General features: G+C 67.8%; 60 protein-coding genes and 3 tRNA genes (1 of these 63 only partly in view). 46 read left to right on the forward strand and 17 right to left on the reverse strand.

Annotated features, from left to right (window positions below; genetic code table 11):
• The first annotated feature begins 555 nt into the window (after window positions 1-555).
• The 13 genes from ACWGO0_RS09405 (at window position 556) to ACWGO0_RS09465 (ending at window position 13,944) form a co-directional block, all read left to right on the forward strand.
• Window positions 556-2,178, forward strand: a complete 1,623-nt coding sequence (locus tag ACWGO0_RS09405; protein WP_453530495.1) for a hypothetical protein — start codon at window positions 556-558, stop codon at window positions 2,176-2,178.
• 13 nt (window positions 2,179-2,191) lie between these two features.
• Entirely contained in the window at window positions 2,192-2,449 is a 258-nt protein-coding gene (locus tag ACWGO0_RS09410; protein ID WP_453530498.1) for a hypothetical protein, read from the forward strand.
• Window positions 2,450-2,525: 76 nt separating this feature from the next.
• A complete protein-coding gene (locus ACWGO0_RS09415) occupies window positions 2,526-3,455 on the forward strand; it encodes a peptidoglycan-binding protein (RefSeq protein WP_453530501.1) in 930 nt (309 codons plus the stop codon).
• A 92-nt stretch (window positions 3,456-3,547) separates the two neighbouring features.
• Entirely contained in the window at window positions 3,548-3,790 is a 243-nt protein-coding gene (locus ACWGO0_RS09420) for a hypothetical protein (protein ID WP_453530503.1), read from the forward strand.
• A gap of 20 nt (window positions 3,791-3,810) precedes the next feature.
• Window positions 3,811-4,368 (forward strand): deoxynucleotide monophosphate kinase family protein, encoded by a 558-nt coding sequence (locus tag ACWGO0_RS09425; protein WP_453530505.1) that lies wholly within the window; start codon window positions 3,811-3,813, stop codon window positions 4,366-4,368.
• A 146-nt stretch (window positions 4,369-4,514) separates the two neighbouring features.
• Window positions 4,515-5,348 (forward strand): hypothetical protein, encoded by an 834-nt coding sequence (locus ACWGO0_RS09430; RefSeq protein WP_453530508.1) that lies wholly within the window; start codon window positions 4,515-4,517, stop codon window positions 5,346-5,348.
• Window positions 5,349-5,431: 83 nt separating this feature from the next.
• A complete protein-coding gene (locus ACWGO0_RS09435; RefSeq protein ID WP_453530511.1) occupies window positions 5,432-6,127 on the forward strand; it encodes a recombination directionality factor in 696 nt (231 codons plus the stop codon).
• Window positions 6,128-6,200: 73 nt separating this feature from the next.
• The gene (locus ACWGO0_RS09440; RefSeq protein WP_453530513.1) at window positions 6,201-6,707 is read left to right on the forward strand and encodes a DNA cytosine methyltransferase; all 507 of its coding nucleotides are present in this window, start codon (window positions 6,201-6,203) and stop codon (window positions 6,705-6,707) included.
• Between the two features lie 527 nt (window positions 6,708-7,234).
• Window positions 7,235-7,516: a hypothetical protein gene (locus ACWGO0_RS09445; RefSeq protein ID WP_453530516.1), complete on the forward strand. Its 282-nt coding sequence runs from the start codon at window positions 7,235-7,237 to the stop codon at window positions 7,514-7,516.
• Between the two features lie 248 nt (window positions 7,517-7,764).
• The gene (locus ACWGO0_RS09450; RefSeq protein WP_453530519.1) at window positions 7,765-8,286 is read left to right on the forward strand and encodes a hypothetical protein; all 522 of its coding nucleotides are present in this window, start codon (window positions 7,765-7,767) and stop codon (window positions 8,284-8,286) included.
• A gap of 169 nt (window positions 8,287-8,455) precedes the next feature.
• On the forward strand, window positions 8,456-10,753 hold the full coding sequence (locus tag ACWGO0_RS09455) for a phage/plasmid primase, P4 family (protein ID WP_453530522.1): 2,298 nt from the start codon (window positions 8,456-8,458) through the stop codon (window positions 10,751-10,753).
• Window positions 10,754-10,821: 68 nt separating this feature from the next.
• Window positions 10,822-12,675: a DNA polymerase gene (locus ACWGO0_RS09460; protein WP_453530525.1), complete on the forward strand. Its 1,854-nt coding sequence runs from the start codon at window positions 10,822-10,824 to the stop codon at window positions 12,673-12,675.
• Window positions 12,676-13,134: 459 nt separating this feature from the next.
• Window positions 13,135-13,944 (forward strand): sigma-70 family RNA polymerase sigma factor, encoded by an 810-nt coding sequence (locus ACWGO0_RS09465; RefSeq protein ID WP_453530528.1) that lies wholly within the window; start codon window positions 13,135-13,137, stop codon window positions 13,942-13,944.
• A 1,072-nt stretch (window positions 13,945-15,016) separates the two neighbouring features.
• Here the strand turns inward: ACWGO0_RS09465 and ACWGO0_RS09470 are convergent.
• Window positions 15,017-16,363 carry a tetratricopeptide repeat protein gene (locus tag ACWGO0_RS09470; RefSeq protein WP_453530531.1) on the reverse strand — a complete coding sequence of 449 codons (1,347 nt, stop codon included), beginning with the start codon at window positions 16,361-16,363 and terminating at the stop codon, window positions 15,017-15,019.
• A 141-nt stretch (window positions 16,364-16,504) separates the two neighbouring features.
• On the opposite strand from ACWGO0_RS09470, the gene ACWGO0_RS09475 reads away from it, so the two are divergent.
• The 6 genes from ACWGO0_RS09475 (at window position 16,505) to ACWGO0_RS09500 (ending at window position 20,141) form a co-directional block, all read left to right on the forward strand.
• The gene (locus ACWGO0_RS09475; protein WP_453530534.1) at window positions 16,505-16,723 is read left to right on the forward strand and encodes a hypothetical protein; all 219 of its coding nucleotides are present in this window, start codon (window positions 16,505-16,507) and stop codon (window positions 16,721-16,723) included.
• Window positions 16,724-16,806: 83 nt separating this feature from the next.
• On the forward strand, window positions 16,807-17,028 hold the full coding sequence (locus tag ACWGO0_RS09480) for a hypothetical protein (RefSeq protein ID WP_453530537.1): 222 nt from the start codon (window positions 16,807-16,809) through the stop codon (window positions 17,026-17,028).
• Window positions 17,025-17,423 (forward strand): hypothetical protein, encoded by a 399-nt coding sequence (locus ACWGO0_RS09485; protein WP_453530540.1) that lies wholly within the window; start codon window positions 17,025-17,027, stop codon window positions 17,421-17,423. Before ACWGO0_RS09480 ends, ACWGO0_RS09485 begins: the two co-directional genes overlap by 4 nt.
• A gap of 305 nt (window positions 17,424-17,728) precedes the next feature.
• Window positions 17,729-17,854 carry a hypothetical protein gene (locus tag ACWGO0_RS09490; protein ID WP_453530543.1) on the forward strand — a complete coding sequence of 42 codons (126 nt, stop codon included), beginning with the start codon at window positions 17,729-17,731 and terminating at the stop codon, window positions 17,852-17,854.
• A gap of 77 nt (window positions 17,855-17,931) precedes the next feature.
• Window positions 17,932-19,401 carry an asparagine synthase gene (locus tag ACWGO0_RS09495; protein WP_453530546.1) on the forward strand — a complete coding sequence of 490 codons (1,470 nt, stop codon included), beginning with the start codon at window positions 17,932-17,934 and terminating at the stop codon, window positions 19,399-19,401.
• A gap of 26 nt (window positions 19,402-19,427) precedes the next feature.
• Window positions 19,428-20,141, forward strand: a complete 714-nt coding sequence (locus ACWGO0_RS09500) for a class I SAM-dependent methyltransferase (protein WP_453530549.1) — start codon at window positions 19,428-19,430, stop codon at window positions 20,139-20,141.
• Window positions 20,142-20,163: 22 nt separating this feature from the next.
• On the opposite strand, the gene ACWGO0_RS09505 is transcribed toward ACWGO0_RS09500, so the two are convergent.
• Entirely contained in the window at window positions 20,164-20,436 is a 273-nt protein-coding gene (locus tag ACWGO0_RS09505) for a GntR family transcriptional regulator (protein WP_453530552.1), read from the reverse strand.
• A 181-nt stretch (window positions 20,437-20,617) separates the two neighbouring features.
• Between ACWGO0_RS09505 and ACWGO0_RS09510 the strand changes: the two genes are divergently transcribed.
• On the forward strand, window positions 20,618-20,980 hold the full coding sequence (locus tag ACWGO0_RS09510) for a hypothetical protein (RefSeq protein WP_453530555.1): 363 nt from the start codon (window positions 20,618-20,620) through the stop codon (window positions 20,978-20,980).
• A complete protein-coding gene (locus ACWGO0_RS09515) occupies window positions 20,977-21,180 on the forward strand; it encodes a hypothetical protein (protein ID WP_453530558.1) in 204 nt (67 codons plus the stop codon). Before ACWGO0_RS09510 ends, ACWGO0_RS09515 begins: the two co-directional genes overlap by 4 nt.
• Window positions 21,181-21,262: 82 nt before the next feature.
• Here ACWGO0_RS09515 and ACWGO0_RS09520 read toward each other — a convergent pair whose 3' ends face one another.
• Window positions 21,263-21,709, reverse strand: coding sequence for a VOC family protein (locus tag ACWGO0_RS09520; protein WP_453530561.1), 447 nt, complete (start codon window positions 21,707-21,709; stop codon window positions 21,263-21,265).
• Window positions 21,710-21,731: 22 nt separating this feature from the next.
• Here ACWGO0_RS09520 and ACWGO0_RS09525 point away from each other — a divergent pair, with 22 nt between their 5' ends.
• On the forward strand, window positions 21,732-22,361 hold the full coding sequence (locus ACWGO0_RS09525; protein WP_453530564.1) for a CGNR zinc finger domain-containing protein: 630 nt from the start codon (window positions 21,732-21,734) through the stop codon (window positions 22,359-22,361).
• Window positions 22,362-22,365: 4 nt separating this feature from the next.
• Here the strand turns inward: ACWGO0_RS09525 and rarD are convergent, their stop codons facing one another.
• A complete protein-coding gene (rarD, locus tag ACWGO0_RS09530; RefSeq protein WP_453530567.1) occupies window positions 22,366-23,409 on the reverse strand; it encodes an EamA family transporter RarD in 1,044 nt (347 codons plus the stop codon).
• Between the two features lie 127 nt (window positions 23,410-23,536).
• Here rarD and ACWGO0_RS09535 point away from each other — a divergent pair, with 127 nt between their 5' ends.
• Complete coding sequence (locus ACWGO0_RS09535) at window positions 23,537-24,214, forward strand: formylglycine-generating enzyme family protein (RefSeq protein ID WP_453530723.1); 678 nt, start codon at window positions 23,537-23,539, stop codon at window positions 24,212-24,214.
• 24 nt (window positions 24,215-24,238) lie between these two features.
• On the opposite strand, the gene ACWGO0_RS09540 is transcribed toward ACWGO0_RS09535, so the two are convergent.
• Window positions 24,239-25,099 (reverse strand): NAD(P)H-binding protein, encoded by an 861-nt coding sequence (locus ACWGO0_RS09540; RefSeq protein WP_453530570.1) that lies wholly within the window; start codon window positions 25,097-25,099, stop codon window positions 24,239-24,241.
• A 108-nt stretch (window positions 25,100-25,207) separates the two neighbouring features.
• Between ACWGO0_RS09540 and ACWGO0_RS09545 the strand changes: the two genes are divergently transcribed.
• Window positions 25,208-25,588 (forward strand): winged helix-turn-helix transcriptional regulator, encoded by a 381-nt coding sequence (locus ACWGO0_RS09545; RefSeq protein ID WP_453530573.1) that lies wholly within the window; start codon window positions 25,208-25,210, stop codon window positions 25,586-25,588.
• Window positions 25,589-25,643: 55 nt separating this feature from the next.
• Here the strand turns inward: ACWGO0_RS09545 and ACWGO0_RS09550 are convergent, their stop codons facing one another.
• From ACWGO0_RS09550 to ACWGO0_RS09570, 5 genes are all read right to left on the reverse strand, one after another.
• The gene (locus tag ACWGO0_RS09550) at window positions 25,644-26,702 is read right to left on the reverse strand and encodes a 2-oxoacid:ferredoxin oxidoreductase subunit beta (protein ID WP_453530576.1); all 1,059 of its coding nucleotides are present in this window, start codon (window positions 26,700-26,702) and stop codon (window positions 25,644-25,646) included.
• Complete coding sequence (locus ACWGO0_RS09555) at window positions 26,695-28,650, reverse strand: 2-oxoacid:acceptor oxidoreductase subunit alpha (protein ID WP_453530579.1); 1,956 nt, start codon at window positions 28,648-28,650, stop codon at window positions 26,695-26,697. The genes ACWGO0_RS09550 and ACWGO0_RS09555 overlap by 8 nt, the downstream gene beginning before the upstream one ends.
• A gap of 262 nt (window positions 28,651-28,912) precedes the next feature.
• Window positions 28,913-29,572 (reverse strand): response regulator, encoded by a 660-nt coding sequence (locus tag ACWGO0_RS09560; RefSeq protein ID WP_453530726.1) that lies wholly within the window; start codon window positions 29,570-29,572, stop codon window positions 28,913-28,915.
• A 259-nt stretch (window positions 29,573-29,831) separates the two neighbouring features.
• Window positions 29,832-31,184 (reverse strand): sensor histidine kinase, encoded by a 1,353-nt coding sequence (locus tag ACWGO0_RS09565; RefSeq protein WP_453530582.1) that lies wholly within the window; start codon window positions 31,182-31,184, stop codon window positions 29,832-29,834.
• Window positions 31,185-31,323: 139 nt separating this feature from the next.
• Window positions 31,324-32,535: a sensor histidine kinase gene (locus tag ACWGO0_RS09570; RefSeq protein ID WP_453530585.1), complete on the reverse strand. Its 1,212-nt coding sequence runs from the start codon at window positions 32,533-32,535 to the stop codon at window positions 31,324-31,326.
• A 187-nt stretch (window positions 32,536-32,722) separates the two neighbouring features.
• Here ACWGO0_RS09570 and ACWGO0_RS09575 point away from each other — a divergent pair, with 187 nt between their 5' ends.
• The 13 genes from ACWGO0_RS09575 to ACWGO0_RS09635 all read left to right on the forward strand — a co-directional run bounded on the left by ACWGO0_RS09575 (window position 32,723) and on the right by ACWGO0_RS09635 (window position 44,376).
• Window positions 32,723-33,115 carry an NADH-quinone oxidoreductase subunit A gene (locus ACWGO0_RS09575; RefSeq protein ID WP_453530728.1) on the forward strand — a complete coding sequence of 131 codons (393 nt, stop codon included), beginning with the start codon at window positions 32,723-32,725 and terminating at the stop codon, window positions 33,113-33,115.
• The gene (locus ACWGO0_RS09580) at window positions 33,106-33,735 is read left to right on the forward strand and encodes an NADH-quinone oxidoreductase subunit B (protein ID WP_453530587.1); all 630 of its coding nucleotides are present in this window, start codon (window positions 33,106-33,108) and stop codon (window positions 33,733-33,735) included. Before ACWGO0_RS09575 ends, ACWGO0_RS09580 begins: the two co-directional genes overlap by 10 nt.
• The gene (locus ACWGO0_RS09585) at window positions 33,732-34,730 is read left to right on the forward strand and encodes an NADH-quinone oxidoreductase subunit C (protein WP_453530590.1); all 999 of its coding nucleotides are present in this window, start codon (window positions 33,732-33,734) and stop codon (window positions 34,728-34,730) included. Before ACWGO0_RS09580 ends, ACWGO0_RS09585 begins: the two co-directional genes overlap by 4 nt.
• Window positions 34,727-35,695, forward strand: coding sequence for a complex I subunit 1/NuoH family protein (locus ACWGO0_RS09590; protein WP_453530593.1), 969 nt, complete (start codon window positions 34,727-34,729; stop codon window positions 35,693-35,695). Before ACWGO0_RS09585 ends, ACWGO0_RS09590 begins: the two co-directional genes overlap by 4 nt.
• Window positions 35,695-36,270, forward strand: coding sequence for a NuoI/complex I 23 kDa subunit family protein (locus ACWGO0_RS09595; protein WP_453530596.1), 576 nt, complete (start codon window positions 35,695-35,697; stop codon window positions 36,268-36,270). Before ACWGO0_RS09590 ends, ACWGO0_RS09595 begins: the two co-directional genes overlap by 1 nt.
• Window positions 36,267-36,821: an NADH-quinone oxidoreductase subunit J family protein gene (locus ACWGO0_RS09600; RefSeq protein WP_453530599.1), complete on the forward strand. Its 555-nt coding sequence runs from the start codon at window positions 36,267-36,269 to the stop codon at window positions 36,819-36,821. Before ACWGO0_RS09595 ends, ACWGO0_RS09600 begins: the two co-directional genes overlap by 4 nt.
• Complete coding sequence (nuoK, locus tag ACWGO0_RS09605; RefSeq protein ID WP_453530602.1) at window positions 36,821-37,228, forward strand: NADH-quinone oxidoreductase subunit NuoK; 408 nt, start codon at window positions 36,821-36,823, stop codon at window positions 37,226-37,228. The genes ACWGO0_RS09600 and nuoK overlap by 1 nt, the downstream gene beginning before the upstream one ends.
• Window positions 37,225-39,225, forward strand: a complete 2,001-nt coding sequence (locus ACWGO0_RS09610) for an NADH-quinone oxidoreductase subunit 5 family protein (RefSeq protein WP_453530605.1) — start codon at window positions 37,225-37,227, stop codon at window positions 39,223-39,225. The genes nuoK and ACWGO0_RS09610 overlap by 4 nt, the downstream gene beginning before the upstream one ends.
• A 27-nt stretch (window positions 39,226-39,252) precedes the next feature.
• Entirely contained in the window at window positions 39,253-40,809 is a 1,557-nt protein-coding gene (locus tag ACWGO0_RS09615) for an NADH-quinone oxidoreductase subunit M (protein ID WP_453530731.1), read from the forward strand.
• The gene (locus tag ACWGO0_RS09620; protein ID WP_453530608.1) at window positions 40,806-42,365 is read left to right on the forward strand and encodes an NADH-quinone oxidoreductase subunit N; all 1,560 of its coding nucleotides are present in this window, start codon (window positions 40,806-40,808) and stop codon (window positions 42,363-42,365) included. Before ACWGO0_RS09615 ends, ACWGO0_RS09620 begins: the two co-directional genes overlap by 4 nt.
• Window positions 42,366-42,467: 102 nt before the next feature.
• A complete protein-coding gene (gene mscL, locus ACWGO0_RS09625) occupies window positions 42,468-42,932 on the forward strand; it encodes a large conductance mechanosensitive channel protein MscL (RefSeq protein WP_453530611.1) in 465 nt (154 codons plus the stop codon).
• Between the two features lie 191 nt (window positions 42,933-43,123).
• Window positions 43,124-43,987, forward strand: a complete 864-nt coding sequence (gene htpX / locus ACWGO0_RS09630; protein WP_453530613.1) for a zinc metalloprotease HtpX — start codon at window positions 43,124-43,126, stop codon at window positions 43,985-43,987.
• The gene (locus ACWGO0_RS09635; RefSeq protein ID WP_453530616.1) at window positions 43,984-44,376 is read left to right on the forward strand and encodes a YccF domain-containing protein; all 393 of its coding nucleotides are present in this window, start codon (window positions 43,984-43,986) and stop codon (window positions 44,374-44,376) included. The genes htpX and ACWGO0_RS09635 overlap by 4 nt, the downstream gene beginning before the upstream one ends.
• Here ACWGO0_RS09635 and ACWGO0_RS09640 read toward each other — a convergent pair.
• From ACWGO0_RS09640 to ACWGO0_RS09650, 3 genes are all read right to left on the reverse strand, one after another.
• Complete coding sequence (locus tag ACWGO0_RS09640) at window positions 44,373-45,038, reverse strand: alpha-ketoglutarate-dependent dioxygenase AlkB family protein (protein ID WP_453530619.1); 666 nt, start codon at window positions 45,036-45,038, stop codon at window positions 44,373-44,375. The two genes, ACWGO0_RS09635 and ACWGO0_RS09640, sit on opposite strands and share 4 nt — an antisense overlap.
• A gap of 38 nt (window positions 45,039-45,076) precedes the next feature.
• Window positions 45,077-45,610 (reverse strand): methylated-DNA--[protein]-cysteine S-methyltransferase, encoded by a 534-nt coding sequence (locus ACWGO0_RS09645; RefSeq protein WP_453530622.1) that lies wholly within the window; start codon window positions 45,608-45,610, stop codon window positions 45,077-45,079.
• A 166-nt stretch (window positions 45,611-45,776) separates the two neighbouring features.
• Complete coding sequence (locus ACWGO0_RS09650) at window positions 45,777-46,265, reverse strand: YajQ family cyclic di-GMP-binding protein (protein WP_453530625.1); 489 nt, start codon at window positions 46,263-46,265, stop codon at window positions 45,777-45,779.
• A 165-nt stretch (window positions 46,266-46,430) separates the two neighbouring features.
• Between ACWGO0_RS09650 and ACWGO0_RS09655 the strand changes: the two genes are divergently transcribed.
• A tRNA-Tyr gene (locus tag ACWGO0_RS09655) sits at window positions 46,431-46,512 on the forward strand.
• Between the two features lie 70 nt (window positions 46,513-46,582).
• On the opposite strand, the gene ACWGO0_RS09660 is transcribed toward ACWGO0_RS09655, so the two are convergent.
• Window positions 46,583-47,239 (reverse strand): SDR family oxidoreductase, encoded by a 657-nt coding sequence (locus ACWGO0_RS09660; protein ID WP_453530628.1) that lies wholly within the window; start codon window positions 47,237-47,239, stop codon window positions 46,583-46,585.
• A 34-nt stretch (window positions 47,240-47,273) separates the two neighbouring features.
• Entirely contained in the window at window positions 47,274-48,614 is a 1,341-nt protein-coding gene (locus ACWGO0_RS09665; protein WP_453530631.1) for an amidohydrolase family protein, read from the reverse strand.
• A 375-nt stretch (window positions 48,615-48,989) separates the two neighbouring features.
• On the opposite strand from ACWGO0_RS09665, the gene ACWGO0_RS09670 reads away from it, so the two are divergent.
• The 8 genes from ACWGO0_RS09670 to ACWGO0_RS09705 all read left to right on the forward strand — a co-directional run bounded on the left by ACWGO0_RS09670 (window position 48,990) and on the right by ACWGO0_RS09705 (window position 53,739).
• A tRNA-Thr gene (locus ACWGO0_RS09670) sits at window positions 48,990-49,062 on the forward strand.
• Window positions 49,063-49,107: 45 nt separating this feature from the next.
• Window positions 49,108-49,180: transfer RNA gene (locus tag ACWGO0_RS09675), tRNA-Met, on the forward strand.
• Window positions 49,181-49,269: 89 nt separating this feature from the next.
• Window positions 49,270-49,434, forward strand: coding sequence for a 50S ribosomal protein L33 (rpmG, locus tag ACWGO0_RS09680; protein WP_003956487.1), 165 nt, complete (start codon window positions 49,270-49,272; stop codon window positions 49,432-49,434).
• A 102-nt stretch (window positions 49,435-49,536) separates the two neighbouring features.
• Window positions 49,537-49,989: an FAS1-like dehydratase domain-containing protein gene (locus ACWGO0_RS09685; protein WP_453530634.1), complete on the forward strand. Its 453-nt coding sequence runs from the start codon at window positions 49,537-49,539 to the stop codon at window positions 49,987-49,989.
• A complete protein-coding gene (locus ACWGO0_RS09690; protein ID WP_453530637.1) occupies window positions 49,989-50,417 on the forward strand; it encodes a MaoC family dehydratase in 429 nt (142 codons plus the stop codon). Before ACWGO0_RS09685 ends, ACWGO0_RS09690 begins: the two co-directional genes overlap by 1 nt.
• Window positions 50,418-50,540: 123 nt before the next feature.
• Window positions 50,541-51,107, forward strand: a complete 567-nt coding sequence (locus ACWGO0_RS09695; RefSeq protein ID WP_453530734.1) for a TetR/AcrR family transcriptional regulator — start codon at window positions 50,541-50,543, stop codon at window positions 51,105-51,107.
• A gap of 75 nt (window positions 51,108-51,182) precedes the next feature.
• Window positions 51,183-52,613 carry an MFS transporter gene (locus ACWGO0_RS09700; protein WP_453530640.1) on the forward strand — a complete coding sequence of 477 codons (1,431 nt, stop codon included), beginning with the start codon at window positions 51,183-51,185 and terminating at the stop codon, window positions 52,611-52,613.
• Window positions 52,614-52,626: 13 nt separating this feature from the next.
• On the forward strand, window positions 52,627-53,739 hold the full coding sequence (locus ACWGO0_RS09705) for a UDP-N-acetylmuramate dehydrogenase (RefSeq protein WP_453530643.1): 1,113 nt from the start codon (window positions 52,627-52,629) through the stop codon (window positions 53,737-53,739).
• A gap of 21 nt (window positions 53,740-53,760) precedes the next feature.
• Here ACWGO0_RS09705 and ACWGO0_RS09710 read toward each other — a convergent pair whose 3' ends face one another.
• Window positions 53,761-54,774, reverse strand: coding sequence for an adenosine deaminase (locus ACWGO0_RS09710; RefSeq protein WP_453530646.1), 1,014 nt, complete (start codon window positions 54,772-54,774; stop codon window positions 53,761-53,763).
• Between the two features lie 137 nt (window positions 54,775-54,911).
• On the reverse strand, window positions 54,912-54,973 hold the 3' end of the coding sequence (locus ACWGO0_RS09715; protein ID WP_453530649.1) for a pyridoxal phosphate-dependent aminotransferase. 1,165 nt of this gene lie beyond the right edge of the window; the window shows 62 of its 1,227 coding nt (coding positions 1,166-1,227); its start codon lies off the right edge, out of view — the gene reads right to left on this strand; the stop codon is at window positions 54,912-54,914.

The following is a 54,973-nucleotide window of genomic DNA, read 5'->3' on the forward strand; positions in this document are numbered from 1 at the left end:
CAAGTGGTCCGGCTCGGCGGAAAGGATGTGACTGGGCAAGTCCAGAGCTGGTCACTGGACCGGGCATACGCAACCGATCTGCCGGACGCCATGCGGGCATTCAGCGGGTCCACCAGTGCCCAACTGGACGTAACGGTAACCGGGGCTGGGGACACGTCGGCTCCCGCGCTGTATGGGCCGTGGGCTCCGCGGAGTACCGGGGACATGGCCCGGCCCGGCCAATCTGCGGTGCACGGTTGGGGAATCAGCGGGACATCCCTGGATGCCTTCCGCGGTACTGTCCGCAATCGGTCTGCGCAGAGCGGGACGGATCTTGTTCAACTGTCCGCTTTGGACGGGGCGGAGCGGCTTCGGATGCCTGCTCGATTGCCCTACCCGGATATCCCGCTAGCCACAGTCAACCCGTGGAGAACTCCGTTTCAGTGGCACACTTCGGCAACGTGGGTTGTTGATCACCTATTGCGGGGAGCGGGTATCCATACTTGTCCCCCGCCACGTAGCACCGCGCTGTTTTACGCGGCAATGCATGGTGGTGCAGCTCCGGCCATAGGTTCGTTGGAAAGCATCTCGGGCGTGTGGTCCTTCTGGTCTCGCACTGCCGCCCCTCACGAAAGCGTTGTTGATACTTCCTATCTGACGTCGTGCACCGCGAACTACTATCCCGGAGCGAAGGCGGTTAATCGCTCGTCAGATGGGTTGTGGCTGGAAGGATGGGCGAACACCACCACGGGTTCGACCGGGGACAAGATATTCCGTTACCGACTCCAGTACGAGAACGGTTCCGGTAGCGACATGTTCATTTCGTTTGAAGTGAACTTCTATACCGGCGTATTGACGGTGAGTCATGGGCCGGACCCCAATCCGCTTTTGAATCAGCGGGTGACGTGGAACACCGACACCTATTTGTTCCAGGACACCTATCATTTCGGGTGGTGGCTCAAGTGGACCGGGGGTATGCCATCGGTCGTCCCTATCATTACGCGGGGAACGAGCATGTGGACGGGGACGATTCAGAGCCTGACAACCACGCTTTCACCGCCGGGTGAACTGCGTGCAATCCACCTGACGCTCACCAACGTTCGAGCCGAAGCCTTGCAGATATCGCAACTGCCGGCGAGGCCCGTGACCAGGGCTAACGCCACGTTGGAAGGCATGTGGACCAAGGGGGCGACACTCGGTGTCCCGTATGGGCCGCTAGCCACCTTCCCGCGGGTCAGTGGGGATGCGTGGAGCGTGATTACCGATATAGCTCGCGCCACCCTTTCAACGGCTGAATTCGACCGGGACGGGTTCTTCCGGTGGCGAGGTTACAGCCGATGGGCGACTGTCCCCACGGCTCCGAACGTCACCGTGTCGGCTACTCGGGAACTCGGCAAGCTCACCGTTTCCGAAGAGATCGACGCGTGCCGGAATGACGTCACCGTGGCTTGGCAGAACTGGGGCGGCTACGAATACGAACTGGATGGGGTGGCAGACAATCCAACAGACCCCATCGCGATTTCTGCGGGCGGTGCTATCACCCGTGATATGCCGATCAACGAAAATCAATTCGACCCGCGCTGTCCGGCGTTGAGTGCGGACCTGAATGGTTTCGGAAACCTCATTGTCCGCGCTACTGCCAGCACAACATCAGCCGTAGTACGGGGTGCCGTTGAATCGAGTGTGCGGCGCGAGGGCGGCACGGTGACTCTAACCGTTCGTAATCTCTCGTCCAGCGCTGTGTACTATCACGCCTCCAACCTGATTGCGACCAAGCCGGGGAGCAATACCGGAAGCCCCGTGGACTCCCTGGCCAAAGCACAGCATGCGGAAAGCCAAAAGGCTTACGGGGTCCAGTCGTACAAGCATGACGGTGGGGTGTGGCTGCAATACGCGCAGGACGCGTCCAACGTGGCGAAAGCCTTGTTGGATGCATCGGCCTATCCGGCTCCCTTGCTGCAAAATTTGGAGATCCTACCGGACCCCCGAATAGATCTAGGGGACGTGGTCCGAGTAGTAGACCAATCGGGGGCGAAGCTAGACACGCTCGCTTGGGTCGTCGGCAACAGAATATCGGGAAGCGGCGGGAAGGTTACCCAAGTCCTCACACTCAGAGGCACCAAAAGTAACGGAGTGCCCGCGGACTCGGGGTTGACTCCGGACCCACCAACGCGTCCAAATGCACCCCCGCCCACATAGCACCAGGGGGGACATGAACGAGCACCAGGACGACCCGTTGGGGGTCCGAATTGGCGCACGCGAAATCTACGACGAAGTGGTCGGGCTCCGCGAGGACGTGCGGTCACTCGGCCAGGAAGGGGAGAACGTGACCGAGACGCTAGAGGATCACGAGAACCGCATTCGCGGGCTTGAGAGCGAGCGCGGAAAGTTCGTTATCCCCGTGGCCGTGATTACTGCCGTGGCAACCGTAGTTGCTGCGGGGCTGACGGTCGTCAAGCTCGCGCAGTAGCCACCAGCACCACCAGACACCAGCCCCGCCGGCTGATACCGGGCGGGGCTTTTCCATGCCCAAAACAGGGGAATGAATGGCCAAGTACAGCGGGGCGCAGTGGCGTCCCATTGCGCTCAACTACACCAGCGGCGGACAGAGTTCGGTCCGCGGGCTGGTCGTGCACATCATGGCGGGCACCCTCGCCGGGACTGATAGTTGGTTCCGCAATCCGGCTGCCCGCTCGTCCTCGCACTTCGGCACTGGTAAGGGCGGCGCGCTCTATCAGTGGGTGGACACTGCCAACCGTGCTTGGGCACAGGCGAACGGCAACACCACGTGGCTTTCCATCGAGAACGAGGGAAAGGGTGGGGACGCTCTCACGTCCGCGCAGATGGACCGGATTGCCGAAGTGTTCGCCTGGGTCCACAAGACCTACGGCGTACCTCTACAGGTGGCGTCCGGCCCATCTGGGCGGGGTCTCGGGTATCACGCCATGGGCGGGGCTTCCTGGGGCAATCACCCGAGCTGCCCCGGTACCAAGATCGTGGCTCAGCTTCCCGAGATTGCCCGCCGCGCTAAGGCACTCTCCCGCTCGGGTGGCTCGTCCAGCTCGGGCACGTACACCGTGAAGCCCGGCGACACGCTCTCTGCCATCGGGGCCACTCTCGGTATCAAGTGGCAGACCCTCGCCACCCTTAACGGTCTCAAGTCGCCTTACCGGATCACGCCCGGCCAGAAGCTCAAGACAAAGGCGAGCACGCCGAAGCCGACCCCGGTGTATGCCCCGTTCCCTGGTGCCGCGTGGTTCAGGAAGAACCCGCGCTCCGCTCTCGTCACGGCCATGGGGAAGCGGCTGGTAGCCGAGGGGTGTGGCAAGTACGCGTCCGGCCCTGGTCCGCAGTGGACCGAGAGCGACCGCAAGAGCTACGCGGCTTGGCAGCGCAAGCGCGGCTATACCGGCTCGGCTGCCGATGGCTGGCCCGGCAAGACCACGTGGGACGCACTGCGGGTGCCCAAGTCCTAGCGACTCCCCGTAACCGGTGCCCCGCCCGGCGGGGACCAGCTCGGGAACGCAAATCCAATTCGTTCACACACAGCAACTTTCAGGGGGAACCCATGACGTTCATCAAGTCCCATCCGGCTCGGCTCTATGCCGTGGCCGTAGCAGTCCTCGCCCTTGTGGCGCACTACTTCCCCGAGCTGCCGAGCGCACTCGTCCTCGGTCTGGTCGCCGCGGTACTCGGTACCGGTGAGGCTGTCCAGCGAGCCGAGAACGCCAAGACCGCTACGGCCGGCGAGGGCAACCAGGGCGACACCATCGACGAGCACCAGGACCACGCCGAGGGTGCCGCGGAGTGAGCCACAGGCACGTTGCCCTCATGGGCCGAGCGGGCTCCGGTAAGGACACCATCGGGGCCCGGCTCGTCTCGCGGTTCGTGTTCGCCCGTGTGGCGTTCGCGGACCCGCTGCGGGACCTAGCTCTGTCCGTGGACCCCATCGTTGCGAGCGAGCCGACCGGGTACGGACCGCTTCCCATCCGCTTGTCTGACGTAGTGCGGCGCGAGGGATGGGACCGGGCGAAGGCTCGTCCGGAAGTACGGCGCACGTTGCAGCGGCTCGGGCAGTCGGTCCGGGACCAGGACGAGCGGTATTGGCTCCGGGCAGCCCTCGCCAAGGTGGACGTAGCCGACCGGTGGAACCTCCCGGTAGTCGTCACGGACTGCCGGTACGAGAACGAAGCCGAAGCGCTCACTGCTCGCGGGTTCCTGCTCGTTCGTGTGGAGCGTCCGGGCGAGCACGGACCAGCCGGCGAGGACGAGCGGCAGCACACCAGCGAGACCGAGCTAGACGACTATCCGGCGGATGCCGTGCTCACCAACGGGGGCACCCTCGCCGAGCTGCACGCGCTCGCGGACCGGCTCGCCGTTCCTCGCTGACACCAGCGCGCGGGGCATGACGGGATGACGACATGACCCCCCTTTTGGCTTCTCTCTAATTTTCTAGACGCATACCAAACAGAGGTCTAAAACGTCATCCCGTCATCCCTCGCTGATCACACATCAATAACCACGAGGGGACACCTATGCCCGAAACCGTCCGGACAATCAAGCGCGGGGGCTCGCGCTTCTATATCAGCCCTGAGACCGCCGAGAAGGTTCCGGGGGTCACGTCCGTTGTCGGGATGCTCCCTAAGCCCTTCCTGACTTTCTGGGCTGCACGTATGACCGCAGAAACAGCAGTCGAGAACCTGGACGCTGTGCGTGCAATCGCCGAGCGCGACCCTGCCGGGGCTGTTGACTTCCTGCGGAACAGCCACACCCGCTACACCAATCTGCGGGCAAAGGTGGGCAGCGATGCTCACGACCTTTTTGAACGCATGATCCGGCTGGAAGAGTTCGGCCGAGTGCATCCGGACTTGGAGCCGTACCGGCTCGGGTTCGCCGAGTTCCTTCTAGCGGTCCGTCCCGAGCTGATCAGGGCCGAGGACGTGTGTTGGTCGGATGAGCACCAGTACGCGGGTTCCTTTGACGCGATCATTCGCGTACGGCTCGGCGAGGACGGAAAGCCCGACCACGAAAACGGTACGTGGCACACGCTGCTGGTGGACTGGAAGACCAGCAAGAGCGCGTATCCGGACGTGGCTCTACAGCTGTCGGCCTATGCCCATGCGGACCGGATCATTGCGCCGGACGGTACTTCCGAGCCCATGCCCGCAGTGGACGGGGCTGCCGTTCTCCACATCACTCCGGACGGATGGGTGTTCAAGCCCGTACGGATCGACGAAGAGATTTTCAATGTCTTTCTGACGCTGCGGCACGTCTTCCAGTGGGACCGCGAGATTTCCAAGACCGTGTTCGGCAGCCCGATTGCGCAGAGCGTCCGCCGGCTCATCACCGGCACGCAGCGGCGGGGCTAACAGCACCCGCACCACCAGGACCAGGACGAGCACACACAACGGCTCGTCCTTTTTTCATGCCCAAAACCAGGGGGATTCACAGTATGGCTATTCGCATCTTCGAGACCGACCCGGATGCCAAGCCGAAGGGTTCGTTTTCGGATGACACCGTTGGGCGGTTCCACTCGGGCCGCTCCGTCAACGGCATTCCGGAAGCCCTCGCAGAGTGGAAGGTGACGACCGGTGACCCGGACGTTGCCGCGGCTATTGCTCAGCTCATGGGCGGGCAGCCGGTAGAGACCGATTCCACGTCCGAAAATTTCATTGAGATTCTGACGGACACCAAGCGCGTCAAGGCGGTTCTTTCCGGCCCGGACGCGATCACGTCGGACATGAAGCTCTGGAACGGCAATGTCCTTATCCACCACTGCGACGGAGTCGAGTTCCTTTCTCCGGACCAGGATCGGGGCAAGCCGTGCGGCTGCCCGAGCCTCATGGAAGACCGTAAGGCAGCTCACAAGGCTAAGCGGGGTCCGGGCCCGAGCATTTCGATTCTGTTCCGGCTCGCCGAGGATTACGACCTTGGCCTCTTCCGGTTCCAGACGGGTTCGTGGAAGCTCGCCGAGGTTCTGCACGAAATCGGCAACGCGCTGGACAAGGTGGGTGCGGAAGCCCTCGCCGAACTCGGCATTGAGCTGGTCGAGTACACCACCAAGAAGGGCCGGGACGTGTCGTATTTCAAGCCGGTCGTAAAGGTTCTCAAGAGCTGGAACGACGCCGTGGCTGAGCCGACCTACTAGCCGGCCAAGGGGGCTCCGGGGGTCATCTTCGGGGCCCCCGCTAAGGGGGAGCGTCACCATACCGATTATTGAATTGTGCGCCGGATACGGGGGAATCGGTCGGGCCGTGGAGGCTCTGACCGGGGACAGGATCAGGTACGTAGCGGAGATCGATCCGTACGCGTCCCTGATCCTGGCCACCCGCTATCCGCACGCACCGAACATCGGAGACATTACCAAGTTCGATTGGTCCACCCTCGCGGGAAAGGTGGACATCATCACGGCAGGGTTTCCCTGTCAGGACATTTCAAACGCGGGGAAGCGGGCGGGGATTCATGGCGAGCGTTCGGGGATTTGGGAAAGCGTTCTCGGGGCCGTTCGCGTTCTTCGACCACGGGTCGTTTTCCTGGAGAACGTATCCGCCATCCGAAACCGGGGCCTCGCGCACCTACTCGCGGGATTGGCCGCGAGCGGGTATGACGCGCGCTGGTGTTGCTTCCGCGCGTCCAACGCTGGAGCCCCCCACATGCGAGATCGGTGGTTCTGCATTGCCACCCCTTCTACCGACCCCAACAGCCTCGGACAGCTCGCGCGGACCTGACTTCGCAAAGGCTGACAGGGAAGGAGCGGGCGGGGACGATCTCGTTACCGCAGTAGCTCGGCTATTCGATAAGGACAGGGCCACCAAGCTATTCAAAACCCCTACCGCGAATCTCGGCACCAACGGTGCCCCGCAGCATCCAGAAAAGCGGCGGGCGGGCGGTCACGGCCCGAATCTCGATGATGAGGTTTCGTTCTTGCTGCCCGTGGACCCGGACGTTGCCGAGGAAACACCAGGGGCGTTCCATTCCCCGCCGGAATGGTGGGCGGAGTTCGCCCCCGCCGTGCACCGATGGGAAACCCTCATGGGCTCGCCGGCTCCAATTCCGGTCGAGTTCGGGCCCCGTGGCGGTCGTCGTCTCGCGTCCGTTTTCGCCGAGTGGCTTATGGGGTTGCCGCGAGGCTGGATCACGCACATTCTGGGGCTCAACCGTTCCAGGCAGCTAAAGGCAGCCGGTAACGGAGTCGTGAGCCAACAGGCGTTCACGGCATATCTGCACTTGCTGAATCACAAGGGGGAAAAGAACGATGGGTAAACGGGGGGTCGTCACCGATTACAGCGGTGAGGAACTGTACCGGGGGGACCTGGTGGCCTATTCGGCACGGCAGGGTAACCGGGTACGAATGGCGGACGCCATCGTTGACAAGGTAACCACGCGGCTTGTTGACGGGCGTTTGCGCGCCATGTTGCGAGTCAAGCCGACCGGAGTTGAGTCAGGATTCACCAAGCGTCGTTCACTCCGTAAGGAATGGATTTCAGCCGAACACGTCCGGCTCGTCATTCCGGGTGTGGCCAGCGAACGCAACTAGCACGAACGACCGGACAAAGGGCCGGGCGACCTAATCGGGTTGTCCGGCCCTTTGTCATGTGGGGGGAAGCATGATTCTAGAGATAACCGCCGAGGACGCACCCCCGCTCGGGGACGTGCGGGAACTCTCCGTGGGTGACGAACTCATTTTGCGTGACGGGTGGCGGCAGCGTCCGGACTGGATTCGGTATCTCGCTGCGGCAGCTCACGCAATGGGCCGGGGCTGCCTTGTACGGCAGGGGGCCGACAATGGCTAACCCCAACAAGACCAGGGGAACCGCTTGGGAAAGCGCCGTGCGGAACTTCCTTAACGCGTTCCTCGGGCTGGTGGATGACAATGGGGTGTTCTTGGACCCGTTCGACGGGATGAACGTCCGCAGACCCGCACAGGAAGGCGCACGCGATATCGGGGACGTGCACGCTGTCCCGTTCATTCTCGAATGTAAGGACGTGCGGAGCCCCGCAGTACCGACGTGGCTCCGTCAATCCAAGGTGGAAGCCGTTCACGCGGGGTTCCCCTATGGCGTGGTCGTGCACAAGCGGCGGGGGCTCGGCGTGCGCTCGGGACGGGTCCACTTTGACGTACGTACGTGGACCCGGACACGTACAGCCCTCGGGCTGTCCACGCGCGCCATGTTCGAGCGGTACGGGTTCGCCGCTTCACTGCGCGGTCTCGACTCCGGCCGCTGGTATCTGACGACCGACGTCGAACGGTTCGCCGCTCTGCTCGATGACATGCGGGCGGGGGTGGCGCGTCGTGTTGCTCGCTGATCTGCTTTCACGGTTCGGGACCGTGGACGAGCACCAGGACGGCGGGTACTCCGCTCAGTGCCCCGCACACCCGGACTCCCGTCCCTCGCTTCGGATATGGCGGGGCGAGGACCTGAAAGTTCGGCTCACGTGCCGGGCGGGCTGCCGTACCGAGGATGTGATTCGGGCCGTGGGGCTCGGCTGGTCCGATCTGTTCGACGTGTCCGGCCCTGGTGCCACGGTGTCCGCCGAACGCCCCGAGCTGGTGCCCGCCCGCTACATTGCCGGGCTCGCCGTTTACATAGACCGCGCAACAGCCACCCTTGTTGACCAGGGCGGACGATCCGACGAGCGCGAGGACGACGAGCACCAGGACGACGCGTCCGCACTCAGCCGGCGAGGGCTCGCCTACCTCTCCGAGCGCTTCGGAATCGACGCTGCAACAGCCGCGGAACTCCGCTTGGGCGTGGACGGGGGCGACCAGGGCGAGGACTTCCCGTACCTGTCTCGGCAGTACCGGGCACACCCCCGTCTGACGGTCCCGCTGTGCGGGTTCGACGGAGTGGCGCGAGGGCTACAGGGACGTGACCTGTCCGGGCAGTGCCCGGCACGGTGGCTCTCGCTCATGAACCCCCGCGGTCACCGCTGGACCCCTTACGGCGTGTTCCGCGGGGCGGGCGGTTACGGGGTCGTCCTGGTCTGCGAGGGACCGGGGGACGCGCTCACAGCGGTTGCGTGCGGCTATGACGCCGTGGCGATTCGCGGTGCTGCCCTCGCCGGCTCGCCCGAGCTGGTGCGTGAACTTGCCGAGGGTCTGCGGGGTTCGCTCGTCATCCTCGCCGGGGACAACGACACCGCCGGGCAAGGGTTCACGTCCCGGCTCGCGTCCGGACTCGCAGAGCACGGCGTAAACGCGCTTCGGCTCCAACTCCCGCACCAGGGCGACGACTTGACCGCATGGCGCGAGCGAGACCCCGAGCGGTTCGCTCCCGAGCTGCACCGCGCAGTCAAGGGGGCCCGGCCCGTACGGGACTCCGCGGACGTGGTGGCCGAAGCACGGTCCGCCGAGCTTGCCGAACGCACCGGAGCCGACGCGGTAACGCGCGACCAGGGGGCCGAAGCCGCGGAGATCCTTGCCCGGCTGGTGGGGCAGCTTGGCGAGTCGGACGCCATGAACGCGCACGCGCTCGTTGCTTGGTGCGGGGGCCGAATCCGGTACGCACCGGGGCTTGGCTTCTATTCGTGGGACGGGTCCGTGTGGGTCCGCTCGGACACCCGCGTACGGCAGGAAATCCACCGTATGGGGGCCGCGCTCGTCCTTGCCGGGCAGACCCAAGCGGCTCGCGGATTCACGATGACCAGCCGCATTGACGCGCTGATGACCGAGCTCCGCTCTGTTCCTACGGTGCGTGTGGAAGCGGTGGACTTTGATAACCGCCCCGATCTGCTCGCCTTCCGTAACGGCGTGGTGGATCTCCGTTCGGGCCGTATTCGCTCGCACGACATGCGCGACATGCTGACGGACGGGCTTGATATCGACTACCGGCCGGAAGCCGAGTGCCCCCGGTGGGAAGCCTTCCTAGAAGAAATCTTCCCCGGTATGCCAGACATGCCCGCGTACATACAGCGGCTCGTCGGCTACGGCATCACGGGACATGTCACGGAGCAGGCTTTCGCGGTCATGTGGGGAAAGGGGGCTAACGGTAAATCGGTTCTGGTGGACACGCTCACGGCGGTGTTTCGGGCGATTAGCAAGACAACTCCGTTCGCCACGTTCGAAGCAAAGTCCAGTGGTGGCATTCCGAACGACATTGCCGCGTTGCGCGGTGCTCGGCTCGTCATGGCGTCCGAGGGTGAGAGTGGGGCACCTATGTCCGAAGCGATCCTAAAGCGGGTCACCGGTAAGGACATGATTAGTGCCCGGTATCTACGGCGCGAGTTTTTCGAATTCAAGCCGTCGTTTCTGTTGCTACTTGCGACGAATCACAAGCCCCGCTTTAAGTCGCAAGATGAGGGGCTTTGGCGACGCGTCAAGTTGCTGCCTTTCGTACGGTACTTCGCACCCCATGAGCGAGACCATGCGCTAGACACGCGGCTACTCGCCGAAGCCGAGGGAATCGCAGCGTGGGCGGTGCGCGGATCTGTCGAGTGGTACATGGGTGGACTGCAAGACCCGCAGGTCATCACAGGTGCGTCACGTGAGTACCGCGAGACGAGCGACCAGCTAGCCGGGTTCTTTCCGGGCGTACTAGAACTCACCACGGAAGACCACGTAATGAATGGGACCGAAGCGTTCAATTCCTATTTGGACTGGTGCGAAGCTGAGAACCTTCCGGCGCGAGAACGTTGGACTCGGCGCATGTTCTACGACGCCATGGAGGAACGTGGCGTGCCCCGCAGAAAGACTATGCGGGGTATCGGGCTCGCCGGTATTCATCGTGCGGACGAACATCCCGAGTCTGCCGGACCGGGCATCTTCGGAAGCTGATAAGCACGCACCAATACGGGCCGTCTACCTATCACGGGTGGGCGGTCCGTTTTTGTTTAGGGGGAGGAATGCTTGAGTTCCATCACGACGTAGCCGGCGAGCGCATAACCGTGCACGTGCCCGAGGACACAAAGGATCTCGCAGAGTTCTGGAAGTGGCTTTACCGGGCACGCGAGCGGGGACCTATCGCGTTGGACACCGAGACAACCGGTCTCGATATCTACTCGACCGGCTACCGCTTGCGCACGGTGCAATTTGGGGATGCGCGGGACGCTTGGGTGTTGCTGTACGAGCGCGGGGGGTACTTCGCTTCCTACGCACGGGATGCACTGCGGCGGTGTCGCCAAGTGCTCATCCATAACGCCATTTTCGATTGGCTCGTCTTGGACGAGCACGCGGAAACGCGCTTGGAAGACCTCGCGCCGTGGACCACAGACACTCGCGTACTAGCGGCCCTTATTGATCCACGGCAGCCGTCCGAGGGCGGCATAGGAACCGCGTTGAAGCCTCTTTCTGCATATTGGGTGGACCCCGCGGCCCCGGACACGCAGAACGGGCTTACCAAGGTGTTCAACAGCTTGGGGTTCACCAAGGAAACCGGGTGGGCGAACATCCCGCTCACGCACCCGACCTACCTCCTGTACGCGGGACTTGACGTCATTTACACCGCTCGCCTGTACCCGATGCTTCGGCGAGAGCTGGACCGGCTGTCCGTGCGCGCCGAGCTGGTGACGTACGAGCACGAGATAGCCCGCATGTGTGCGGTCATGCAGCGTGCCGGGTTGCTGGTGGACCAGGAGTACGCCGCGCCGCTCGCTCGCCGGCTCGCCAAGGAAGCCGAACAGTTCGCGTCCATGGCAGCCCGCTACGGGGTAGCCAAGGTAGGCAGCTCTGCCCAGGTGGCGGAAGCCCTCTTGGGCATGGGCGAACGGCTCACGGACCGCACAAAGGGCGGAGCGCTCTCGACCGACAAGACCGTCTTGTTGCCGCTCGCAGACCTCGACCGGGACTGGCAGCGCATCGGGGCCCGAGAGCCCAACCCGCTCGCGGACGCCGTGCTACGGGCCAAGCGGGCTTCCAAGTGGGGCGTTACGTACGCGGAAGCCTTCCTGTCCAAAGCGTCCGCCGCGGGACGCATCCACCCCACCATTTCCCCGCTCGCCGCGAGGACAGGACGTATGAGTGTCACGGCGGGACTCCACCAACTTCCGTCCTCGGATCACGTCATCCGGCGCGCGATCCTCGCCGAGCCCGGTCACGTCGTGGTCAGCACGGACTTTCAAGCCGTGGAAATGCGGGTTCTGGCAGCTCTCGCCAAGGTACGCCGCATGACGGAAGGGTTCGTGAACGGTGGCGACGAGTTCGACATTCACACGTTCACGGCAAAGCTCATCAAGGGCGAGAACGCCACTCCCAAGGACCGGAAGGTATTCAAGGGGGCCGGTTTCGGAAAGGTTTATGGGGGCGGAGTCGCCACCATTGCCAAACAGACCGGGGCGAGCGAAGCCGAGATTGCGCAAGCGGTTAGCGCGTACGACCGGGCTTTCCCGGAGATCAAACGGGCGTCCTCGCGGTGGCAGCGGCAGGCTTTCCAAAACGGCATGGTCCTTATCTCGGCTACCGGTCGCCGGCTTCCGCTCGACCGGGACCGTACGTACAGCGTTGTGAACTACGCGTGCCAGAGTGCCGCGAGGGATCTACTCGGGCAAGCCATGTTGAATGTCGAGAGTGCCGGATTGCTCGACTTTTGCCGTCTCCCAATTCATGACGAGCTGTTGGCTTCGGTGCCCGAGCGGGAAGCGCAGGAGTTCGCCCGAGAGTTTGAGAAGTGCATGACCATGAATCTCTACGGGGTGCCCATCGTGGCGGATGCAGAGATCGGCGGACGGTCGTGGGGCTCGCTGTACGGGGCCGACTTCTGATCACGCCCCGTCACCGCTATACGGAGAGTTAGCAGAAAGCCGCCGGGCGACGTTTTCGCATTCTCGTTAGTTGCGTTGTCGCTGATCACGACCTGGCCACGGTATCCATCACCTCTCCACATTCAATGACAAGCCGTAGTCGTTAACGGTAACTATCTGGCCGAGCGTCATCGAACGTTGCGGCTGATGTGTCAATCCATGGGGTATGTGCGCCTCTGCGTAGCTATGCCCGTCTTATGTGCAGTGCTGTGCTGCTGGCATATACCTAAGTTCATTGCCACGCAGCGATACGGCAATGCGCAAGCCCCGTCCTGCTAATCCGGGACGGGGCATTTTCATGCCCTTTACAACGCGCATTGCATAGAGCCGTGGGTTCCTTTATTGACCCCTCGCGCTCCGTTCCGGGAATTCCTTGGTCCCCACAGGGACCAAAGCCCCCGAGACACGGAGCGACGGTCCATGACGCACCTTACGCACACCCAAATTGCAGCGGCCAAGTCCAACGACTTGGAAGCCGTTTCATCGGTCATCAGGGAAACCGAATCCCTGGTAAATGCCCGAGCCCGGCACTATGCGGGCTCCGCAATGGAGAACGGCAACACCCTCGCGGAAGACCTCGCGCAGACCGGACGCATAGCCGTTTGGCAATGCATATCCAAGTTCGACGGCGACACCCCGCAAGCATTCATGGCATACATAGACCGCCATGTGAGCGCGGCAATGCTGGACGCACTGCGGGCAGAGACTCGCCCCGGAGTCACTGCGCGAGCCGCAAAGGACTTTGAAACCGCCCTAGTGCTGGCAGCCGGCGACCCGTACGAAGCCGAGCGGATTGCCACCAGCCCCGCCATGGGTGACCGCAAGATGAGCCCGGAGCACGCTTACGGGGCTCGGCTTTCGTGGCTCGGGCTGGACTACTTGGACCGCCCGGTTTCCGGCGAGGACGGACAGCCGCTCACCCTCGCCGAAAAGGTGGAGCGCGAGACCGGAACCCCCGCCGAGCTGATCACCGCGGCGGATATCGCATCGCACCGCCGGACCGTCATCCGGGACCAGGTGCACAAGACATTGGGGGCTCTCTCCGAGCGTCAACGGCACGTCCTCAAAGCCGGGTTCGGCATTGCCCCGGTCGCCATATACCAGCCCGGAGCCGATGACGACGAGTTGGCCGCGGACATGGGGGCGACCCGCTATCAAGTCCAGCAAGCCCGCACCAAGGGTTCCAAGCGGTTCGCCGAGCTGTACCGAGCTGGTGCACGCGCATGGTGACCATGGCGACCAGGGACGGGGGCACGGTGACCGTGACCCGCTGCGGTGAACTGGTGGACATTCACGTTCGGGACGGTGCGGGGCGGACCGTTGCCACGGTGACCCGCCGAGCTGCCGAGGGTGTCCGGCTGCTGTCTGGAATCCGCCGGGTGATGTGAAGTCCCCGGAAGTGCGCTGTGGGGCGGGTCGCTGGTGCACGCTCCGTTACGGGGTCGAACAGGTCCGGCGCCTGCTTCGCGGACGAACAGAGCGACTTGGCATGTACGCAGTCAACGCAGGTCAGACGTAAGAAAAAACTGGACGGTCTGATTAGCGGGTGCCATCGTGTGATCCACGCCACGGGGCAAATGAGGCTTCCGCTTATCGAACGCGTGTACTAGTGTGAGGGAATGGTCACGCACAGCAAGGGTTACGAGGTACAGACAAAAGTAGAAGTTCCCGCCGAACTCGGCATGTGGATGCCGTGTGGCGTGCTGCCCGAGGTACTTGGAGTGGACCAAATCAAGTCATGCGAGGACCTGACGCGGGTCCTGGTGTCCCAGGGTGGGTTGGTCTCGCGGCTGCTTCGCGGCGCTGCCTGGGTGGGGTTCCGGCTGCTCGCACGCGACCCCGAAACGGCATGCTTGGTTGGGTCCGTGGAATGGGTCCAGCACACGTGTGGACTCTGGGTCCAGCACGACGAGCCCATGACCGCATGTGCCTATGGCCAGCACTTCCCGATAGCGCGCCGCCCGAATACTCCGTTGGCGCTGGTCGCATGACTGCCACAGACAGCCGGCGAAGGTTCGTAGACGGGTACGACGAGCGCAACGACGCTACCGCCGTAGCTTCGCGGCTCGCTGCCGTGCTTGTCCGCGCTCGGCTCACGGAGCGATTTGGAGTGTCTGTGCACCGCATCCCTGTGTCCCGCACCAGCGAGGGTTGGGGCGTGTATCTCACAGACCGCGAGCCCGACCAGGACCCTCCCGCCGTACTCAGCTTCGGCACCCTCGCACGTCCCGAGCGCTACCGCCGGGCAGCGTGACCAACGCCCCGCCGTACTTCCATCATTGGAGGTGCGGCGGGGCTTTCCTCATGCGGGGATTAGTTCGGGCCGGACAGTCTCGCGTGCACGTTCGTACAGTCCTTGGACGTCATGGTTTCGGCTATGGGGGCGGATGAGGTTGAACATGTCCGTCATCCGCTTATCGATGCGCCCCGAGTTGACTAGCGGGTAATCGTCTAGCGCGAGCCCCCACGTCTTGCATGCGGCTTCGAGATGCCCCACGGCTAGTTGCCGCTCGGCGAGGATTGCCCGTTCCTTGACGCGCGTGCGCCGATAGATGCTGTACCGAAGTCGGTCCGATTCCTGCATGGCAGCAACAGCGCCGTGGACGTCTCCCATTTCGAACCGCACTTGGGCGGTGTGGTAGTTGAGTGAGGCGGGGTCGTACGAGCCGAACACCTTCCCATGGGACTCTGCCTTGTCCATGGCAACTTCGGCTTCCTGCAAGTACTTGCGCGCGGACCGGCGGTCCCCGATCTGTGCCGCTGCGTGTGCCTGCTGGCCGGCGAGGAAGGCGCGCATCCGGGGGCCAGCCTGCGGGGAGGAAGCTGCCGCAGCGTCCGCGAGCCGCATTGCCATCGGCCCTTGATTCAGGTCTACCGCTTGCACGCTCATGCCCCGAAGCGTGGTGCAGAACGTCAAGTGATCTTCCGATGCTCCTGCAAGCTCTAGCGCTTGGAGGTAGTAGCGCTGTGCTAGCCCGTGCAAACCCTCATCAACGGCCATGTAACCGGTGAGGTAGCAAAGATCGGACGCCGCGGACATCATTGCTTTCCGCACGTCCTCGGGGCCGCTCGCCCGTAGGAACGGCGCAACCGTGTTTACCAGGAAGGTTGCGGCAAGGGGACGAGCGGTCCGGCCCCCAAACTGATCGTCCATCGATGAGAGCTGTTCCGTCATGGCAGACACCGTGTGCACGTCAGACATGCCGATGCGGGTCCGGGTGCCCTTCTGCGCGGCTTCCATACGCCCCACCACATCCGGCCAGTCGGGGACTGTGAGTGCGACGGAGAACAGAGCGACGCTAAGCACGCTACGGCGGGAAGGGTCCATGTCCAGCCTTCCGAGATCAATGATCCCGTCAACCGTGCTGGACTGTGTTGCCTCCGTCCCTCTCTCGGGGGCCGGGAAGCTGACTTCCGCATACGTGACGGGCCGCCCGAGTCTCCGGGCGAACGCTTCCAAGATCAGTGGCCGGGCGTCATCGCGCGGCACGCTCCCGCTTAACCACTGGTGAACGGAAGGTGCACGGTACTGCTTCGGTGTGCCGCGCTCGGTCCCAACGCGGTTGATGGCTTGCGCACACTGCCGCAGCGTCCACCCGGTCTCGCGGAACAGGCGCTGTAGTCCTGTGTTCGGCTCGCTGGTGCCCACGGTCGTTCAACTCCCCATGCACGACTGCTTTAAGCGCTTAACGCTCTTAATCCTTGTGCGCTTCCCAACAGTACCGCTGGGCGTGATCAGGCGGTTGCCTAGAGCGAACAGACGGGTTCGCAGCGGAAGGGACATAGGCGAGTGAATACAGAGCCGGTACCGCCCTCCAGGGGTGCGCTGATCGTGGACACGAGCCGTAGCCGCGTCGGAGAGTTCCGCGGGGTCGCCGGCCCGTACTGGTCACTGCGGCCCATCGGTGGCGGAGCCGAGTGGGAAGCGGAGCCCAAGCATGTCCGCCCCGCCGACTCGATAGAGCGGCTGCTAGCCGACAACGCCCGAAGCCGGGGTGAGTTGCTGTGACCACCCCGACCCGCTTACCCGCTCGCTTCGCCCTTGCTGCGGGGGCTGCGGAGATCCGGTTACGGGCCCGTTTCCCTCGGATCATGACCGCGCTCACTCCGCAGCGGTACCGAGCCGAGCTGTTCGAGCTGGACCGGATCGCGACGGACCCTGACTCCCGAGCGTTGTTCCTCGCCGGGCTGGACGCTGCAATCGCGGAGCGTGCTTCCGCAGTGGCCGAGCTGGAAGCGTTCGCGGACGCCGTGGACGTGGCAGGCGAGACGCTGCAAGCCATGGTCCGCCCGAACGGGGAGCGTGCCGCATGACGGACACGTTCCAGTTCCGGGCCGAGGTGTACGCGGGAGACGCTGAGACGACCGTCTTTCTCGGGGGTCTCGATGTGCGGAGCGCTCGCCGGGCTCTCCGTTTTTTACGGGGCCAGGCACACCGGTTCGCCGATGCGCTGGACCCGTCCCCGTTCGCCGAGTGGGTACCGCCCCAAGCGCTTCAATCGGTCACGCACGCCAACAGGGACGCACCCGCCGAGCTTCGGTTTTGGGCCGAGGACGACGAGCACCGGGGCGACGCGTTCCACCAGCTCACCACGGGGCGCCCGTATGAGTTCCTGGCACATGACGACACCTGTTGGTTCGCGCTCACCGCTTACCCGCTGTTCGTTCCGAGTCCGCTTCCCGTCCGCGGGGTGCTTGCTCATGCCTGACCCCACAAGCCCCCGTCCTGGTCGCGTTCGCAGTGGCTCCCCCACGGGCGACCAGGATGGGTCACGACCCAAAGAGGAACCGTTGACGCGAGAGACACACGCGCTCGTTCCGCCCGCGACGCCCAATTCGGACCGTAGGCCCGAGTCATGGGGCGTGCCCCGGCAAGGGGCGGTGCTGCCCCCACGGCAGCGCTACCACCGATAAGCCCCCGTCCGGCTGCTCTGCACACAGGAAGGGGGGCAGCCGGACGGGTTCCACTGCGCGGCAACCGCCGCGTAGTAGCAGCAACCCTAGGAGATACATCGTGAACGTAGACGAGCTGTTCACTGGCGACCTGATCACCGGTGTGCCGAGCACGGACGCCGGTCTCATGGACAAGATGCCCGGCGGTGGCGACAACAACGGTGACCACTGCTCCGTGACCGCCTAACGGTCACCGGTTCCGTAGTGCGGCGGGGTGGGGCTGATCGAGCCTCGCCCCGCCGTTCGACTTTAAGGAGTGGTCAAGTGCTCTCACTGTCTCTACGCCTGCGGGATCTACGCGATCCGCGTTGGGTGCGCTTCGGCGACACGTGGTCCACGGGGTCCAGTTGGGTCAAGCCGGCGAACGTTGCCGCGCTGACGAACGTGTTCAACGACCAGCCCCCCGTGGCACACCTACTCGTCCGCGAGAACAAGGAAGATGACCCGGACTATCTGTCTCTCAACATGAGACCTGATGAAGTCCAGTTGGCCGCGGGAATGTTTGGCACGGCTCCGGTGTACCTTGTCGCCGCGGGGGACGTGCTGTACGGGTCATGGGATCTCGTGGACCTACGCCCCTACCTCCGCACGGACCGGCTTGTTCCTCGCGTGGTTGCGCGGACGCTAACGCGACAACACCGGTACACCGCGGACACGCTGTTTGAAGGGGTGTACCAGCTCACCGAGCGTGCTACCGCCGTGTTCAATGCTGCGGGGTTGTCCGTGCACTACCCGGAGCCCGCCGAGCACGTGCTAGAGCCCCGGACCCTCCGGCCCGGCATTGATCCGGTGGACATCTTCGGCAACCTGTTGACTCGGGTGGTTGCGGACGCTCCCACGGTGACCGGTCACGTTGGGGTGGAGCTGTCCGGCGGAGCCGACTCGGCGAACGTGGCGCTCTCTGTCCACGCGCACGACTTCCCCCGCGTGCACTCGTTCGGGTTGCTCATGGGTGGTTCTATCGGCACGGCACAGCGTGACAGGCGCGCGGCAATCTTGGAGTGCTGCGGGTTTCGGGACACGACGATTCCCGCACCGCAACACCCGCCGTTCGTGCCGGGGGGTGTCCGTTCGCTACGGCAGCCGCACGACCCTGCCGGGGCGTTCTACCAAGAGGCGTTTGACGTGTTGCGCGACCAGGCAGCCGCACGGCAATGCGAAGTGATGTTCACCGGAACCGGTGGCGACGAGATCAACGCGCACCACTCGCGGACCGACACCCGCTTGCCGGACCCGCCCTTGGTTCCGTGGCTCGGGAAGCGTTCCGTGGATGCGCTCGGGGACGTTGGCCAAGCGTTGGCACCCATGCCCATGCTGCCGCTCCCGAGCCTTATTGGCTTCGGGATGCATAACCCCGGATTCCTGCGGCGCGGCATCTGGCCCGTGTCCCCGCTCACCCATCCCCGAATCGTCCGGTTCATGGAACAGCTCCCGCACGAGCACAAGCGCGGTAAGGCCATGTTCCGCGCTCGTCTGCGCCGCGCGGGTCTGTCTCGCTCGGTCGCCAAGCCGGCGGAGCCCGAGAACTTCCTAGCGGTCATGGAGTCGGGACTACGCTCGTTTGGGCTGCCTGTACTGGACGACATGTTGCGGGGCTCGTTGCTCGTTGATCTCGGCTACGTTGACGGCAAGGCTCTCGCGCACGCCAGAGAGCACGCCGAGAGTGCCCCCACGGTCCCCGATCTGCTGTGCGACGTGCTCGCCCTGGAAGTCGGGTTGCGGACGCTGACATGACGAGCCCCGACACGGAAGCTAGGCGCATGGAAGATACGAACGTCTTCTACCGGCGACCCGGGCTCTATGACGCGGTGCAGTCGGACTCTGGCAGCGCGGAGACGTGTCAAGCGCTGATCGAACGGCACCGCCCCGACGCGCGCACGCTCGTGGATTTCGGGTGCGGGACCGGACGAGACGTCGAAATCCTTGCCAAGCGCTATGGGTGCGTGGGGGTTGATCTCCAACCCGGGATGGTGGAGTACGCCCGCCGTGTACGTCCGGGGCTGGACTTCCAGGTTGGGGACATGCGCACGGTGCGGCTCGGGAAGCGCATGGACGCTGTGACGTGCCTTGGAAACTCGCTCGCGTACGTCCATGACAACCGCAGCATCGGGCGCGTGTTCTCGACGTTCGCGGTTCACGCCCGTTCCGGGGGAATCCTGGTGCTCTGCTCGCCTGTATGGCCGACCACGCAGACCGAGCCGACCCAAGCCATCGTGAACACCCCGGACGGGCCCGCAACTGTCACCATCCGCTATGAGTGGGACCTACGAACCCAAATCAACACTCTGCGCCGGGAATGGGTTCTTGCGTCTGGGGAGCGGGCTTGCGATGACATCCAACGGCGAGTTCTGTTCCCTCGCGAACTAGAGCAATACGCAACGGCAGCCGGGTTCGAAATCGTGGACATGACGGATGGGGTCCGGACGGGGCTCGCTGGCCCCGTGGCGTACACCGTGGCTCGTCGTACGCACTGATTCCCCCTACCCGCACAGCGGGCTATGCGTCGCCCTGGTGCTCGCCCTCGCCGGCTCGCTCGGCAACAAAGCTGCCCCGACCCCACTCGGTCCGGACGAGCCCACGTTCCCGAAGCACCCGCACCGCACGGCGGGCAGTCTCCCGAGCCACCCCGAACCGCTCGCACAACTCGGCTTCGCTCGGAAGCGGGCTGCCCGGTACGTACTTGCCCGACGCGATATCAGCCGCGAGGGCATCCCGAACACGCATGTACGGGGCTCGCGGGGCGTTCGGATCGCTCGGGCTCTCTGGCATGGGGAGAGCGTAGACAACCCGCCAAACATGGGCGACTTAGACAGGCAGACGAGCTAGACAGGTAGACGAGTTAGACAAGTTGGCTTAGCGTGATTCTCCGAACACGAAAGCGCCCCGGAAGACCGCTTAGGACCGGTCCGCCGGGGCTCCGCCGAACAGCTTTATGGGAGCTGAACGACTCATGCGCAATCTTATCGGCCGCATCCTCGCTTGGGTGCTCTCCGCCCTCGCCCCTCGCCGGCCCGGACGCCACACCGCCGAATTCCTCGCCGAGCTGCCCAAGCCCGCCCCCGTGAACCCGTGGAACAAGCCGTGGCCCACACCGACCCCCGAGCACGTCCGAGCGCTCTACGCCCCGTTGCGCGGAGAAGACGTGGCACTCACCCGCCCGTACTGCCGCATGGATGCAACCTTGGAACTTGGCATCATCCGTGAGCGTCGCCGGGCTGCCGAACTTGCCTCACTCGGCGTGGACTACCCATATACGTACCCCGGAGCCCCATTCCCGGCTTCCGCGTTCGCCGCTGCGGGGGTGTCGGCATGAACGTTGAAGAACTGTTCCCGGTCGTCCTCGCGGGACGTGTCGCGCTCTGCGTCGAGTGCAAGACCGTCACGCGCGCCCCAATCCCCGTCCGCTACATACAGAGCAACAGCGGACCCGGAACGACCCTCTACGCCTGCCCCGAACACGCCGTGAAGCTCGGGGCGGGACCGACCCCCGAGGACGAACTACGGGCCCCGTAGTCGGACGGGCCTAAACAGCAAAACGCCCCGTGCGGCTTTGGTGCCGTGCGGGGCTCCCCGGTACTGCGGGACTCTCTGTCTCTCAGAACCGGTAGTTAGCAGTGTTGGGGTCGGTGAGCACCGTCCAGGAACCTCCCTGCTCCTCGACGTTCCGCACGACGCTCGCCCCCAGCCCCACCACCCTGGCCACCTCCGCCTCCCGGCGTCCGGGACCTGCGTGCAGATCCAGGTGGACGCGGTTCTTCACCGTCTTGGGCTCCGGTACGCGCTGGAACAGCAGCCGGCGCCCGAGACCCGTGCCGGACTTCTCCTCGTACGGATCGTCAGGGTGCCGGGCCGCCGCGAGGTCGCGCCAGGCGCGGCGGCCGTGTGCCTGGGTGGTCTGCGATTCGGGCACGGCCCCGATGCCGAGCAACTCCTCGATCAGGGGGCTGTTGTCCTCCACCAGGTATCCCAGCGCTTCCGCCCAGAAGCCGGCCTGGGCGTGCGGATCGGCTGCGTCGATGACGACTTTCCACTCCAGAGTCATGGCAACCGTTTATAGTGGTTACATGACCGAAGCGGCAAGGGACACGCCGGGGCTGGTGCTCCGGCCGCGGGAGGGGCGCCCCTTCCGCTTCGACCCGGGCGCTCTGTGCCTGGAGTTGCTGCCCACCGGCGGACTCGGGCGGTACGCGGTGTACGAGGTGCTCCACGAGCCAGCCGACCTGGTCCGCTGGGCGGGGGAGAGCCGGCTGCCCGCAGGTCTCGCGCTCTCCGTGAGCGCGGCGGAGCTGGAGCTCGCGCGCGAACTGCGCGCCGCGCTCTGGAGGCTGACCGGGAGCCGCGTGGAGGGGCGGGAGCCGGCTCCGGGGGACCTGGAGGCGGTCAACGCCGTGGCCGCCGCCCCGCCGCTGGTGGCCCGGCTCGGCGCCGACGGCCGCCGGGAGTGGGCGCCGGGGGCGACCGGCACCGGACTTCTGTCGACGGTCGCCCGCGACGCCGTGGACCTCCTCACCGGTCCGTTCGCCGAGCGGGTCCGGGTCTGCGAGGCCCATAACTGCGCGCTGCTCTTCGTCGACACCTCGCGCCCCGGCAGGCGGCGCTGGTGCGCGATGGAGCGCTGCGGGAACCGCCACAAGGTGCGGGCGCACCGGGCCCGCCGTACGGCTGCGGCACCCGCCGAAGAAGACGCGTGCTGAGCGTCTAAGTGGCGATCCTGGGCGCACCGGATTCCGGCGACGGCTCCGACGCCGCGTCAGGTGTTGCGTCCGGCGTGTCGGCCGGCGCTGCGTCCAGCGACGCTCCCGGAGCGGAGGCGGCGGCACTCGCCACCGCTGCGGCCAGCCGCACCGCCTGCGCCCTCGTCCGCCGTGCCTGCCGCAACGCGTCCCAGGTCAGCAACGTCAGCGCCAGCCACACCAGCGAGAATCCGGCCCAGCGCTCGGGCGGCATCGCCTCGTGGAAGTAGAAGATGCCGAGCCCGAACTGGAAGACCGGCGCCAGGTACTGCAACAGCCCCAGCGTGGACAGCGGTACGCGGATCGCCGCCGCGCCGAAGCACACCAGCGGGGCCGCCGTGACGATGCCCGTGGCGGCGAGCAGCACGCCGTGCCAGGGGCCTCCGGCCGTGAACGTCGCCTCGCCCGTGGCCCCCAGCCACAGCAGGAATCCGAGTGCGGGCAGGAAGAGCACCGCGGTCTCGGCGGCCAGCGATTCCAGGCCGCCCATGTTGACCTTCTTCTTCACCAGGCCGTACGTCGCGAAGGAGAACGCCAGCGTCAGCGAGATCCAGGGCGGTCGCCCGTACCCGATCGCGAGCACCAGCACCGCGGCGAATCCGGTCGCGACCGCCACCCACTGCGCGGGCCGCAGCCGTTCGCCGAGGAGCAGGACGCCCATCGCGATGGTGACCAGCGGATTGATGAAGTAGCCGAGCGAGGCCTCGACGACCTGGCCGTTGTTCACGGCCCAGATGTACAGCCCCCAGTTGACCGTGATGACGGCCGCGGCTATCGCTATGAGGCCCAGCTTGCGGGGCTGCCGCAGCAGTTCACCGATCCAGGCCCAGCGGCGTACGAGAAGAAGGGCGATGCCTACGACGCCCAGCGACCAGACCATCCGGTGGGCCAGGATCTCGACCGCCCCGGAGGGCTTCATCAGCGGCCAGAAGAGCGGGACGATTCCCCACATTCCGTATGCGCCGATTCCGTACAGCAGTCCTGCCCGCTGTTCGTTCTTCCCCTGCACGGGCCCTCCCGGCGTCCTCGTCGGCCCGGCGGCCGACCTGACGAAGGTAGCGCCGTCAGGGGTGCTGTGTCATGGCCGTCTCAGGGAAACGGTCATGACGTCCATGAACGGCTATGCTCTCCGGCTCATGGACGAGAGCGCTGAGAACGAGATGGTCGCCGTTCCGCCGGGGCGGGTGACGCTGTCCGACCGGCGTACGCGGCGCAGTTGGCCGGTGGAGCTCGCGCCCTACCTGCTCGCGGCGTTCCCGGTGACCCAGGGGCGGTACGCGGAGGTCACCGGCCTCCGGCCGGGCACCGCCAAGGGTGATCGCGTGCCCGTCGAGGGCGTCTCGTGGCTGGACGCGGTCGAGTTCTGCAACGCCCTGTCGCGCCAGGAGGGGTACGCGCCCGCGTACGCCGTCGAACCGGGCCGCCCAGAGGCCGTCGAGTGGGACCCCGCGGCCGACGGATACCGGCTGCCGACCGAGGCCGAGTGGGAGCACGCGTGCCGCGCCGGTACGGACGGGGCGAGGTACGGGCAGCTCGACGCGATCGCCTGGCACCGCGCCAACTCGGCGGAGCGCATCCACGAGGTGGGCGGCAAGGAGCCCAACTCCTGGGGTCTGTACGACATGCTCGGCAACGTCTGGGAGTGGTGCTGGGACGTCTACGACGCCGAGGTCTACGGCTCCTACCGGGTGCTGCGGGGCGGCGGCTGGTTCGACGAGCCCTGGAGCTGCCGGGCCTCGGTGCGGCGGCGCAGCCACCCCACCTTCCGGATCGACGACGTGGGATTCCGCGTCGCCCGGTCCGTACGGCCCTGACCGCCGCGACCCCGACCAAACGGGTCAGGCGCTCGCGACCGCTGCCTTCACCGTCTCCGCGAGCGGCGTCGTCGGCCGGCCGATCAGCCGGGCCAGCTCGCCGCTCGTCCCCGCGAGCAGCCCGCGGCCGATCGCCTCGTCGACATCGACGAGGATCGCCGCGAAGCCCTCGGGCAGCCCCGCGCCGACCAGGATCTCCTGGTGCACGGCGGCCGGGACGTTGTTGTACGCGATCTCCTTGCCGGCCGCCGCGCCGACCGTCGCCGCGTACTCCGCGAGGGACCAGGCGACATCGCCGCTCAGCTCGTACGCGGCGCCCAGGTGGCCCTCGCCCGTGAGCACCGCCGCGGCGGCCGCTGCGTAGTCGGCGCGGGCGGCGGATGCGACGCGACCCTCGCCCGCGTTGGCGACCACGGCGCCGTGCTCCAGGACCGGCGCCAGATTCCCCGTGTAGTTCTCCGTGTACCAGCCGTTGCGCAGGAAGGTGTACGGCAGCCCCGATTCGAGGATCAGCTGCTCGGTGGCCTTGTGCTCGGCGGCCAGCTCGAAGTCGGCCCCGGGCCCGCCCAGTACGCCGGTGTACGCGAGCTGGGCGACGCCCGCCGCCTTGGCCGCGTCGATCACGGCGGCGTGCTGCGGAGTCCGCCGGCCCACCTCGTTGCCGGAGATGAGCAGCACCCGGTCGCCGGCCCGGAAGGCTTCGGCGAGCGTCTCGGGGCGGTCGTAGTCCGCGATGCGCAGCTCGACTCCCCGCGCGAGGAGGCCGGCGGCCTTCTCCTTGTCACGGACGACGGCGGCGACCGACCCGGCGGGGACGGTGGCGAGCAGCTGGTCGATGACGAGGCGGCCGAGCGCTCCGGTGGCTCCGGTGACAACGATGCTCATGGGGGGCTGCTCCTTCGTGGTGCTTCTGATCCGTTACCGGCTTCGGGTCCTCACCTTACGGATGGTACTAACTCTGGGAAAGTACCCACTTTGAAGTAAGGTACTGGCATGACCGTTAGTCCGATGGACAGAATCCCCGACGTCAACCGGCAGATGTGCCCCTCCCGGCTGGTGCTGGAACACGTCACGAGCCGCTGGGGCGTCCTCGTGCTCGCCGCGCTGCTGGAGCGCTCGTACCGCTTCAGCGAGCTGCGCCGCAAGGTCGACGGGGTCAGCGAGAAGATGCTCGCCCAGACCTTGCAGACGCTGGAGCGCGACGGCTTCGTCGACCGGGACGCCAAGCCCGTGATCCCGCCGCGGGTGGACTACTCGCTCACCCCGCTCGGCAGGGAGGCCGCCGAGCAGGTGTGGGCGCTGGCGCGCTGGACGGAGAGCCGCGTACCCGCCGTACAGGCGGCTCGGGAGGCATACGACGAGGCCCGGAGCTGACCGTTCGGTCGGCCCCGGGCCTCTGGGTGACGCGTGGTGCGTGGTGGTGCGCCGGTCAGCCGACGACCGTCCAGGTGTCGCTGCCCGCGAGCAGCGCGCTCAGGTCGCCCTTGCCGTCCCGCTCGATGGCGGTGTCCAGCTGCTCCGACATCAGGGTGTCGTAGACCGGCCTGACGACACTGCGCAGCACCCCGATGGGGGTGTGGTGCAGGGTGTCCGGGTCGGCGAGCCGGGAGAGCGCGAAGGCCGTGGACGGCGACGCGGAGTGCGCGTCGTGGACCAGGATCTGCGACTGGTTCTCCTCGGTGACCGCGACCACCAACAGATCGCCGGTGACCGTGTCCCGTACGACACCCTTCGCGTCGTCCACGCCGAAGCGGATCGGCTGCCCGTGCTCCAGCCGGATCACCGCGTCCTGCGCCTGGTCCTTGTCTTTCAGGACCTCGAAGGCGCCGTCGTTGAAGATGTTGCAGTTCTGGTAGATCTCCACCAGCGCCGTACCGGGGTGGTCGGCCGCCGCGCGCAGCACGCTCGTGAGGTGCTTGCGGTCGGAGTCGACGGTGCGCGCGACGAAGGTCGCCTCCGCGCCGATCGCCAGCGACACCGGGTTGAAGGGCGCGTCCAGCGAGCCCATCGGCGTCGACTTGGTGATCTTGCCGACCTCGGACGTGGGGCTGTACTGGCCCTTCGTCAGCCCGTAGATCCGGTTGTTGAACAGCAGGATCTTCAGGTTGACGTTGCGTCGCAGCGCGTGGATCAGGTGGTTGCCGCCGATGGACAGCGCGTCGCCGTCACCGGTGACGACCCAGACCGACAGGTCGCGTCGCGAGGTGGCCAGCCCGGTCGCGATGGAGGGGGCGCGGCCGTGGATGGAGTGCATCCCGTACGTGTTCATGTAGTACGGGAAGCGGGAGGAGCAGCCGATGCCGGAGACGAAGGTGATGTTCTCCTTCGCCAGGCCCAGCTCGGGCATGAAGCCCTGGACGGCGGCGAGGACCGCGTAGTCACCGCAGCCCGGGCACCAGCGCACTTCCTGATCGGACTTGAAGTCCTTCATGGACTGCTTTGCCTCGGCCTTGGGCACCAGCTGAAGAAGCTCGTTGGTGTCAGGCATCGATGGCCTCCTTGAGAGCTGTGGCGAGCTGCTCGGCCTTGAACGGCATTCCGTTGACCTGGTTGAAGCTGTGGGCGTCGACCAGATACTTCGCCCGGAGCAGCATGGCCAGCTGACCGAGGTTCATCTCGGGGACGACCACCTTGTCGTAACGCTTCAGCACCTCGCCGAGATTCCTCGGGAAGGGGTTGAGGTGGCGCAGGTGGGCCTGGGCGATGGGCGCTCCGGCGGCCCGCAGCCGGCGTACGGCGGCGGTGATCGGTCCGTACGTCGAACCCCAGCCCAGCACCAGGGTCCTGGCGCCCGCGGGGTCGTCGACCTCCAGGTCGGGCACCTCGATGCCGTCGATCTTGGCCTGGCGGGTGCGGACCATGAAGTCGTGGTTGGCGGGGTCGTAGGAGATGTTGCCCGTGCCGTCCTGCTTCTCGATGCCGCCGATGCGGTGTTCGAGACCGGGCGTTCCGGGCACGGCCCAGGGGCGGGCCAGGGTGTGCGGGTCGCGCTTGTACGGCCAGAACACCTCGGTGCCGTCGGCCAGTTCGTGGTTGGGTCCGGTGGCGAACTGCACGCGCAGGTCGGGGAGCTGGTCGACCTCGGGGATCCGCCAGGGCTCGGAGCCGTTGGCGAGGTAGCCGTCGGAGAGCAGGAACACCGGGGTGCGGTAGGTCAGCGCGATCCGGGCGGCGTCGATCGCCGCGTCGAAGCAGTCGGCCGGGGTCCGCGGCGCCACGATCGGGACCGGGGCCTCGCCGTTGCGCCCGAACATCGCCTGGAGCAGGTCGGCCTGTTCGGTCTTGGTGGGCAGACCCGTGGAGGGGCCGCCGCGCTGGATGTCGACGATGAGCAGCGGCAGTTCGAGCGAGACCGCGAGCCCGATGGCCTCCGACTTGAGCGCCACACCCGGACCGGACGTGGTCGTCACCGCGAGCGAACCGCCGAACGCGGCGCCGAGCGCGGCGCCGATGCCCGCGATCTCGTCCTCGGCCTGGAAGGTCCGCACGCCGAAGTTCTTGTGCTTGCTGAGCTCGTGCAGGATGTCCGAGGCCGGGGTGATCGGGTACGAACCCAGATACAGCGGCAGGTCGGCCTGCTTGCCGGCGGCGATGAGCCCGTAGGAGAGGGCGAGGTTGCCGGAGATGTTGCGGTACGTGCCCGTGGGGAACGCCTGCGAGGCGGGAGCCACCTCGTAGCTCACCGCGAAGTCCTCGGTGGTCTCGCCGAAGTTCCAGCCGGCCCGGAAGGCCGCCACGTTCGCCTCGGCGATCTGCGGCTTCTTGGCGAACTTCTGCCGCAGGAACTTCTCGGTGCCCTCGGTCGGCCGGTGGTACATCCACGACAGCAGCCCGAGCGCGAACATGTTCTTCGAGCGCTCGGCCTCCTTGCGGGAGAGCCCGTACTCCTTGAGCGCCTCGACGGTCAGCGTGGTGAGCGGCACCGGATGGACGTTGTACGCCTCCAGCGACCCGTCCTCCAGCGGACTCGTCTCGTAACCGACCTTCGCCATCGGCCGCTTGGTGAACTCATCGGTGTTGACGATGATTTCGGCGCCGCGCGGCACGTCGGCGATGTTGGCCTTGAGTGCGGCCGGGTTCATCGCGACCAGCACGTTCGGCGCGTCGCCCGGTGTGAGGATGTCGTGGTCGGCGAAGTGCAGCTGGAACGAGGAGACGCCCGGCAGGGTTCCTGCGGGGGCCCGGATCTCGGCCGGGAAGTTGGGCAGCGTCGAGAGGTCGTTCCCGAAGGACGCGGTCTCGGAGGTGAAGCGGTCACCGGTGAGCTGCATGCCGTCACCGGAGTCACCCGCGAACCGGATGATTACCCGGTCCAGGCGGCGTACCTCTTTCTCGCCGGTGCCGCCCGCTGTGTCGGACACGGGGATTCGTTGTTCCCCGACGACAGCCTCACTGGCCTCGTCGGCCCTTTCGGCTGGGCTACTGACCTGGGTCACTGAACTGGACCTCCCTCGGGGCGGCGGCTCGGGATCGGCCGGCCCACCGGCGGTCCCGCAACCCACCCTACTTCGGTAAGGGTCGCCTTCCCTGGACCGATCATATGGTGGACTACATTTTGAGACGCGCGTTTGTCCTGGTTCGTCATAGTTAACAGGCCCCCCGGCCGTTCGTCGAAGACGCCGTGCGCTCATTCTTTGGATCTAGGACCTGCCGCAGGCCCCGGGCCCCTCGCCAGCATCTGACGAGGGGTCAGTCAATTTACGATTTCAGGTAGGTCAGGACAGCGAGAACCCGCCGGTGATCCCCGTCACTGGGAGAGAGCCCCAGCTTCAGGAAGATGTTGCTGACGTGCTTCTCCACGGCACCGTCGCTGACGACCAGCTGCTTCGCGACCGCCGAATTGGTCCGGCCCTCCGCCATCAGACCGAGGACCTCCCGCTCGCGCGGCGTCAGTCCCGCCAGCACGTCCTGCTTACGGCTCCGCCCCAGCAACTGCGCCACGACCTCGGGGTCCAGCGCCGTGCCGCCCTGCGCCACGCGGACCACGGCATCCACGAATTCCCGGACCTCGGCGACCCGGTCCTTCAGCAGATAGCCCACGCCCCGGGTGCTGCCGGCGAGCAGCTCGGTGGCGTACTGCTCCTCGACGTACTGCGACAGGACGAGCACCCCGATCTCCGGGTAGTCCTTGCGCAGCCGTACGGCTGCGCGCACGCCTTCGTCCGTGTGCGTCGGCGGCATCCGTACATCGGCGACCACGACATCGGGAAGCGTCTCCTGCGCGGCGAGATCCGCAATGGTCTTGAGCAGTGCCTCGGCGTCTCCCACCCCCGCGACGACGTCATGCCCGAGATCGGTCAGAAGCCGGGTGAGTCCTTCCCTGAGCAGCACCGAATCCTCGGCGATGACCACCCGCACCCTGTCCTCCACGACGCTGTGTCCCCCCACTGCTGATGTGTACGCGCCGACACGCGTCCCGTGACGCATGCCCCGCCCCTTGCGGGGTCCAGCATCCCAGCATCGGCGTCCCGATGGGCCGAGCGGAGGCACTTTCGGGCCGGGCGTCCGGACGGGGGTTCGAGGGGTACGGGGGAAATGGCCGGAGGGGTACGCGGGAAATGGCTGATTCCGCCCCGCCGCGGCAGAACGGAATCAGCGCCACCGGGCCGGGGCCGGTTCAGCCCCGCCAGGGCAGCTCGGCCGTGACCTTCGTCGGGCCGCCGGCCGGGGAGTCGACGACCAGGATGCCGTCCACCGCGTCCAGCCGCTCGGTCAGACCGGCCAGCCCGCTGCCGGCCGTCGCGTCGGCGCCGCCCCGGCCGTTGTCGGTGACCTGGAGCATCAGCCTGTTCGCCGAGCGCCACACATCCACCGAGGCACGGGTGGCGTACGCGTGCTTGCTCACGTTCTGCAACAGCTCCGACACCGTGAAGTACGCGATGCCCTCGATCGCCTGGGCGGGCCTGGAGTCCAGGTCCACGGTGACCTTCACGGGGACGGTGCAGCGGGAGGCGATGGCGGAGAGCGCGGCGTCCAGGCCACGGTCGGTGAGGACGGCGGGGTGGATGCCGCGTGCGAGGTCGCGCAGTTCCTGGAGGGCGACCTTCACTTCTCCGTGGGCCTCGTCGACCATGCGGGCGGCTGCTTCGGGGTCCTCGGTCAGCTTCTCCTTCGCCAGGCCCAGATCCATGGCGAGGGCGACGAGGCGTGCCTGGGCGCCGTCGTGCAGATCGCGCTCGATGCGGCGCAGGTCGGCGGCGGCCGTGTCCACGACCACACCCCGGTCCGACTCCAGCTCGGAGACCCGGGTCGCCAGCTTGGACGGGCCCAGCAGACCGAGCACCATCAACCGGTCCACGGTCGTCAGACCACGGATGATCCACGGCGTGACCATGACGAGGGCCAGCCCCACGGCGCCGGTCACCACCAGTTCGAAGGGGGAGTCGAGGTAGATGTGATGGCCCCGGTCTCCGTACAGCTGGATGCCGTCGACCCCCGCGTACACCGGGAAGATCCACTGCCACAGCGGGTAGGTGAAGGCAGCCCACCCGTACGCCCAGAACGTCAGCGAGACGGAGAAGGCGAACACGGCCCACGGGAAGTGCAGCAGCGCGTAGAGCAGATGCCGCCAGGACACACCGCTCTTCAGGACCGCGCCGACCCAGGACATCAGGCCGCCCGTCCCCCGCACCGGCGCGGGGTCGGCCACGTCCAGCTTGAGCAGTCCGCGCGCCCGGGTGCGCTCCATCGCGCCGAAGCCGCGGCACATGGCAAGACCGGCCGCGAGTATCGGAACTCCGAGGAAGGTGATCAGCATGCCGATGCCCAGCGAGGTCATGGTGATCGCGAAGCAGAACAGCACCGTGCTGATCGGGAAGCTCAGCATCAGATAGCCGAACTCGCGCCAGGTCCGCCCCTCGAAGGGTGCGCGCAGCGCGGCGGGGAAGAAGTGCTTCGCCGGGGGATGCTCCCCGAAGCCGGACCCGGACCTCTGGTGGTCCCGCGTGTCCGGTCCGTATGCCGTGGCCATGGGTGCCGTCCGTTTCTACTCGGCTTCTTCTCAGCGAGCGCTGTCTGTCTCAAGAGTGCTGTGCCGGAGGGTCGCGCACCATGAGGGCGGTCGCCGTATCCGGCCGGGGGTTTTCCCCACCCCGGGGTACTCCGTACTGCTACTTCTTCTGCTGCGCCTTCTGCGCCACCGCTTCCACACGGTCCACGCGGTCCCGCCACGGCAGCTCCGCCGTGACCGTCGTCGGACCGCCCGCCGGGGAGTCGAGGACGAACATCCCGTCGACCGCCCCGAGCCGCTCCGCGAGCCCCGCCATCCCCGTACCGCCGTCCATCCGCGCGCCACCGGCCCCGTCGTCCTGCACCTGGATCAGCAGCCGGTCTCCGGACCGCCACACATCCACGGACGCCAACCGGGCCCCACTGTGCTTGCTGACGTTCTGCAACAGCTCCGACACCGTGAAGTACGCGATCCCCTCGATCGCCTCCGCCGGCCGCCCCGGCAACTCGACGCCCACCTTCACGGGGACGGTGCAGCGGGAGGCGATGGCGGAGAGTGCGGCGTCCAGGCCACGGTCGGTGAGGACGGCGGGGTGGATGCCGCGTGCGAGGTCGCGCAGTTCCTGGAGGGCGACCTTGACCTCGCCGTGGGCCTCGTCGACCATGCGGGCGGCTGCTTCGGGGTCCTCGGTGAGCTTCTCCTTCGCCAGGCCGAGCCCCATGGCGAGGGCGACGAGGCGTGCCTGGGCTCCGTCGTGCAGATCGCGCTCGATGCGGCGCAGGTCGGCGGCGGCGGTGTCCACGACCACTCCCCGGTCCGACTCCAGCTCAGCGATCCTGCGTTCCAGTTCGTCCGAGGGGGAGAGCAGCCCCCGCACCATGGCCCGGTCCGCATTGGTCAGGCCCCGGGCGATGAAGGGGAGCACCGGCCACAGCACGAACAGGCTCACCAGCGTGATGGTGAACGTCAGTACGCCCCAGGGCAGCCGGATGAACGCGTACAGCAGGGAACGCCACCCCACCGGGTCCTTCAGCCCCGCCCACAGCCAGGAGAAGAAACCCTTCTCCCGACGGCCGCGCGTGATCGCGCTCGGCTCGTCGATCCGCACCCCGAGCATCCCTCGCGCCCGGCCCCGCTCCATCCGGCCGATCCAGCGGGCGCCCTGGAGCCCCGCCACGAGGAGCGGCAGGCCGACGACGGTGACCGAAAGCCCCACGCCGACACCGATCATGAACACTGTGTAAACAAAACCGGCGATCGCCATCGGGAGATTGGCCAGGAGGTAGGCGATCTCCTTCCAGGTCCACGGGTCTAGGGCGAAGCGCGCGGGCGGCGGCCGGTCGTTGTCCGGCACATCGGGGCTCATGGTCATACGCTCCAGCCTGCCGGGCGCGACCTGCGCACGCCATGGGGTACATGGGTGGGGTGAAGTAGGGATAACCCCACCGTTGTCCGACGCGGCTGCTTACCGTCCCTTTAGCAGGGCCTAGACTCCCGTGCGTACAGATCGTCGAACAGGTTCGAGGGAGCGAGGGGCGGACGTGGAAGACGTGCGGGGCATGCCGGAACCGACCGTTCTCGCGTCGGAGTACTTCGAGAGCTATTCAGTGGTCGGACTGCTCGCCCTCATCGGCGTGCTGTTCGTCGCCGTCGCCTTCGGGGCCGGCCGACTGCTCAGGCCCGTGGTCCCGACGCCGGAGAAACTCCTCACCTACGAGTGCGGTGTCGATCCCGTGGGAGAGGGCTGGGCACACACTCAAGTCCGTTATTACGTCTACGCCTTCCTGTACGTGATCTTCGCCGTCGACTCGATCTTCCTTTTCCCGTGGGCGACGGTATTCGCCGCACCCGGATATGGGGCGACGACGTTGGTGGAAATGTTCATCTTCCTCGGCTTCCTGGCCGTAGGACTGCTCTACGCATGGAAGAAGGGCGTCCTCGAATGGGCGTGACGAGCGAACCGCAGCCCGGACCCGTCGCGCTGCCGGACCCGACACTGCTGGAGCCCAAGCGGCTCGGCGTGCTGTCCCGGCTCGCGCCCGAACCCATGAAGGTGGTCCTGAACTGGGGCCGCCGCTACAGCCTCTGGGTCTTCAACTTCGGGCTCGCCTGCTGCGCCATCGAGTTCATCGCCGCGTCCATGGCGCGGCACGACTTCATGCGGCTCGGCGTGATCCCGTTCGCTCCGGGCCCCCGCCAGGCCGACCTCATGGTCGTGTCCGGCACGGTGACGGACAAGATGGCCCCGGCCGTCAAGCGCCTGTACGAGCAGATGCCCGAGCCGAAGTACGTCATCTCCTTCGGGGCCTGCTCCAACTGCGGCGGCCCCTACTGGGACTCGTACTCCGTGACGAAGGGCGTCGACCAGATCATCCCGGTCGACGTGTACGTACCGGGCTGCCCGCCCCGCCCGGAGGCCCTGCTCCAGGGCATCATCAAGCTCCAGGAGAAGATCGCCCGCGAGTCGCTCGCGGAGCGGTACGGCAAGGCCGACGCGGGCCGCCCTTCCGCCGCGGCACTCCGCAGCGGCTTGGTTACGCCCCCGACGGCTCCGGGGGAGGACCCCCGGTGAACGGGAACGCGAACGCTGCCGACACCTACGACCGTCTCCCGGACGCCGTCACCGAGATCTTCGGCCCGGACGCCACGGCCGAGCACGCCTACGACCTGCTGACCGTGGACGTCCCGCCGGCCTCCTGGACCGCCGCCCTCGAAACGGCCCGGGACGAACTGGGCCTCAGCTACTTCGACTGGCTCAGCGCCGTCGACGAAGCGGGCACGGGCTTCCGGGTCTGCGCCCACATCGCGGCACCCGGGACCGGAAGGGTGCGACGCCTGCTGCTCCGCACGACGGTCCCGCACGACGCCCCCTCCCTCCCCACGGCCATCGGCATCTACGCGGGCGCCGACTGGCACGAGCGCGAGACGCACGAGATGTTCGGCATCGCCTTCGAGGGCCACCCGCACCTGGTCCCGTTGCTGCTGCCCGAGAACTTCGAGGGCCACCCGCTGCGCAAGGACTTCGTCCTCGCGGCCCGGGTCGTGAAGGCGTGGCCCGGCGCGAAGGAGCCGGGCGAGTCCGAACACGGCGGCCCCAAGCGGCGCACCATGCTGCCGCCCGGAGTCCCGGACCCGAACGAGTGGGGCCCCCTGAAGGGCCAGCTCCCACCCGCCCCGTCCCGTCCCGCCAGGGCAGCGCGCCCGGCAGGCGAACGCCCGGCCCGCCGGGCCGCCCCCGCGGCAGAGGGCGTACCCACGACTCCGCCGCCCGCCGCGCGCCGCACGCGCAGTGTGTCCGAGGGCTCGGCGAGCCAGGCCCCGGAACCGACGCCGCGAACCCCCGACGCGCCCTGGCACGAGCCCCCGGTTCGGGAAGGGGAGGGTAAGGGAGAAGCCCAGCGCGGCGCCACGCCCGAGCCGACGCCCGAGCCGACGCCCGAGCCCACGCCCGCTGAGCCCACGCCCGCTGAGCCCACGCCCGCTGAGCCCACGCCCGCCGAATCCCCCACGCCCCCCGACGCCGAGAACGACACCCAACCACCCCCCGCCGGAGGCGATCCCGCGTGAACGACGTACTCGACGTCGCCCTCCGGCTCCTCATCGTCTTCGCCGTGTTCATGCTCGTCCCCCTCATCGTGGGACAGACCGAGCACAAGGTGATGGCCCACATGCAGGGCCGACTGGGCCCCATGTACGCGGGCGGCTTCCACGGCTGGGCCCAGCTCGCCGCGGACGGCGTGAAGTTCGTGCAGAAGGAGGACATCGTCCCGGCGCAGGCCGACCGACGCGTCTTCCAGCTCGCACCCGCCGTCGCCCTGCTCCCGTACCTCCTCGTGCTCGTCGCCATCCCGATCGGCCCCAGCGAGGGCGCGGTCGGCCAGGTCGTCGACGCGGGCATCTTCTTCGTGCTCGCCGTGATGGGTGTCGGCGTGCTCGGCTCGCTCATGGCGGGCTGGGCATCGGCCAACAAGTTCTCCCTCCTCGGCGGCCTGCGGACCGCCGCGCAACTGCTCGCGTACGAGCTGCCGATGCTGCTCGCCGCCGCCTCCGTGGCCATGGCCGCGGGCACGGTCTCCCTCCCCGGCATCCTCAACGCCTTCGAGTGGTGGTGGCTGCCCTGGCAGATCGTCGGAGCCCTGGTCTTCTTCGTGGCCGGCCTCGCCGAACTCCAACGCCCCCCGTTCGACATGCCGGTCGCCGACTCGGAGATCATCTTCGGTGCCTACACCGAGTACACCGGCCTCCGTTTCGCCCTGTTCCTGCTCGCCGAGTACGCGGGCATCGTCGTGCTGTGCGGACTGACCACCGTCCTCTTCCTCGGCGGCTGGCACGGCCCGCTCGGCGCCGACGGACTCGGCTGGGTCTGGACCCTCCTCAAGACGGCCGTCCTCGCCTTCGTCGTCATCTGGCTGCGTGTCACCTACCCCCGACTCCGCGAGGACCAGTTGCAGAAACTCGCCTGGACCACGCTCATCCCGCTCGCCCTCGCGCAGATTGCGCTCACCGGCATCGTGAAGGTGGCGATCAACTAATGCCTCCGATCCCCGGCTCGGGCCTGGCCAAGGGCCTGGCCGTCACCCTGCGGACGATGACGAAGAAGACGGTCACCGCGCAGTACCCGGACGTCCAGCCCGAACTGCCGCCCCGCAGCCGCGGCGTCATCGGACTGTTCGAGGAGAACTGCACGGTCTGCATGCTCTGCGCCCGCGAGTGCCCCGACTGGTGCATCTACATCGACTCCCACAAGGAGACGGTGCCCGCCGCCGCACCGGGTGGCCGCGAGCGCAGCCGTAACGTCCTCGACCGCTTCGCGATCGACTTCGCCCTCTGCATGTACTGCGGTATCTGCATCGAGGTGTGCCCCTTCGACGCGCTGTTCTGGTCACCGGAGTTCGAGTACGCGGAGACGGACATCCTCGAACTCACCCATGAGCGCGACAGGCTCCGCGACTGGATGTGGACCGTGCCGGAGCCGCCCGCGCTCGACCCGGGAGCCGAGGACCCGAAGGAGCTCGCCGCCGCACGCAAGACGGCGGAAAAAATGAAGGCCCAGCAGACCGAAGAGGCCGAACAGACCCAGGAACCCCGACAGGAGGGCCAGGAGTGACCCTCGCAGCAGCCGCGGCCCACCCCGGGTTCCTCTCCCCGACCGGAGTGGAGATCGCCTTCATCCTGGTCGGCCTCGCCACCTTCGGCGCAGCCGTCATCACCGTCACGACCAAGCAGCTCGTGCACGCCGCGCTCTGGCTGGTCGTGGCGCTCGGCGGCATCGCCGTCGAGTACCTCCTGCTCACCGCCGAGTTCATCGCCTGGGTGCAGGTACTGATCTACGTCGGTTCCGTGGTCGTCCTCCTCCTCTTCGGGCTGATGCTCACCAAGGCCCCCATCGGCCGCTCCCCGGACGCCGACTCCGGCAACCGCTGGGTCGCCCTCGCCGTGGCCGCCGCCGCTGCCACCGCCCTCGTCTGGGTGGTCGTGGACGCCTTCCGGACCACCTGGATCGACCTCGAAGGACCGGCGCAGGGCTCCACCGGCGCGACCGGAGAGTTCCTCTTCCGGCACTGGGTGCTGCCCTTCGAAGCGCTCTCCGTCCTGCTGCTCGCCGCCCTCATCGGCGCGATCGTCCTGTCCCGCAAGGACCGAGAGGACAAGAGCTGATGCACCTCGCCTATCCCGCCGTGCTCGCCGCCCTCCTCTTCTGCACCGGCCTGTACGGAGTCCTCGCCCGCCGCAACGCGATCCTGGTCCTGATGTCCGTCGAGCTGATGCTCAACGCCGTCAACCTCAACCTGGTCGCCTTCGACGTCTGGCTGCGCGAGGCACTCCACTCCGGCCAGGCGCTCACCCTCTTCACCATCGCCATCGCCGCAGCCGAGATCGGCATCGGCATGGCGATCGTCCTCGCCGTCTACCGCAACCGCGGCAGCTCCGACGTCGACCGTCTCCGCGACACCGCGGAGACCGACGCCGCCGAGGCGCTCCCCGGTGACGAGGACATCCACGGCACCGAAGACCAGGCCACTGCTCCGGCAGGGAAGGCAAAGAAGGCTGAGGCCACCGCGTGACCACCACGACCCTCGCCGCCCTCGTCCCCCTCCTCCCCTTCCTGGGCGCCGCCGCCGGACTGCTCATGGGCAGGACCGCCCCCGGCTTCGTACGCCCCCTCGCCGTACTGCCCACGTTCGCAGCCGCCGTCATCGCCGTCGTCGTCGCCGCGCGTCAGGGCGGTGGCCGGGCCATCGACGCCGCCACCCAGCTGACGCCCACCGGCTCCGTACCGATCGACCTCGCCCTGCACCTCGACGGCTTCGCCGTCCTCGTGGCCGTGCTGGTCGGACTCGTCGCCACGTGCGTGCAGATCTACTCGACGGCCTACCTGCGCGACGACCCCCGCTACCCCTCGTACGCGGCGCTGGTCTCGCTCTTCACCTCCGCGATGCTGCTCGTCGTCTACTCCGGCGACCTGATGGTGCTCCTGGTCGGCTGGGAGATCATGGGCATCTGCTCGTACTTCCTCGTCGGCCACTACTGGGAGACCCCGGAAGCCCGCGCGGCCTCCCTCAAGGCCTTCCTGGTCACCAAGCTCGGCGACGTCCCCTTCCTCATCGGCCTGTTCGCGCTCGCCGCCGACACCGGCACGTTCCGCATCACGGGCATCCTCGGCGCCGTCGCGAACGGCGGCCTCGACCACCCCACCGTCATCGCCCTGCTGCTCCTCGCGGGCGTCGCGGGCAAGTCCGCGCAGTTCCCCCTGCACACCTGGCTGCCCGACGCGATGGCCGGCCCCACCCCCGTCTCCGCGCTCATCCACGCGGCGACGATGGTCGCCGCGGGGATCTACTTCGTGGCCCGGCTCCTCCCCGTCTTCGCCGCATCCGGCGCGGCCCTGGTCGTCCTCTCCGTGATGGCCGCCGTCACGATGATCGGCTCGGGGCTCGCCGCGCTCGCCCAGGACGACATCAAGCGCGTCCTCGCCTACTCGACCATCGGCCAGCTCGGCTACATGTCGGGCGCCCTGGCCGTCGCCGACCGCGGCGCCGCCGTCTTCCACCTCATCTCGCACGGTGCGTTCAAGGCCGTCCTCTTCCTCGCCGCGGGCGTCGTCATCCACGCCGCCGGGACCAACTCACTGGCCGCCATGTCCCGCATGGGCGGCCTGACGAAGCGCATCCCGGACGCGTACTGGACGATGACCGTCGCCCTCCTCGCGCTGGCCGCCATCCCGCCGTTCGCCGGCTTCTTCTCCAAGGAAGCCGTCCTCGTCGCCGCCGAGCACTCCGCCTTCGGCGACCGTGACGTAGCCCCGGCCGCCGCGGGCTGGGTGATCCTGGTCGCCGGACTGCTCGCCGCGGTCCTCACCGCCGCCTACGCCACCCGCCTCTGGCTCCTCGCCTTCAAGGGACGCGGCGCCGAGGTCCCCGACCACGGCAAGCAGCCCGTCGCGATGACCTCCGTCCTCTGGCTCCTCGCCGTGCCCACCATCGGCTTCGGACTGACCGTCGGGGTGATCACCGACTGGTTCGACGGCCACGCCCTCACCCCGTCCGTCACCACCGCCGTCCTCTCCACCGGCGTCGGTCTCGTCGGCGGACTCGTCACCTACGGCGCCTGGCGGCACACCACCGCCCTCGCCGCCCGCACCCCCGTCGGCATGGTCGTGGCCCACCCCGACGCCGAACCCGCGCTCGTCGAGATCGAGGCACTGTCCGCGCACACGGCCGCCTATGGCGCCGCCGGTGACGCCCCCGACCCCGCCGACCCCGGCCGTCTGCTCCTCGGACAGCTCCACCACCACGCCGCCGCCGGCTTCCACCTCGACGCGCTCTACGCGACGCTCTTCGTCCGCCCCGTCGAGGCCGCCGCCCGCCTGGTCCGCTTCCTGGACCGCGAGGTGGTCGACACCTACGTACGCGGCTCCGGCACCGGCGCACGCTGGCTCGGCACCGCCGTCCGCCGCGCCCAGACCGGCAACGTGCAGACCTACCTCAGCGCACTGCTGGCCGGTTCCTTTGTCCTGGCGATCGCCGCCGTCGTGTTCGCCAACATCAACGCCGGGTCGTGAGCCGTGATCGATATCAGCGAATCCGTGATGCAGTTCCTTCTCGCGTTCATCGTCGTCGGCCCGCTCCTCGGCGCCGCCGCGGCCCTGCTCCCCGCCCCGCCCGGACTGAAGGGGAAGAACCCCGGCCAGGCCGTGCTCCGCCACGGCGTGACCATCACCGGCGCGATCCTTCTCGCGGCGATCGTCCTGGCCATCGGCTTCGACCACGACCAGCCGTCGAGGATGCAGGCCAGCACGGACATCAGCTGGATCCCGGCGCTCGACGTCCGGATCCACCTCGGTGTCGACGGCATTTCGCTCCCCCTCCTCGTACTGACCGCGCTGCTGACCTTCCTCTGCGCGCTGTACAGCTACTACAAAATGCCCGCGGGCCCCTCCCCGAAGGCATTCGTCGCCCTGGTCCTCGTACTCGAATCCGGCACCCTCGCGACCTTCGCCGTACTCGACCTGCTGCTGTTCTTCCTGGCCTTCGAGATGGTCCTCATCCCGATGTACTTCCTCATCGCCCGCTGGGGCGGCGAGAGGAAGCAGGCCGCCGCCTGGAAGTTCATCCTCTACACACTGCTCGGCTCGGTGATCATGCTGCTGGGCCTGCTCCTCATCGGTCTGAAGAGCGGCACATTCGACATGGTGGCACTCGCCACTGACAACGGCCGTGGACTCACCACATCCGTGCAGGTCATCGCCGTACTGGCCATCGGGATCGGCCTCGCCGTGAAGACCCCGATGTGGCCGCTGCACAGCTGGCTCCCCGACGCCCACACCGCCGCCCCGACCGTCGGCTCGGTCCTGCTCGCCGGCGTCCTGCTGAAGATGGGCACATACGGATTCGTCCGCATCCTGCTCCCCATCACCCCCGACGGGATGCGGACCTTCGCGCCCTACCTCGCCGCGTTCGCGGTCGTCGGCATCATCTACGGATCGCTCGCCTGCCTCGCCCTCGTGCGCACCGGCGCCAAGGGCGACCTCAAGCGTCTGATCGCCTACTCCTCCGTCGGCCACATGGGCTTCGTACTCCTCGGCATCGCGACCATGACCCCCACCGGGGTCAACGGCGCGCTGTTCGCCAACATCGCCCACGGCCTCATCACAGGACTGCTGTTCTTCCTGGTCGGCGCGGTCAAGGACCGGTACGGCACCGCCGACCTCGACACCCTCGCGGGCGCGACCGGCGCAGCGCTCTACGGCCGGGCCCCCCGCCTCGGCGCCCTCCTCGCCTTCGCCGCCGTCGCCTCGCTCGGCCTCCCCGGCCTCGCCGGCTTCTGGGGCGAGATGCTCACGCTGTTCGGCGCGTTCGACCCCGCCGAAGGGCTCAGCCGCCCCGCCTTCCTCACCTTCATGGCGATCGGCGCCTTCGGCACCCTCCTCACCGCCGCGTACATGCTGCTCGTCGTACGCCGCGTGTGCATGGGCGAGCCCGCCAAGCACCAGCAGCAGCCCCACATCGCGGACATCCAGACGTACGAATTCGCCGCCTGGACCCCGCTCGTCGCCCTCACCGTCCTCGCCGGACTCTGGCCCGCCGTCCTCCTCGGCCTCACCGACCCGGCCGTGCAGAAGCTCCTCGCAGGAGGCAAGTCGTGACCGCAGCCGTCGTCACCACCGCGGCCGAGAGCACCACAAGCCTCGTCCAGTCCGTCGACTGGCTCGCGATCGCGCCCCCCGTCATCGCCGCCGCGGTGGCCCTCGGGGTGCTCGTCGCCGACCTCTTCATCGCCGAACGGCACAAGCCGCTCCTCGGGTACGCGACCATCGCAGGACTCGTCGCGGCTCTCGCCTTCCTCGTACCGCTGCGCGACGGTGACCGGTCCACGTTCTGCGTCACCGGCCCGTCAGACGCGTGCAGCTACACCGCCGACCACTTCGCCCTCGTCATCCAGGCCCTCGTACTCGGCGGCGCCCTGCTCACGGCGCTGCTCTCCCTGGACGACACCCGCAAACTCCCCGCGGGCGAGTACTGGTTCCTCCTGCTCTCGTCCGCGGCCGGCGCGGCCCTCCTGCCCGCCTCCCGCGACCTCGCCACGCTCGTCGTCGCCCTCGAAGTCGCCTCGCTGCCCGCGTTCGCACTCGTCGGCATCAAGCGCGGCGACCGGCGTTCCTCCGAAGCGGCGCTGAAGTTCTTCCTGTCCTCCGTCGTCGCCACCGCCGTCATGCTCCTCGGCGTCAGCTTCGTGTACGCGACGACCGGCACCATGTACCTCACCGAGATCGCGGCCCGTCTCGACGACGTGCCGGGCCAGTTCGACACCCTCGCCAAGGCCGGTGTCGTCCTCACTCTCGTCGGATTCGCGTTCAAGACGGCCGCCGCCCCGTTCCACTTCTGGGTCCCCGACACCTATGTGGGCGCGCCGCTGCCCATCGCCGCGTACCTCTCCGTCGTCGGCAAGGCGGTCGGTTTCTCCGGCCTCATCCTCGTCACGGTGATCGCGTTCCCGTCGTACGCCGACGTCTGGGGACCGGCCGTCGCCGTCCTCGCCGCGCTCACCATGACCATCGGCAACGTCGCCGCCATCCGCCAGAGCGCCACGCGCGCCCGCAGCGCCGTACGCCTGCTCGCGTGGTCGTCCGTCGCCCAGGCCGGCTACCTCCTGGTCCCGATCGCGGCCGCCGCGTACTCCAGCGACGAACAGATCGGCTCCACCGTCGCGTACGCACTGATGTACGCCGTCGTGAACCTCGGCGCCTTCGCGGTGGCCGCCCTGGTGGCCCGTACGCACCCGGGCAACCGGATCTCCGACTACCGCGGCCTGTACGCCTCACGTCCCCTCGCCGCGCTCGCGATGGGCTTCTTCCTGCTCTGCCTGGCCGGTCTGCCGCCCGGCATCATCGGCCTCTTCGCCAAGGTCACCGTGTTCTCGGCGGCCGTGGACGCGGGGCTCGGCTGGCTCGCGGTCGTGATGGCCTTCAACGTGGTGATCGCTCTCTACTACTACCTCCAGTGGACCGCGATCCTCTTCCGGGCCCCGGAGGCCACGGAAGCCACCGAAGGCGGCACAGAGGCCGCCCCGGCCCCCGTCGCACGCAGGCTCCGCGCCCCGGCGCCCCTCACCACCGCGATCGTCCTCACCACTCTCGTCGGCATCGTCCTCTCCGGCGCCCCGCAACTGGTACTCAGGTTCGCCGCCGTCAACCTCTTCTGACCCGGCGAACGACCCGTCCAAGATCGGTTTGCCCGGAGCAGCCGGCACACGGCATGGTCTTGCCTGCATACGTCACGTATTGAGCAAGAGGAGAGCAGAGCGGTGCTGAACGGCTTCAAGGACTTCATCCTGCGCGGGAACGTCATCTCGATGGCCATCGGTCTGGCCGTCGGAGCGGCGTTCACGGCCGTCGTCACCGGCTTCAGCAACGCGTTCATCGTCCCGCTGATCGGCCTCGTCACCCGTGGGACCGGAGACTTCAGCAAGGCCACCTTCACCGCAGACGGCGTGACGTTCCCGTACGGCCTCTTCATCAGCGCCGCCATCGCCTTCATCATCACCGCCGCGGTCCTCTACTTCTGCGTCGTCGTCCCCATGGCCAAGGTCCAGAACCGCTTCACGGCCAAGGAGGAGGAGCAGAAGGCCGACATCAAGGCCGCTCTGCGCGACTGCCCCCGCTGCTTCTCGGAGATCCCGGCCGTCGCCTCCCGCTGCGGTCACTGCACCAGCGAGGTCGAGCCCGACCACGAGGCCCTGGCGCTCGCGGGTCTTCCCGCTCCGCGCTGAGACAGTCGCGAGTACGCCCTCCGAACACAGCACAGGCAGCGGCCCGCCACCCGGACGGCCCATGCCCGCGCCCGCGCGCACAAGGGAACTAGCTCTCCTCGCCTGGCGTTGACCAGTACGGGAGGCTCCACTGGGGAGTGGAGCACCACCAAGCAAAGGGTTCCCCTGCCGCACCATCTGGAGGGCGTACCGTGCACCGCCGGCACAACGGGCTGAGAACCGCCGTACTCCTCGGGGGCCTGTCAGCACTCATCATCGTCATCGGCAGCTTCTTCGGCCGTACGGGCCTGATCGTGGCCCTCGTCGTCGCGATCGGCACCAACGCCTACGCGTACTGGAACAGCGACAAGCTCGCGCTCCGCGCCATGCGGGCCAGGCCCGTCAGCGAGTTCGAGGCGCCGCAGCTCTACCGCATCGTCCGTGAGCTCTCGACCGCCGCCCGGCAGCCCATGCCCCGGCTCTACATCTCCCCGACCCAGGCACCCAACGCGTTCGCCACCGGCCGCAACCCGCGCAACGCGGCCGTGTGCTGCACCGAGGGCATCCTCCAGATCCTCGACGAGCGCGAGCTGCGAGGGGTGCTGGGGCACGAGCTGAGCCACGTCTACAACCGCGACATCCTGATCTCGTCGGTCGCGGGCGCGCTCGCCTCCGTCATCATGTTCCTGGTGAACTTCGCCTGGCTGATTCCCATCGGCCGGTCCAACGACGACGAGGGCCCCGGACTCTTCGGCATGCTGCTGATCATGATCCTCGGCCCGCTCGCGGCCTCGGTGATCCAGCTCGCCGTCAGCCGCTCCCGGGAGTACGAGGCGGACTCCTCGGGGGCTCAGCTCACCGGCGACCCGCTTGCCCTGGCGAGCGCCCTGCGTAAGCTCGATGCAGGTACGAAACAGCTCCCGCTGCCACCCGAGCCGAGGATCGAGACCGCGAGCCACATGATGATCGCGAGCCCGTTCCGCCCCGGCCGTGGCATGTCCAAGATGTTCTCGACGCATCCGCCGATGGCGGAACGCATTGCCCGACTCGAGCAGATGGCAGGTCATCGCCCGTGAAGACAATTCTGAACGTCATATGGCTGGTTCTCTGCGGCTTCTGGATGTTCCTCAGCTACCTGGTCGCAGGTCTCCTGCTCTGCATCACGATCATCGGCATCCCGTTCGGCGTCGCCGCCTTCCGCGTCGGCGTCTACGCCCTCTGGCCGTTCGGCTACACGGTCGTGGAGCGCCGGGACGCGGGCGCCCCCTCCTGTATCGGGAACGTGCTCTGGCTGATCCTCGCCGGATGGTGGCTCGCCCTCGGCCACATCTTCACGGGCATCGCCCTGTGCATCACGATCATCGGCATCCCGCTGGGCATCGCGAACTTCAAGCTCATCCCCGTCTCCCTGATGCCGCTCGGCAAGGAGATCGTCCGGACGGACCAGCCCTTCGCCAACCGCTAGGAGCCGTCTGCCAGCCCGGTCTCGCGCAGCGTCAGATTGAGCCGGCCGCCGCGCATCCCGCTCGCCGGCTCGGCTGTCCCGGCATACACCTTGGGCACTCCGTGGAACGCGTAACGTGACGGACCGCCGAACACGAACAGATCGCCCGAGGCCAACTCCACGTCCGAGTAGGGCCGTCCACGGTCCTCGGTGTTCCCGAAGCGGAAGACACACCGGTCGCCGATGCTCAGCGACACCACAGGAGCGCCGGAGCGCTCCTCCTTGTCCTGATGCATGCCCATCCGCGCGGCGCCGTCATAGAAGTTGATCAACGCGGTGTCCGGCGTGTACGAGGCGGCGGCGCCCTCGTCCCCGTACGCCTCGGCCAGCGCGGCCCGCCCCAACTCGCCGAGCCAGTCGGGGAACGCGGCGACCCGCGCGCCGTTCACGTCATCGGCGGTACGCGAATAGCGGTACGGCTGCCAGTGCCACCCCAGGCACACCGTCCGGACCGACATCACGCCACCACCCGGCAGCACCGTGTGCCGCAGCGGCACAGGCCCCCTGGCCCACTCCCGGCATGCCTCGACCAACTCCCGCTGCCGCTCCACCGAAAGCCACTCGGGCACATGGACGGCACCCGGAGCGACGACGGTCCGGGGCCGTGGAAAGAGACCTGACACCGGGACACCATCCTTTCGCCCTCACTCGCGCGGAAGCGTCAGCCCGCACGCCTGGGACCGGCCACCGGGGCGCCCTCCAGCCCCAGCAACTGCTTCTTGCGCTCCACGCCGCCCGCGTAGCCCCGCAGCGCCCCGTCCGCGCCGATGACCCTGTGACAGGGCCGCACGATCAGCAGCGGGTTGCGGCCGATCGCCGTCCCGACCGCCCGTACCCCCGGCCCGGAGGAGCCGACCTGCTCGGCCACCTGGCCGTACGACACCGTCTCGCCGTACGGGATCGAGTCCAGCGCTTTCCAGACACGCCGCTGGAAGTCCGTGCCCGCACCATCGGCGTACGCGATGTCGAAGCGGGTCAGCCGCCCTTCGAAGTAGGCCGCCAGCTGTCCGGCGATCCCGGCGAACTCCTCCGGGGCGTGGAGCCATCCGTCCTGGACCGTGGAGCCGCCCTTCTGGCCCGGCAGGGACAGCGACACCAAGGCCGCACCTGACGCCGCACCGGCTGCTCCGGCAGCCCTCTCGCCGACGAGCAGCAGCTCGCCCAGCGGGCTGCCCACCCTCGCGTACATCGTCATGGCCCTCACGCTCCTTGCCCGTATCGCTTCCTGCCCTGCCGAGTCTGCTGTTCGCGGCGGCCTGCGACCGGCGGTATTCGGACATCGAATCCGGAACGAATACGGGGCGGACCGTGCCCACCGGCACGCCCGCCCCGCCCGCGACTGCCGCACGGCAGCGACCGGACTACCGGTAGTTCGCGAACTGCACCGCGAAGTCGAGGTCCTTGCCCTTCAGCAGTGCCTGGACGGTCTGCAGGTCGTCCCGGCTCTTCGAGCTGACCCGCAGCTCGTCGCCCTGGACGAGCGCCTTGACGCCCTTGGGACCCTCATCGCGAATGATCTTCGCCACCTTCTTGGCGTTCTCCTGGGAGATGCCTTCCTCGATCGTGGCGAAGATCTTGTACTCCTTGCCGGAGAGCTGCGGCTCGCCCGCGTCCAGCGACTTCAGCGAGATGCCCCGCTTGATCAGCTTGGACTGGAAGATGTCGAGGATGGCCTTGACCCGCTCCTCGCCGTTCGCCTCCATCAGGATCTTGTCGCCCGACCACGAGATCGTGGCGCCCGTGCCCTTGAAGTCGTAACGCTGGGAGATCTCCTTGGCGGCCTGGTTGAGGGCGTTGTCGACCTCCTGCCGCTCGACCTTCGAGACGATGTCGAAACTGGAGTCGGCCATGACGTGTGGCTCCTTGCGTCGAATGCGTTTGGGGTACGCCCAAGCCTAGCCATCCCCGCCCGCCAGGAGCGCTGATCAATTGGGTAGCGGAGCACCCCTAGTCATCAGGTATCGTTTACGTCGTCGCCAAGGGGGTCCTCACGGACTGCCGAGGCGCTGTTTCGAGGCGGTGTGCCCGAGTGGCCAAAGGGAGCAGACTGTAAATCTGCCGGCTCAGCCTACCCAGGTTCGAACCCTGGCGCCGCCACGATGGAGTGAACCCCCTGACTCGCAGTCATGCGAGGCAGGGGGTTTCTTCATGTTCCCCGCAGGGCCCGTCAGTTGCCCGCGATGTCCTTCACCGCGACCGTCACCGGCACGCTCCCGGAAACGAGTTCCAGCGTGAGGCCCGCGCTGGCCGGGGTGTCCAGGAGCTCCAGGAGCGAGGCCGCCACGTCGTCGCGCGGGACGGGACCACGGCCCGTCGAGGCCGCCAGCAGGACCTGGCCCGTGCCCGCGTCGTTCGTGAGCATGCCGGGGCGCAGGATCGTCCAGTCAAGTGAGGGCCGGGAGCGTACGTAGTCGTCGGCCGCACCCTTGGCGCGGAGGTAGATGTCGAACACCTCGTCGCCCGGGTGGCCGGAGTCGGCGCCCATGGACGAGACCACCACGTAACGCCGCACACCCGCCCGTTCCGCCGCGTCGGCGAAGAGCACCGCCGCTCCCCGGTCGACGGTGTCCTTGCGGGCTGTTCCGCTGTCCGGGCCCGCTCCGGCGGCGAAGACCACGGCGTCGGCGCCGCGCAGCACCTCCGCGGTCTCCTCGACGGAAGCCGATTCGAGATCGAGGACGACCGGTTCGGCACCCGCCTCGCGTAGATCGTCGCCCTGTTTGGGATTGCGGATGATTCCGACCGCTTCGTCTCCGCGTGCAGCGAGCAGCCGCTCCAGCCGCAGCGCGATCTGACCATGTCCACCTGCGATGACAATGCGCATGCCCCCGACCGTACGCCGCGGCGGGCGGCCGTGCTTACGAGCCGCACCCAGGACCCTTGCCCGGCCCGGCATCCGGGGCGCAGGAGCCACCCGAAGGAGGGCCCTTCTCGGGGCGCCCCTGGCGGGGCAGGTCGAGCGCGACTGCCGCCTCCGAGTCGCAGTACTCGCGCACGGCGCTGGTCCGGGCGACCACCCGGCCCCGGTGGACCACGATCCTGCTGTACGCGAGTGAGAGCACCCCCGAGAGCCGTTCCCCGCGCACCGCGAGCAGCTCGGCGGGGAAGCCCGCCTCGACGCGTACCTCGGGGAGCCCCATGGCCGTCCTGGCAGCCGCGGAGACCGCCTCGTAGGCGTGCTCGGCGTGCATGCCGTGCTGGGAGGCCAGGAGGTACGCGGCTTCGAGAGGGTCGCCGCGGCCCACGGGGTTGGCGACGTCCCGCAGCGCCCCGCTGCCCGCCGCGACCCGGACCCCGGCGGCCCGCAGGAGCCGTACGGGCGCGGTGCCCCGGCGCTCGACGCCGGAACAGCCGCCCTGGGGGAGGCAGATGACGGTCACTCCGGCGGCTGCGAGCTGGTCGGCGGCGCGGGCAGCGGCTTCGAGGGGCAGCTGCGACAGACCGCCGCAGGGGCCGATGGAGACGCCTGGCCGCAGCCCGCCGGCCATGGCGGCGAGCCGGGCCAGCCGGGCCGGATCGTCACTGTCCGTGTGCAGATCGACGGGGCAGCCGTGCTCGGCGGCGATCTCCAGGACGGCCTCGGCGTAGCCGGCCGGGTCGGGATCGAGGTCGGGGCAGCCGCCGACCACGCCCGCGCCCATCTTCACGGCGTCGCGCAGCATGGCGAGGCTGTCGGCGCCCGCGACGCCGGTGAGCAGGCGGGGCACGGCGACCGCGGTGAGGTCGGCGAGGCCGCGCAGCGAGCGCCGGGCCTGGAGGACGGCTTCGAGCGGGGCGAGGCCCTGGACGTCCCCGATGCGTACGTGGGAGCGCAGCGCGGTCGCACCGTGCCCGACCTGGAGCAGGGCGGCTTCGGTGGCGCGGCGCTGGATGTCCTCGGCGAGATGGGACGCCGGGCCCGGACTGTCCGGCCCGGCACTGTCGGCGGTGAGGGCCGTGTCGCCGTGCGCGTGGGGTTCGGCGGGGGCGGGGAGCAGAAGGTAGCCACGCAGGTCCACACGGGCTCCGCGGACGGTCAGGCTGCCCGCGGTGCCCACGGCCTCGATACGGCCGCCACTGAGCCGTACGTCCACGATGCGGCCGTCGGTGAGCCTGGCGCCGCACAGGACGAGTGCGGCGTCGGGGGCGGCTGGGGCGTCGGGGCTGCTCGCGCCGTCGGCCGCGCTGTCGTCGGGCCGCCGCGGCTGGCTGTCGGGCATCGTGCTCCTGGAGGAGGGGGGCAAGATCACACAGAGTGAGTCGAGCCTAGGGGGGTGCCCGGTCCGCTTCGATGAGGAGCGAAATAGTCGTACCGGTGTGGCCTCGTGGGACGCGCGGGACCCATGTGGGCGGCACGGGACGGGGTGGCCTGGGAACGTGCCGGGGCGCTGTCCGGCTCCGCGCCCGGCGCCGCGCGCGACTCCCCGGTCCTGCCCCGTCGGGAGGCTGATCGGGAGCCCGATCAAGAGCTCGGCCAAGTGCCTGGTCAGGGCCCCGATCAAGGGGTCCGGGGGAGGTCCGTTCGACGCCGCGAAGAGCCCCATGGAAACGGATTTGGGCGATCGGCGACAGACCGTGTAATGTCTTCATCGCTCGCCCCAATAGCTCAGTCGGTAGAGCGTCTCCATGGTAAGGAGAAGGTCTGCGGTTCGATTCCGCATTGGGGCTCTGGTGATCGGGAAACCCCGCTTCGGCGGGGGGACTCGTCATCAAAGCGGTGTAGCTCAGTCGGTAGAGCAAGCGGCTCATAATCGCTGTGTCACCGGTTCAAGTCCGGTCACCGCTACTTACGGTAGCCGATTGTGGGGTCGGTCCTTCGATCGGCTACTCTTTTTTGCGTTCATCCGTCCATCCGTCCGTCCAAGGAGCACTCACGTGGCTGCCACCGACGTCCGCCCGAAGATCACGCTGGCCTGCGTGGAGTGCAAGGAGCGGAACTACATCACCAAGAAGAACCGGCGTAACAACCCGGACCGTCTTGAGATGAAGAAGCACTGCCCGCGCTGCAACTCGCACACCGCGCACCGCGAAACCCGCTAAACAGGCTCGTACACGAGGCCGTCCCCATTGGGGGCGGCCTCGTGTCGTTTGTAAGGGCTGCACTCCGGCCCATTCGTCTTTGCATCAGGAGGGAGCGAGCCCATGGCGCTCGACCAGTCCTTCGTGGGACGGACCTATCCGCCCACCGAGCCGTACGAGGTCGGCCGGGAGAAGATCCGTGAGTTCGCGGAGGCGGTGGGTGACGCCAATCCCGCGTACACCGATCCGCAGGCCGCGGCGGCTCTCGGTCACGACGATGTGATTGCCCCGCCGACTTTTGTCTTCTCCATCACATTCAAGGCCGCCGGAGATGTCGTACGGGACCCGCTGCTGGGCCTGGACTACAGCCGCGTGGTGCACGGTGACCAGAAGTTCGCCTACGTGCGTCCGGTGCGGGCGGGGGACCGGCTGACGGTCACCTCGACCATCGAGGGCATCAAGTCCCTGGCGGGCAACGACATCGTGGACGTCCGCGGCGAGGTCCACGACGAGACCGGCGAGCACGTGGTGACCGCCTGGACGAAGCTGGTGGCCCGCGCCGCCGAGGAGGCGTGATGACGGCCAAGGTCGCTTACGAGTCGGTCGAGGTCGGTACGGAGCTGCCGGCGCAGTCCTTCCCGGTCACCCGCGCCGTGCTGGTGCAGTACGCGGGCGCCTCCGGTGACTTCAACCCGATCCACTGGAACGAGAAGTTCGCGCGCGAGGTCGGGCTGCCCGACGTGATCGCGCACGGCATGTTCACCATGGCCGAGGCGATCCGGGTGGTCACGGACTGGACCGGTGACCCCGGAGCGGTCGTCGAGTACGGCGTGCGCTTCACCAAGCCGGTCGTCGTCCCGAACGACGACAAGGGCGCGCTGGTCGAGGTCAGCGCCAAGGTGGCCGCCCTGCTGGGCGACAACCAGGTGCGGGTGGACCTGGTCGCCATGAGCGACGGCAAGAAGGTGCTGGGCATGTCCCGCGCCGTGGTCCGGCTCGCCTGAGTCCGGTGACTGTGAGTAAGGGGCGTCCCTCCTGGAGGGGCGCCCCTTACTGCGTCTCTTCTCGCGTTACGGATACCACTTGCCAAGTTAGTGATTGAGCAATAACTTAGCTGTATGGCAAGGATGAGTGCGGAGGACCGGCGCGAGAGCGTCGTGCGTGCGGCGATCACCGAGTTCGCCCGCGGCGGCTACAACGGCACCTCCACCGAGGCGATCGCCAAGCGGGTGGGTGTCTCGCAGCCGTACCTCTTCCGTCTTTTCCCGAACAAGCAGGCCATGTTCCTGGCCGCCTCCGAGCGCTGCCTGATGGACACCAGGAAGGTGTTCATGGAGGCCGCGGAGGGGCTTGAGCGGGAGGAAGCGCTCCACGCCATGGCGGTGGCGTACCAGCAGCTCATCGTCGACGACCCCGACAAGCTGCTGATGCAGATGCAGATGTACGCGGCCATCGCGGCGGCCGAGGCGTCGGGGGACCACGAGTTCGGCGAATCGGTGCGCAGGGGCTGGGCCCTGATGTGGGACGAGATCCACATCGTGCTGGGCGCGGACCAGAACGAGACCACCATCTTCCTGGCGTACGGCATGCTCATCAACACCCTGGCCTCGCTCGGCTTCCCGCCGGACCACCGGGTCTGGTCCGGCTTCTACATCTCGGCCAAGCCCTCCGAGACCGATTCTTCCGACGAGTGAACAGCGCACCCCGGGTTCTGCCCGGTTTTCTGCCCATGAAAGTTAGTCATCAATAACTAACCCCCTGGGGGAGCAGTGAACCAGCACACAGCCAGTCGCGGGGGAGCCGTCTGGGCTCTCGTCATCACCAGCGTCGCCAGCTTCATGGCGGCCCTCGACAACCTCGTCGTCACCACCGCCCTGCCGTCCATCCGCAAGAGCCTCGGCGGCGGACTCGAAGAGCTCGAATGGACGGTGAACGCCTACACACTCACCTTCGCCGTCCTGCTGATGACCGGCGCCGCGCTCGGTGACCGGTTCGGCCGCCGCCGGCTCTTCATGACCGGCCTCACCGTCTTCACCGGCGCCTCCGCCGCAGCCGCCCTCTCGCCCGGGATCGGCGAACTCATCGCCTTCCGCGCGGTCCAGGGCATAGGCGCGGCCATCATGATGCCGCTGACCCTCACCCTGCTCACCGCCGCCGTCCCGGCCGCCCGGCGAGGCATGGCCCTCGGCATCTTCGGCGCGGTCACCGGCCTCGCCGTCGCCAGCGGTCCGCTCATCGGCGGCAGTCTCACCGAGCACATCTCCTGGCAGTGGATCTTCTGGCTGAACGTCCCGATCGGCCTGGTCCTGCTCCCGCTGGCCCGGCTGCGCCTGAGCGAGTCGTACGCCCCGAACGCCCGCCTCGACGTCCCGGGCACCCTTCTCGTCAGCGGCGGGCTCTTCGGCATCGTCTACGCGCTGGTCAGCGCCACCGGCGACGGCTGGACCAGCCCCACCGTCCTGACGGGCCTGTTCGCGGGCACCGCGCTCCTGGCCGGATTCGTGCACCACGGCTTCACGGCGAAGAACCCGATGCTCCCCATGCGGCTGTTCCGTGACCGCGCCTTCTTCGGGATCAACATCGCCAGCCTGCTGATGTTCCTGGGAATGTTCGGATCGATCTTCCTGCTCAGCCAGTTCCTGCAGAGCGCGCTCGGTTACTCGCCCACCGAGGCCGGTCTCCGGATGCTCCCGTGGACCGGGATGCCGATGCTGGTCGCGCCGATCGCCGGCTACCTCTCCGACCGGTTCGGTGGCCGCCCGGTCGTCGTGACCGGTCTCGCCCTCCAGGCCGTCGGCCTCGCGCTCTTCGCGATGGTCCTCGCCCCGGATGTGAGTTACGCCGCCCAGCTGCCGGGCCTGATCATCGGCGGCATCGGCATGGCGATGTACTTCGCCCCCGCCGCCAGCCTCGTGATGTCCAGCGTCCGGAGCGGCGAGCAGGGCATCGCGTCCGGGGCCAACAACGCGCTGCGGGAGGTCGGCGGCGCGCTCGGTGTCGCCGTGCTCGCGTCCGTGTTCTCCGCCCAGGGCGGGTACGAGTCCCCCCAGGCGTTCTCGGACGGCACCGTTCCCGCTCTCTGGATCGGCGCCGGAGCCGTGGCCCTGGCCGCGCTCGTCGCCCTGATGATCCCCGGCCGCGGCGCCGCCGGGACCCCGCGGCCGGAGCCGGTCAAGGACCGGACCCCTGTCGCCGCCTGACCGGCCGCTCCGCGTGTACGGTCCGTGGCCCCGCCCGAGCGGCAGGGCCACGGACCGTACTCTTGTCCCCGTGCAGGAACTCCACGACGCCCCCCTCGCCCCCCTGACCACCTTCCGGCTCGGCGGACCCGCGGCCCGCCTCCTCACGGCCACCACCGACGCCGAGGTGGTCGCCGCCGTGCGCGAGGCGGACGAGACGTCCACCCCGCTCCTGGTGATCGGCGGCGGCTCCAACCTGGTCATCGGAGACAAGGGCTTCGAGGGCACCGCGCTGCGTATCGCGACCAAGGGCTTCGCCCTGTCCGGTACGACACTGGAGCTGGCCGCCGGCGAGGTCTGGACCGACGCCGTCGCCCGGACCGTCGAGGCGGGTCTCGCGGGCATCGAGTGCCTCGCCGGAATCCCGGGCTCCGCGGGCGCGACACCGATCCAGAACGTCGGTGCGTACGGCCAGGAGGTGTCCACCACCATCTCGGAGGTCGTCGCCTACGACCGCCGCACCCGCGAAACGGTCACCATCCCGAACGCCGAGTGCGACTTCTCGTACCGTCACAGCCGCTTCAAGGCCGATCCCGACCGTTACGTGGTGCTCCGCGTCCGCTTCGAGCTGGAGGACGCGGACGGCCTGTCCGCGCCCCTGCGCTACCCGGAGACGGCGCGCGCCATGGGTGTGGAGCAGGGCGACCGCGTTCCCGCGACCGCGGCCCGGGAAACGGTCCTGCGGCTCCGTGCGGGCAAGGGCATGGTGCTGGACCCCGAGGACCACGACACCTGGTCGGCCGGGTCCTTCTTCACCAACCCCGTCCTGGCCCCCGAGGAGTACGAGGCGCTCCTCGCCCGCGCCAAGGAGCGCCTGGGCGAGGCCGTGACGCCCCCCGCCTTCCCCGCCGCCGACGGCCGCACCAAGACCTCCGCGGCCTGGCTCATCGACAAGGCCGGCTTCACCAAGGGGTACGGCACGGGCCCGGCCCGCATCTCCACCAAGCACACGCTCGCCCTCACCAACCGGGGCGACGCGACCACCGAAGACCTCCTCGCCCTGGCCCGCGAAGTCGTGGCCGGCGTGCACGCGGCCTTCGGCGTCACGCTCGTCAACGAACCGGTGACGGTCGGCGTCGGTCTGTAGGCCGCACCCTGCTGCGCGGAATCAGCAGCCGAGCCAGTCGTCGATCCCGGCCAGCAGCTTCTCCCGTACGTCCGAAGGCGCCGCCGACCCCCGTACGGACTGCCGGGCCAGCTCGGCCAGTTCCTCGTCGGTGAAGGCGTGGTGGCGCCGTACGAGCTCGTACTGGGCGGCCAGCCGGGAACCGAAGAGCAGCGGATCGTCCGCGCCGAGCGCCATCGGAACGCCCGCTTCGAACAGGGTGCGGATGGGGATGTCCGTCGGCTTCTCGTAGACCCCGAGCGCCACGTTGGAGGCCGGGCAGACCTCGCAGGTCACCCCGCTCTCCGCCAGCTTGCGCAGGAGCCGCGGGTCCTCGGCGGCCCGCACACCGTGCCCGATACGGGACGCGTCGAGGTCGTCCAGGCAGTCCCGCACGCTCGAAGGACCGGCGAGTTCGCCGCCGTGCGGGGCTGCGAGCAGTCCTCCCTCGCGGGCGATGGCGAAGGCACGGTCGAAATCACGGGCCATGCCGCGGCGCTCGTCGTTGGAGAGCCCGAAGCCGACGACACCGCGGTCCGCGTACCGCACGGCCAGCCGCGCCAGCGTGCGCGCGTCCAGCGGGTGCTTCATACGGTTGGCGGCGATCACGACCCGGATACCGAGCCCGGTGTCCCGGGCCGCGGAGTCCACGGCGTCGAGGATGATCTCGATCGCCGGAATCAGCCCGCCGAGCAGCGGGGCGTACGAGGTGGGGTCGACCTGGATCTCCAGCCACCCCGAGCCGTCCGCGACGTCCTCCTGGGCGGCCTCGCGCACGAGCCGCTGGATGTCCTCCGGCGAGCGCAGACAGGACCGGGCGATGTCGTAGAGCCGCTGGAAACGGAACCAGCCCCGTTCGTCCGTCGCCCGCAGACTCGGCGGTTCGCCGCCCGTCAGCGCGTCGGGCAGCCGCACGCCGTACTTGTCGGCGAGTTCGAGCAGCGTCGTGGGCCGCATCGACCCGGTGAAATGCAGGTGCAGGTGGGCCTTGGGCAACAGCCGTACATCACGCTCCATCCCAAGATCCTGCCGCACGGGCGTGCCCTCGCGGTAGCCGCTTTCCCTCTTGGGTCGGTCCTCGAACAAAAAAGCAGGCCCCCGGACCGGAGCCGGGGGCCTGCTTCTTTGATCGGGTGAGCAATGCGAGCGGGCAATCAGTCCTTGGCCTCGCCCAGCAGCTTCTGGATGCGCGAGACACCCTCGACGAGGTCCTCGT

It is taken from the genome of Streptomyces sp. NPDC055749, from assembly GCF_053617235.1.

What these genes read in the sequence shown, in the direction of transcription:
- ACWGO0_RS09520 (WP_453530561.1), bottom strand. Translation starts at nt 21,709, where the DNA reads ATGACTCTGGAGTGGAAAGTCGTCATCGACGCAGCCGATCCGCACGCC.
- nuoK (WP_453530602.1), top strand. Translation starts at nt 36,821, where the DNA reads ATGCACCTCGCCTATCCCGCCGTGCTCGCCGCCCTCCTCTTCTGCACC.
- ACWGO0_RS09515 (WP_453530558.1), top strand. Translation starts at nt 20,977, where the DNA reads ATGAACGTTGAAGAACTGTTCCCGGTCGTCCTCGCGGGACGTGTCGCG.
- ACWGO0_RS09500 (WP_453530549.1), top strand. Translation starts at nt 19,428, where the DNA reads ATGGAAGATACGAACGTCTTCTACCGGCGACCCGGGCTCTATGACGCG.
- ACWGO0_RS09510 (WP_453530555.1), top strand. Translation starts at nt 20,618, where the DNA reads ATGCGCAATCTTATCGGCCGCATCCTCGCTTGGGTGCTCTCCGCCCTC.
- ACWGO0_RS09460 (WP_453530525.1), top strand. Translation starts at nt 10,822, where the DNA reads ATGCTTGAGTTCCATCACGACGTAGCCGGCGAGCGCATAACCGTGCAC.
- ACWGO0_RS09465 (WP_453530528.1), top strand. Translation starts at nt 13,135, where the DNA reads ATGACGCACCTTACGCACACCCAAATTGCAGCGGCCAAGTCCAACGAC.
- ACWGO0_RS09415 (WP_453530501.1), top strand. Translation starts at nt 2,526, where the DNA reads ATGGCCAAGTACAGCGGGGCGCAGTGGCGTCCCATTGCGCTCAACTAC.
- ACWGO0_RS09450 (WP_453530519.1), top strand. Translation starts at nt 7,765, where the DNA reads ATGGCTAACCCCAACAAGACCAGGGGAACCGCTTGGGAAAGCGCCGTG.
- ACWGO0_RS09650 (WP_453530625.1), bottom strand. Translation starts at nt 46,265, where the DNA reads ATGGCCGACTCCAGTTTCGACATCGTCTCGAAGGTCGAGCGGCAGGAG.
- ACWGO0_RS09420 (WP_453530503.1), top strand. Translation starts at nt 3,548, where the DNA reads ATGACGTTCATCAAGTCCCATCCGGCTCGGCTCTATGCCGTGGCCGTA.
- ACWGO0_RS09410 (WP_453530498.1), top strand. Translation starts at nt 2,192, where the DNA reads ATGAACGAGCACCAGGACGACCCGTTGGGGGTCCGAATTGGCGCACGC.
- ACWGO0_RS09535 (WP_453530723.1), top strand. Translation starts at nt 23,537, where the DNA reads ATGGACGAGAGCGCTGAGAACGAGATGGTCGCCGTTCCGCCGGGGCGG.
- ACWGO0_RS09690 (WP_453530637.1), top strand. Translation starts at nt 49,989, where the DNA reads ATGACGGCCAAGGTCGCTTACGAGTCGGTCGAGGTCGGTACGGAGCTG.
- ACWGO0_RS09565 (WP_453530582.1), bottom strand. Translation starts at nt 31,184, where the DNA reads ATGGCCACGGCATACGGACCGGACACGCGGGACCACCAGAGGTCCGGG.
- ACWGO0_RS09595 (WP_453530596.1), top strand. Translation starts at nt 35,695, where the DNA reads ATGCCTCCGATCCCCGGCTCGGGCCTGGCCAAGGGCCTGGCCGTCACC.
- ACWGO0_RS09505 (WP_453530552.1), bottom strand. Translation starts at nt 20,436, where the DNA reads ATGCCAGAGAGCCCGAGCGATCCGAACGCCCCGCGAGCCCCGTACATG.
- ACWGO0_RS09575 (WP_453530728.1), top strand. Translation starts at nt 32,723, where the DNA reads ATGCCGGAACCGACCGTTCTCGCGTCGGAGTACTTCGAGAGCTATTCA.
- ACWGO0_RS09545 (WP_453530573.1), top strand. Translation starts at nt 25,208, where the DNA reads ATGACCGTTAGTCCGATGGACAGAATCCCCGACGTCAACCGGCAGATG.
- ACWGO0_RS09445 (WP_453530516.1), top strand. Translation starts at nt 7,235, where the DNA reads ATGGGTAAACGGGGGGTCGTCACCGATTACAGCGGTGAGGAACTGTAC.
- ACWGO0_RS09430 (WP_453530508.1), top strand. Translation starts at nt 4,515, where the DNA reads ATGCCCGAAACCGTCCGGACAATCAAGCGCGGGGGCTCGCGCTTCTAT.
- ACWGO0_RS09425 (WP_453530505.1), top strand. Translation starts at nt 3,811, where the DNA reads ATGGGCCGAGCGGGCTCCGGTAAGGACACCATCGGGGCCCGGCTCGTC.
- ACWGO0_RS09480 (WP_453530537.1), top strand. Translation starts at nt 16,807, where the DNA reads ATGACCGCGCTCACTCCGCAGCGGTACCGAGCCGAGCTGTTCGAGCTG.
- ACWGO0_RS09685 (WP_453530634.1), top strand. Translation starts at nt 49,537, where the DNA reads ATGGCGCTCGACCAGTCCTTCGTGGGACGGACCTATCCGCCCACCGAG.
- ACWGO0_RS09645 (WP_453530622.1), bottom strand. Translation starts at nt 45,610, where the DNA reads ATGACGATGTACGCGAGGGTGGGCAGCCCGCTGGGCGAGCTGCTGCTC.
- ACWGO0_RS09580 (WP_453530587.1), top strand. Translation starts at nt 33,106, where the DNA reads ATGGGCGTGACGAGCGAACCGCAGCCCGGACCCGTCGCGCTGCCGGAC.
- ACWGO0_RS09485 (WP_453530540.1), top strand. Translation starts at nt 17,025, where the DNA reads ATGACGGACACGTTCCAGTTCCGGGCCGAGGTGTACGCGGGAGACGCT.
- ACWGO0_RS09435 (WP_453530511.1), top strand. Translation starts at nt 5,432, where the DNA reads ATGGCTATTCGCATCTTCGAGACCGACCCGGATGCCAAGCCGAAGGGT.
- ACWGO0_RS09550 (WP_453530576.1), bottom strand. Translation starts at nt 26,702, where the DNA reads ATGCCTGACACCAACGAGCTTCTTCAGCTGGTGCCCAAGGCCGAGGCA.
- ACWGO0_RS09525 (WP_453530564.1), top strand. Translation starts at nt 21,732, where the DNA reads ATGACCGAAGCGGCAAGGGACACGCCGGGGCTGGTGCTCCGGCCGCGG.
- ACWGO0_RS09710 (WP_453530646.1), bottom strand. Translation starts at nt 54,774, where the DNA reads ATGGAGCGTGATGTACGGCTGTTGCCCAAGGCCCACCTGCACCTGCAT.
- ACWGO0_RS09660 (WP_453530628.1), bottom strand. Translation starts at nt 47,239, where the DNA reads ATGCGCATTGTCATCGCAGGTGGACATGGTCAGATCGCGCTGCGGCTG.
- ACWGO0_RS09540 (WP_453530570.1), bottom strand. Translation starts at nt 25,099, where the DNA reads ATGAGCATCGTTGTCACCGGAGCCACCGGAGCGCTCGGCCGCCTCGTC.
- ACWGO0_RS09665 (WP_453530631.1), bottom strand. Translation starts at nt 48,614, where the DNA reads ATGCCCGACAGCCAGCCGCGGCGGCCCGACGACAGCGCGGCCGACGGC.
- ACWGO0_RS09570 (WP_453530585.1), bottom strand. Translation starts at nt 32,535, where the DNA reads ATGACCATGAGCCCCGATGTGCCGGACAACGACCGGCCGCCGCCCGCG.
- ACWGO0_RS09695 (WP_453530734.1), top strand. Translation starts at nt 50,541, where the DNA reads ATGAGTGCGGAGGACCGGCGCGAGAGCGTCGTGCGTGCGGCGATCACC.
- ACWGO0_RS09615 (WP_453530731.1), top strand. Translation starts at nt 39,253, where the DNA reads ATGCAGTTCCTTCTCGCGTTCATCGTCGTCGGCCCGCTCCTCGGCGCC.